The sequence below is a fragment of the Pseudomonas sp. D(2018) genome (genome assembly GCF_005502555.1).
Taxonomy (GTDB): domain Bacteria; phylum Pseudomonadota; class Gammaproteobacteria; order Pseudomonadales; family Pseudomonadaceae; genus Metapseudomonas; species Metapseudomonas resinovorans.
On the sequence record NZ_SCOK01000044.1, the window covers coordinates 1 to 44,103 of the forward strand.

General features: G+C 63.9%; 44 protein-coding genes. 27 read left to right on the forward strand and 17 right to left on the reverse strand.

What is annotated here, in order from left to right; all coding sequences use genetic code 11:
- Window positions 1-15 precede the first annotated feature (15 nt).
- Window positions 16-426 carry a PA2817 family protein gene (locus FFS60_RS22210; RefSeq protein WP_028627291.1) on the reverse strand — a complete coding sequence of 137 codons (411 nt, stop codon included), beginning with the start codon at window positions 424-426 and terminating at the stop codon, window positions 16-18.
- 71 nt (window positions 427-497) lie between these two features.
- Complete coding sequence (locus FFS60_RS22215; protein WP_137823170.1) at window positions 498-740, reverse strand: hypothetical protein; 243 nt, start codon at window positions 738-740, stop codon at window positions 498-500.
- Window positions 741-759: 19 nt separating this feature from the next.
- Between FFS60_RS22215 and FFS60_RS22220 the strand changes: the two genes are divergently transcribed.
- From FFS60_RS22220 to FFS60_RS22245, 6 genes are all read left to right on the forward strand, one after another.
- Window positions 760-1,422 carry a transglutaminase family protein gene (locus FFS60_RS22220; RefSeq protein ID WP_137823171.1) on the forward strand — a complete coding sequence of 221 codons (663 nt, stop codon included), beginning with the start codon at window positions 760-762 and terminating at the stop codon, window positions 1,420-1,422.
- 87 nt (window positions 1,423-1,509) lie between these two features.
- Window positions 1,510-2,427 (forward strand): MoxR family ATPase, encoded by a 918-nt coding sequence (locus FFS60_RS22225; RefSeq protein ID WP_028627294.1) that lies wholly within the window; start codon window positions 1,510-1,512, stop codon window positions 2,425-2,427.
- Window positions 2,427-3,374 (forward strand): DUF58 domain-containing protein, encoded by a 948-nt coding sequence (locus tag FFS60_RS22230; protein ID WP_137823172.1) that lies wholly within the window; start codon window positions 2,427-2,429, stop codon window positions 3,372-3,374. The genes FFS60_RS22225 and FFS60_RS22230 overlap by 1 nt, the downstream gene beginning before the upstream one ends.
- Complete coding sequence (locus tag FFS60_RS22235; protein ID WP_137823173.1) at window positions 3,371-5,359, forward strand: DUF3488 and transglutaminase-like domain-containing protein; 1,989 nt, start codon at window positions 3,371-3,373, stop codon at window positions 5,357-5,359. The genes FFS60_RS22230 and FFS60_RS22235 overlap by 4 nt, the downstream gene beginning before the upstream one ends.
- 56 nt (window positions 5,360-5,415) lie before the next feature.
- Window positions 5,416-6,177 (forward strand): CHAD domain-containing protein, encoded by a 762-nt coding sequence (locus FFS60_RS22240; RefSeq protein ID WP_137823174.1) that lies wholly within the window; start codon window positions 5,416-5,418, stop codon window positions 6,175-6,177.
- Window positions 6,178-6,294: 117 nt separating this feature from the next.
- Window positions 6,295-7,092 (forward strand): acyl-CoA thioesterase II, encoded by a 798-nt coding sequence (locus FFS60_RS22245; RefSeq protein WP_137823175.1) that lies wholly within the window; start codon window positions 6,295-6,297, stop codon window positions 7,090-7,092.
- A gap of 145 nt (window positions 7,093-7,237) precedes the next feature.
- Here FFS60_RS22245 and FFS60_RS22250 read toward each other — a convergent pair whose 3' ends face one another.
- The 3 genes from FFS60_RS22250 to FFS60_RS22260 form a co-directional block, all read right to left on the reverse strand.
- Entirely contained in the window at window positions 7,238-7,594 is a 357-nt protein-coding gene (locus FFS60_RS22250; RefSeq protein ID WP_028627299.1) for an Mpo1-like protein, read from the reverse strand.
- Window positions 7,595-7,689: 95 nt separating this feature from the next.
- Window positions 7,690-9,171 carry a methyl-accepting chemotaxis protein gene (locus FFS60_RS22255; RefSeq protein WP_137823176.1) on the reverse strand — a complete coding sequence of 494 codons (1,482 nt, stop codon included), beginning with the start codon at window positions 9,169-9,171 and terminating at the stop codon, window positions 7,690-7,692.
- Window positions 9,172-9,277: 106 nt separating this feature from the next.
- Window positions 9,278-10,084 carry a TatD family hydrolase gene (locus FFS60_RS22260; protein ID WP_028627301.1) on the reverse strand — a complete coding sequence of 269 codons (807 nt, stop codon included), beginning with the start codon at window positions 10,082-10,084 and terminating at the stop codon, window positions 9,278-9,280.
- A 235-nt stretch (window positions 10,085-10,319) separates the two neighbouring features.
- Between FFS60_RS22260 and FFS60_RS22265 the strand changes: the two genes are divergently transcribed.
- Both FFS60_RS22265 and FFS60_RS22270 read left to right on the forward strand, forming a co-directional pair.
- Window positions 10,320-11,741, forward strand: coding sequence for a transglycosylase SLT domain-containing protein (locus FFS60_RS22265; protein ID WP_028627302.1), 1,422 nt, complete (start codon window positions 10,320-10,322; stop codon window positions 11,739-11,741).
- A gap of 101 nt (window positions 11,742-11,842) precedes the next feature.
- A complete protein-coding gene (locus tag FFS60_RS22270) occupies window positions 11,843-12,277 on the forward strand; it encodes a DoxX family protein (protein ID WP_028627303.1) in 435 nt (144 codons plus the stop codon).
- A gap of 44 nt (window positions 12,278-12,321) precedes the next feature.
- On the opposite strand, the gene FFS60_RS22275 is transcribed toward FFS60_RS22270, so the two are convergent.
- The 3 genes from FFS60_RS22275 to thpR form a co-directional block, all read right to left on the reverse strand.
- A complete protein-coding gene (locus tag FFS60_RS22275; RefSeq protein ID WP_137823177.1) occupies window positions 12,322-13,359 on the reverse strand; it encodes a lipase secretion chaperone in 1,038 nt (345 codons plus the stop codon).
- Between the two features lie 55 nt (window positions 13,360-13,414).
- Window positions 13,415-14,359 (reverse strand): triacylglycerol lipase, encoded by a 945-nt coding sequence (locus FFS60_RS22280; RefSeq protein WP_028627305.1) that lies wholly within the window; start codon window positions 14,357-14,359, stop codon window positions 13,415-13,417.
- A 211-nt stretch (window positions 14,360-14,570) separates the two neighbouring features.
- The gene (thpR, locus tag FFS60_RS22285) at window positions 14,571-15,101 is read right to left on the reverse strand and encodes an RNA 2',3'-cyclic phosphodiesterase (protein ID WP_137823178.1); all 531 of its coding nucleotides are present in this window, start codon (window positions 15,099-15,101) and stop codon (window positions 14,571-14,573) included.
- 197 nt (window positions 15,102-15,298) lie between these two features.
- On the opposite strand from thpR, the gene FFS60_RS22290 reads away from it, so the two are divergent.
- Entirely contained in the window at window positions 15,299-15,607 is a 309-nt protein-coding gene (locus tag FFS60_RS22290) for a hypothetical protein (protein WP_028627307.1), read from the forward strand.
- 30 nt (window positions 15,608-15,637) lie between these two features.
- Here the strand turns inward: FFS60_RS22290 and greB are convergent, their stop codons facing one another.
- The 3 genes from greB to FFS60_RS22305 are packed head-to-tail and all read right to left on the reverse strand — an operon-like array spanning window position 15,638 to window position 19,357.
- Complete coding sequence (gene greB / locus FFS60_RS22295) at window positions 15,638-16,135, reverse strand: transcription elongation factor GreB (RefSeq protein WP_028627308.1); 498 nt, start codon at window positions 16,133-16,135, stop codon at window positions 15,638-15,640.
- 34 nt (window positions 16,136-16,169) lie between these two features.
- Window positions 16,170-18,674, reverse strand: a complete 2,505-nt coding sequence (locus FFS60_RS22300) for an ABC transporter permease (protein ID WP_137823179.1) — start codon at window positions 18,672-18,674, stop codon at window positions 16,170-16,172.
- Window positions 18,674-19,357 (reverse strand): ABC transporter ATP-binding protein, encoded by a 684-nt coding sequence (locus FFS60_RS22305; RefSeq protein ID WP_028627310.1) that lies wholly within the window; start codon window positions 19,355-19,357, stop codon window positions 18,674-18,676. The genes FFS60_RS22300 and FFS60_RS22305 overlap by 1 nt, the downstream gene beginning before the upstream one ends.
- Window positions 19,358-19,367: 10 nt before the next feature.
- Between FFS60_RS22305 and FFS60_RS22310 the strand changes: the two genes are divergently transcribed.
- The 3 genes from FFS60_RS22310 to FFS60_RS22320 all read left to right on the forward strand — a co-directional run bounded on the left by FFS60_RS22310 (window position 19,368) and on the right by FFS60_RS22320 (window position 21,347).
- On the forward strand, window positions 19,368-19,973 hold the full coding sequence (locus tag FFS60_RS22310; protein ID WP_028627311.1) for an arylesterase: 606 nt from the start codon (window positions 19,368-19,370) through the stop codon (window positions 19,971-19,973).
- Between the two features lie 56 nt (window positions 19,974-20,029).
- Window positions 20,030-20,311 carry a hypothetical protein gene (locus FFS60_RS22315; RefSeq protein WP_028627312.1) on the forward strand — a complete coding sequence of 94 codons (282 nt, stop codon included), beginning with the start codon at window positions 20,030-20,032 and terminating at the stop codon, window positions 20,309-20,311.
- A 73-nt stretch (window positions 20,312-20,384) separates the two neighbouring features.
- Complete coding sequence (locus FFS60_RS22320; protein ID WP_028627313.1) at window positions 20,385-21,347, forward strand: L,D-transpeptidase family protein; 963 nt, start codon at window positions 20,385-20,387, stop codon at window positions 21,345-21,347.
- 197 nt (window positions 21,348-21,544) lie between these two features.
- On the opposite strand, the gene oprI is transcribed toward FFS60_RS22320, so the two are convergent.
- Entirely contained in the window at window positions 21,545-21,796 is a 252-nt protein-coding gene (gene oprI / locus FFS60_RS22325; protein ID WP_003448337.1) for an outer membrane lipoprotei OprI, read from the reverse strand.
- A 455-nt stretch (window positions 21,797-22,251) separates the two neighbouring features.
- Between oprI and FFS60_RS22330 the strand changes: the two genes are divergently transcribed.
- Together FFS60_RS22330 and FFS60_RS22335 are read left to right on the forward strand one after the other, a co-directional pair.
- Window positions 22,252-23,526, forward strand: coding sequence for a hypothetical protein (locus tag FFS60_RS22330; RefSeq protein WP_137823180.1), 1,275 nt, complete (start codon window positions 22,252-22,254; stop codon window positions 23,524-23,526).
- 19 nt (window positions 23,527-23,545) lie between these two features.
- On the forward strand, window positions 23,546-23,830 hold the full coding sequence (locus tag FFS60_RS22335; RefSeq protein WP_028627315.1) for a GNAT family N-acetyltransferase: 285 nt from the start codon (window positions 23,546-23,548) through the stop codon (window positions 23,828-23,830).
- Between the two features lie 59 nt (window positions 23,831-23,889).
- Here the strand turns inward: FFS60_RS22335 and FFS60_RS22340 are convergent, their stop codons facing one another.
- Window positions 23,890-24,963 carry a 3-deoxy-7-phosphoheptulonate synthase gene (locus tag FFS60_RS22340; protein ID WP_028627316.1) on the reverse strand — a complete coding sequence of 358 codons (1,074 nt, stop codon included), beginning with the start codon at window positions 24,961-24,963 and terminating at the stop codon, window positions 23,890-23,892.
- Between the two features lie 168 nt (window positions 24,964-25,131).
- Window positions 25,132-25,542, reverse strand: coding sequence for a PilZ domain-containing protein (locus FFS60_RS22345; RefSeq protein ID WP_028627317.1), 411 nt, complete (start codon window positions 25,540-25,542; stop codon window positions 25,132-25,134).
- On the opposite strand from FFS60_RS22345, the gene FFS60_RS22350 reads away from it, so the two are divergent.
- From FFS60_RS22350 to cysB, 5 genes are all read left to right on the forward strand, one after another.
- Window positions 25,541-25,927 (forward strand): thioredoxin, encoded by a 387-nt coding sequence (locus FFS60_RS22350; protein WP_137823181.1) that lies wholly within the window; start codon window positions 25,541-25,543, stop codon window positions 25,925-25,927. The genes FFS60_RS22345 and FFS60_RS22350 overlap by 2 nt on opposite strands.
- Window positions 25,928-26,881 carry a putative 2-dehydropantoate 2-reductase gene (locus FFS60_RS22355; protein WP_137823182.1) on the forward strand — a complete coding sequence of 318 codons (954 nt, stop codon included), beginning with the start codon at window positions 25,928-25,930 and terminating at the stop codon, window positions 26,879-26,881.
- 13 nt (window positions 26,882-26,894) lie between these two features.
- Window positions 26,895-27,800, forward strand: a complete 906-nt coding sequence (locus tag FFS60_RS22360) for a 5'-nucleotidase (protein WP_028627320.1) — start codon at window positions 26,895-26,897, stop codon at window positions 27,798-27,800.
- 44 nt (window positions 27,801-27,844) lie between these two features.
- Entirely contained in the window at window positions 27,845-28,345 is a 501-nt protein-coding gene (locus tag FFS60_RS22365) for a universal stress protein (protein ID WP_028627321.1), read from the forward strand.
- Window positions 28,346-28,464: 119 nt separating this feature from the next.
- Window positions 28,465-29,439: an HTH-type transcriptional regulator CysB gene (gene cysB / locus FFS60_RS22370; protein ID WP_028627322.1), complete on the forward strand. Its 975-nt coding sequence runs from the start codon at window positions 28,465-28,467 to the stop codon at window positions 29,437-29,439.
- A 106-nt stretch (window positions 29,440-29,545) separates the two neighbouring features.
- Here the strand turns inward: cysB and FFS60_RS22375 are convergent, their stop codons facing one another.
- On the reverse strand, window positions 29,546-29,899 hold the full coding sequence (locus FFS60_RS22375) for a hypothetical protein (RefSeq protein ID WP_137823183.1): 354 nt from the start codon (window positions 29,897-29,899) through the stop codon (window positions 29,546-29,548).
- 4 nt (window positions 29,900-29,903) lie between these two features.
- On the reverse strand, window positions 29,904-30,638 hold the full coding sequence (locus FFS60_RS22380; protein ID WP_028627324.1) for a phosphoadenylyl-sulfate reductase: 735 nt from the start codon (window positions 30,636-30,638) through the stop codon (window positions 29,904-29,906).
- Window positions 30,639-30,832: 194 nt separating this feature from the next.
- Between FFS60_RS22380 and thrH the strand changes: the two genes are divergently transcribed.
- Window positions 30,833-31,450 carry a bifunctional phosphoserine phosphatase/homoserine phosphotransferase ThrH gene (gene thrH, locus FFS60_RS22385; protein WP_028627325.1) on the forward strand — a complete coding sequence of 206 codons (618 nt, stop codon included), beginning with the start codon at window positions 30,833-30,835 and terminating at the stop codon, window positions 31,448-31,450.
- A 124-nt stretch (window positions 31,451-31,574) separates the two neighbouring features.
- Here thrH and pabB read toward each other — a convergent pair whose 3' ends face one another.
- On the reverse strand, window positions 31,575-32,924 hold the full coding sequence (gene pabB, locus FFS60_RS22390) for an aminodeoxychorismate synthase component I (protein ID WP_137823184.1): 1,350 nt from the start codon (window positions 32,922-32,924) through the stop codon (window positions 31,575-31,577).
- Window positions 32,925-33,088: 164 nt separating this feature from the next.
- On the opposite strand from pabB, the gene FFS60_RS22395 reads away from it, so the two are divergent.
- From FFS60_RS22395 to FFS60_RS22425, 7 genes are all read left to right on the forward strand, one after another.
- The gene (locus FFS60_RS22395) at window positions 33,089-35,803 is read left to right on the forward strand and encodes a LuxR C-terminal-related transcriptional regulator (protein WP_256658128.1); all 2,715 of its coding nucleotides are present in this window, start codon (window positions 33,089-33,091) and stop codon (window positions 35,801-35,803) included.
- Complete coding sequence (locus FFS60_RS22400) at window positions 35,800-38,511, forward strand: LuxR C-terminal-related transcriptional regulator (RefSeq protein WP_137823186.1); 2,712 nt, start codon at window positions 35,800-35,802, stop codon at window positions 38,509-38,511. The genes FFS60_RS22395 and FFS60_RS22400 overlap by 4 nt, the downstream gene beginning before the upstream one ends.
- A gap of 228 nt (window positions 38,512-38,739) precedes the next feature.
- Window positions 38,740-39,189: a DUF6160 family protein gene (locus tag FFS60_RS22405; RefSeq protein ID WP_028627329.1), complete on the forward strand. Its 450-nt coding sequence runs from the start codon at window positions 38,740-38,742 to the stop codon at window positions 39,187-39,189.
- 86 nt (window positions 39,190-39,275) lie between these two features.
- A complete protein-coding gene (locus tag FFS60_RS22410) occupies window positions 39,276-40,037 on the forward strand; it encodes a C39 family peptidase (protein ID WP_028627330.1) in 762 nt (253 codons plus the stop codon).
- A gap of 37 nt (window positions 40,038-40,074) precedes the next feature.
- The gene (locus FFS60_RS22415; protein WP_028627331.1) at window positions 40,075-41,079 is read left to right on the forward strand and encodes a transporter; all 1,005 of its coding nucleotides are present in this window, start codon (window positions 40,075-40,077) and stop codon (window positions 41,077-41,079) included.
- A gap of 24 nt (window positions 41,080-41,103) precedes the next feature.
- Window positions 41,104-42,690: an outer membrane protein transport protein gene (locus FFS60_RS22420; RefSeq protein ID WP_036996965.1), complete on the forward strand. Its 1,587-nt coding sequence runs from the start codon at window positions 41,104-41,106 to the stop codon at window positions 42,688-42,690.
- Window positions 42,690-43,847, forward strand: coding sequence for a MalM family protein (locus FFS60_RS22425; protein ID WP_137823187.1), 1,158 nt, complete (start codon window positions 42,690-42,692; stop codon window positions 43,845-43,847). Before FFS60_RS22420 ends, FFS60_RS22425 begins: the two co-directional genes overlap by 1 nt.
- Window positions 43,848-44,103 lie beyond the last annotated feature (256 nt).

Consider the following 44,103-nt stretch of genomic DNA (forward strand, 5'->3'; position numbering starts at 1 on the left):
GCCCCGGAGTGGGGCTCAGTGCTTGCTGCCATTGTCCGGCAGGGCTAGCAACCGCTTCTCCTGGTTCCAATCGAAGGGCTCATCGTTCTGTTCCGCCTCGTAGCGGCGCTCGTCGAGGCGCTGGAACAGGTCGATTTCCTCGTCGGGCATGAAGTGCAGGCAATCGCCGCCGAAGAACCAGAGCAGGTCGCGCGGCACCAGGTGGGCGATCTGCGGGTAGCGGTGGAAGACCTGGCTGATCAGGTCCTGGCCCATGTACAGGCTGCCTTCCGGGTCGCGCGGCAGTTCACTCATCAGTTCGTCGAAACGTTCGACGAAGAGCGCGTGGTTCTCCTCGGGAACCTGTTCGGCCTCGCCCAGGGCGACCAGGATGCTGCGCAGGTGGGCGAGCAGAGCGAGGTGATGGTCGAGGTAGGGATTGGCCATGGCGGATTTCCTGAAGCTGGATCGGGCGCGGGAGTATAAAGTCCTCCGCGCCCGCTGTCCTGCCTGCGGGCTCAGCGGACCTTGCCCTGGCTGAGCGGGAGTTCGTCCTTGGCGAAGTCGTCCACGTCTATCACGCGTCGCCGCGCCGTTTCAGTGGCACGAAGCTGCGGGGCATCTGCCGTCTCGATCCTCCTTGAGGGCGGCGCAGGGCCGTCACGCGCTTGGTCGCCACCGGTAACCATGGCGACAGGAACGGCGAGCTTGGCCGGAATGTCGTACCCCGAGCGGAAAAGTGCTGGATAGACTGGGGCCATTGCCCTGAGGAGAACCTCCATGCAGCGCTACTTGCAGCCCGGCCGCTTCGTTGATAGTGACCACCCCCTGGTGGTCGAGTTCGCCGAAAGACACCGTGGCGCCAGCCGCGACCCCATTGACCAGGCTGTCAGCCTGTACCTCTCGGTGCGCGACGAGATCCGCTACAACCCCTACGTATTCAGCCGGGTACCCGAGACACTCAAGGCCAGCCACGCGCTGGCTGCCGGGGAGTCCTATTGCGTGCCCAAGGCGATCCTCCTCGCCGCCTGCGCCCGGCATTGCGGCATTCCCGCGCGCATCGGGCTGGCGGATGTGCGCAACCACCTGGCTACGCCCAGGCTGTTGGAATTGCTGCGCAGCGAAGTGTTTGCCATGCACGGTTACACCGAGCTGTACCTCGACGGCCGCTGGGTGAAGGCCACGCCGGCGTTCAACCTGGCGCTGTGCCGTCTCTTCGACGTTCCGCCACTGGAGTTCGATGGCCGTCACGACAGTGTCTTCCACCCGTTCAATCGCCAGGGCGAGCGCTACATGGAATACCTGGCGGACCATGGTCAGTTCGACGATCTGCCGGAGGCGCTGTTCTTCGACCACCTGGCCAGCGTTTACCCGCACCTGTTCTGCGAGGGCGCGGCTTTCCTTTCCGGTGACCTCCATGCGGAGGCCGGCACAGCGAGCTGACGCACAGTTTCATGAGTAAAGTTTGCCGGGCGCTTTGCCATTGTCCGGCCTGCCAGTAGCATCGTCGCATTACACAGGGAGCGATGAATGCGAACGAAACTGGACGCCTGTCTGCACGCGGTCAACCAGGTACTGCTGGGCAAGGAAGCGCAAGTGCGCCTGGCCCTGACCTGCCTCCTGGCCCGCGGGCACCTCTTGATCGAAGACCTGCCCGGCATGGGCAAGACCACCCTGGGCCATGCCCTGGCCAAGGTGCTGGGGCTGAGCTTTCAGCGCATCCAGTTCACGTCGGACCTTCTGCCCGGCGACATCCTGGGCACCTCGGTGTTCGACAAGGACAGCAGCCAGTTCGTCTTCCACCCCGGCCCGGTGTTCGCCGAGCTGGTGCTGGCCGACGAGATCAACCGGGCTACCCCAAAGAGCCAGAGCGCCTTGCTGGAAGCCATGGAAGAAGGGCAGGTGACCATCGAAGGCGCGACCCGCCCGCTGCCGGAGCCTTTTTTCGTCATTGCCACCCAGAACCCGGTGAGCCAGGGCGGCACTTTCGCCTTGCCGGAATCGCAACTGGATCGCTTCCTCATGCGCCTCTCCCTCGGCTATCCGGCCAGGGCCGCGGAAAAGGCCCTGTTGCAGGGCGAGGCGCGTCGCGCGCTGTTACCGCGTATGGAGCCTGTCTTCACCCATGCCGAACTGGGGTTGATCCAGGCGGAAGTACCCAAGGTGGTGGCTCGCGACGCGCTGGTGGACTACGTATTGCGCCTGGTGGACGCCACGCGCAGCCAGCCGCAGTTCGCCTGGGGGCTTTCTCCCCGTGCCAGCCTGGCGCTGCTGTCGGCGGCCCGTGCCTGGGCGCTGCTGGCGGGACGCGACTACGTGATTCCGGAAGATGTCCAGGCCGTGCTGCCCTCGGTGGTCGGCCACCGCCTGCGTGAGCGTGCCGATCCTTCAGGACATGGCGGCGGCGCATTGGTGCAGTGGCTGCTGCGCGAAGTGCCGGCGCTCTGATGCTGGAGTTCCAGGTCGCTCGCTGGCTGGCCCGGCGTATCCCGCCGGCCAGTCAGGTACGTCTCGATCAGCGGCGGATATTCATCCTGCCCACCCGCGCCGGCGCCGCCTTCGGGTTGGCCCTGGTGCCCATGTTGCTGGTGGCGATCAACTACCAGAACAGCCTGGCCTACGCGCTGACCTTCCTGCTGCTCTCCATATTCCTCGTGGCCATCCTGCATACCTTCCGTAATCTGTCGGGGCTGAACCTCAAGGCCGCGGGCGGCGCGCCGGTGTTCCTCGGCGAGCAGGCGCATTTCCACGTCACCCTGGAAAGTGGCGGCCGCGAACACCAGGCCATTGCCCTCGGCTGGCTGCCCTTGCCCCTGCAGGTGCAGGACGTAGTGGCTGACGGCGCCTGTGGGGTGGAGCTGCACCTGCCGACCGAGCGCCGCGGTTGGCTGCGGCCCGGGCGCTTGCGCGTCGAAAGCCGCTATCCCCTCGGGCTGCTGGTGGCCTGGAGCTGGGTGGACCTGGATCAGGCGCTGCTGGTGTATCCGCGGCCGCTGGAGGGCGATCTACCGCTGATACCGGGACACGGCGACGAGGACGGCGACGATGGCCAGCATGTGCTCGGCGCCGGCGCGGATGACTACCAGGGGCTGCGTGCCTACCAGCCGGGCGACTCGCGCCGACGCCTGCACTGGAAGGCCTATTCGCGAGGGCAGGGTTTGTTCGTGAAGGACTTCGCCGCGTTGGCCGGGCGTGATCTCTGGCTTGACCTGGAGCCGCTGGACGGCGACCTGGAAAAGCGCCTGGGCCTGCTCTGCCATTGGGTGTTGCAGTTCTCCGCACGCGGCCAGCCCTTCGGCTTGCGCCTGGGGAGGCAGGAGCTGGCGCCGGATACCGGTGAGGCCCATCGAGAGGCCTGCCTGCGCGCCCTGGCGCTGTTCGGGGGGCAGCAATGAAGACCGGCCTGCCGATCACCCGCATCAGCCTCACCTGGCTGCTGGTCGCCCAGGTGCTGGTGATCCTGCCGCACTTGCCTTACCTGCCGCTGTGGATCATCGCCATGTGGCTGGGCTGCGCCGGTTGGCGCATCCAGATCTTCCGCATGCGTGCGCAGTACCCCAGTGGCGTGGTCAAGGCCGCGCTGATCCTGGCCATGGCCCTGGGCGTGTTCCTCTCACGGGGCACCCTGGTGGGGCTGGAGGCGGCCGTCGTGCTGCTGGTGGCGGTGTTCATCCTCAAATTGGTGGAGTTGCGCAGCCAGCGCGACGCCCTGGTGCTGATCCTGCTGGGCTTCTTCACCCAGGTCACTGCCTACCTGTTCAACGACGGCATGCTCGCCGCCCTCTACAGCCTCTTGCCCCTCTGTGCCTTGCTGGCCGCCCTGGTGGGGCTGCAGCAGAGCCGCTTCGCCGAGCGCCCGCTGGTGCCGCTGAAAGCCGCCGGCAGCCTGCTGCTGCAAGCGGTGCCACTGATGCTGCTGCTGTTCCTGTTTTTTCCGCGGCTGGGGCCGCTCTGGTCACTGCCGCTGCCGAACGACAAGGGTGTCACGGGGCTGTCGGATGCCATGAGTCCGGCCGACATCGCAGAACTCAGTCGCTCCGGCGATCTGGCCTTCCGCGCCAGTTTCGATGGGCCGGTGCCGCCGATGAGCCAGCTCTATTGGCGCGCGCTGACTCTCGAGCGCTTCGATGGGCGTCGCTGGTCCCAGTCCCTGGGTGCCCAGCATGCACCGGCTGCCGACTGGCGCAAGGAAGGTGAAGCGCTGCGCTACAGCATCGTCATGCAAGCCAGCGGCAGGCCCTGGCTGTTTGGTCTGGATGTCGCCGAGACGAGCGAGGAGGGCGTGCGCGCCACGGCCGACTTCCGTCTGGAACGACGTCGGCCGGTGGACCGTTCGCTGCTCTACCAGGTCACTTCCTGGCCTCAGGCGGTGCGCGAGCCCGAGGGTAATCCCGGAACACTGAGCCGGACCCTGCAGTTGCCGCCCGAAGGCGAGCCGCGCACGCGGGCCTGGGCGACTGAGCTCAAGCAACGGCACACCGATCCGCAGGCGCTGGTGGATGCGCTGCTGGCGCATTTTCACCGCGAACCCTATGTCTACACGCTCAAACCGCCGCCGCTGGGGGCGGACAATATCGATGGTTTCTTGTTCGATACCCGTCGGGGGTTCTGCGCTCACTACGCAGGTGCGATGACCTTCGTCTTGCGCGCCGCCGGCATTCCCGCACGGGTGGTGGCCGGGTACCAGGGAGGCGAGCTCAATCCGGCCGGCAACTACGTGCTGGTGCATCAGTTCGATGCCCATGCCTGGGTGGAGTACTGGTTGCCGGGGCGTGGCTGGATCAGTGTCGACCCGACCTTCCAGGTGGCGCCGAACCGCATCGAGCAGGGCCTGGAAGAGGCCGTGGCGGGGGAGCAGAGCTTCCTCGAGGGTTCACCCCTGTCGCCCTTGCGCTATCGACAGTTGGCCTGGCTGAACCAGGCTCGGCTTGCCTGGGACAATCTCAATTACGGCTGGCAGCGCTGGGTGCTGGGTTATCAGGGCGAAGCCCAGGTCGAACTGGTGCGGCGCTGGTTCGGCAGCCTGGACAGCCGTGCCCTCGGCGTGGGCCTGGTGGGGGCCGGCGCGGTGCTGATGGCAGTACTGGCACTGTTTCTGTTCGCCCCCTGGCGGCGTGAACGCGACCCGCAATTGCGCCAGTTCCAGGTTTTCGAGCGGCTCCTGGCGCGTCATGGCGTGGTGCGCGGCAAGGGTGAAGGGCCGCGGGCCTTCGCTGAGCGAGCGGCTCGCGAGCTGCCGCGGCAGGCTGCGCTGATCCGTGCTTTCCTTGGGGCTTTCGAAGCGAGCCGCTATGGCAGTCGCCAGGGGCTCGACCCGGCCAGGCCCCTGCGTGCCCTACGTAAGGGATTGCCCTGGCGCCTGCGGGGCGTGCGCGGATGATCCATGCTCAATAGTGCCGCGCCCGTGTATGGGCCTGATACCTGGAGAGTCTGAACATGGCCAGTTCGCTGGACGACCTGATTGCTCAGGTGATTGGTCTTGAAATTCGTCTGAACGCCTGCATCGAACGCCTGGCCGCCGGGACGGATGACGAGGCCCTGCATGACCTGCGAGTAGCGACCAGGCGCCTGCGCAGCTTGCTGCGTCCGTTTCGTGGGCTGCCCGCAGTGGATGTGCTGAGCCAGGCTGCGGCTGACGTGGCCACGCTGAGCGGCCCGCTGCGGGACCTGGAAGTCCTGATCGTCGAACTTCGCAGTCACGGCCTGGACCGACTGACGCAGGATCACGAGCAAGCGCGGCGCACCGGCTATGCGCAGTTCCTCCTGGCGCCGGAACTGTCGCGCTTGTTTCAGGTGCTCGGCGCCTGGCCGCATCTGATGCGGGTGTGTGATCGCGAAGGGCTGCTGAAGGGGGGGCGCAAGGCCATCGAAAAGTTCCTTGCCAAGAGTCGGCGTCGGCTCGAAGACGGGCTGCGCGACCCCTCGCACGACCGGCATCGCCTGCGTCTGCTGATCAAGCGCCTGCGCTATGGGCTGGACGCTTACCCGGGAGTCGTCGAGCTGTCTCCCAAGACCCGGCGTCTGCTGGTGGGGGCGCAGTCCGCGCTGGGCAAGTGGCACGACCATGTCCAGTGGCTGGCCCGTGCGGAGCGGGAGCCGGACCTGCGACCGCGAATTCGCGCCTGGCAAGTGGCGCTGCATGCGGCGGAAGTTCGCTCGGACCGGGTGCTGGAGAAGCTCTTGCGGCGCCTCGCCTGAACCGACCTTGGCCGTTCTCCCCTTGGTGTTGGCGTGGCTGCCTTGCGGCGCGACTTTCGAGCCGGAGAGGCAATGCCCTAAGATCGCCGCTTGGGCGTTTCACTACAGGGATTTCTGATGAACTTTTCCGAATTGATCCAGGCGGCTCGCAGCATTCCGAGCGGCGTGGTAGTGCCTGCGACCTGGGGGCAGGGGCGGGCGGTCTTCGGTGGCGTGGTCGCCGCACTGGCCTTCGAAGCCATGCGGGCGAAGGTCGAGCCGGGCCGGCCGGTGCGTTCCCTGGCGACCACCTTTGTCGGTCCTCTGGAGCCCGAAGTACCGGCCAGTTTCGAGGCCGAGTTGTTGCGCGAGGGTAAAGCGGTGAGCCAGGTGTTCTGCCGCGTGGTGCAGAAGGGGCAGGTGGTAGCGCTGGTGCAAGGCAGTTTCGGTGGGTCGCGCCAGTCGGTGGTGCGCATGGATGCTGAACCCGCTCCCGAGATGAAGCCGGCTGCCGACTGCTTCGAACTGCCCTTCATTCCGGGCGTTACCCCGGAGTTCACCCGTCATCTGGCCATGCGCTGGTCCATTGGCGGCATGCCATTCTCCAACAGTCGCGAGCGTGACATGGGGGGCTGGGTGCGTTTCCGTGGAGACGTGGCGCGTGAACCGATTGCCGAGGCCCACCTGCTGGCCCTGGTGGATGCCTGGCCGCCGGCTACCGTGCCGCACCTGCCGGAGCCCGCACCGGGCAGCACCCTGACCTGGACCATCGAATTCGTGCAGCCACTACCGAAGCTGGATACCCACGACTGGTGCAAGTACCGCGCGCGCATCGAGCATGCCCGCGATGGTTATGGCCACGCTGCGGCGGCCTTGTGGACGCCGGACGGCGAACTGGTGGCCATGAGTCGGCAGACAGTGGTGGTGTTCGGCTGAGCCCCAATCCATGGCACTAACGCTTTGGCTGGAACTGTCGTCATCCCGTATCCGTAGGATGGCGTTGAGCGAAGCGATACCCATCAGTGCTGATAGACGGGAATCGCAAACTCCACCGCTCCAGCGAACTACCGTGCGCCGGTTTTCAGCGCTTCTTGCGCCAGTTGCGCCACCACTGGCCACTGAGCAGGAAGCGCGGAAAGGTGACGAATTGCTCCACCAGTAGTCGGCCTATGGCGTCCTTGCGGTCGCTGAATGGCTCTGGTTGCACCCCTTCGAGCTTGTGCCCGCGCCCCTGCAGGGCCAGGGAGGCAATGATGCCGATGATCCCCAGCACGAATGGCCGGAAGCTGAAGCTGAACAAGCCATAGACCAGGGTGATCGCCGCGACGATGAACAACGGCACGGCAATCACATGCAGGATCAGGTTGGCGGGATGCTGGTGGTTGTCGGCGTAGGTCCGCCATTGCCATGCATGCAGATTGGGAAGTCGTTTGCCCATGACCGGCTCCTTGAGGGAATGTCGGCAGCATAGTCCGGCCCTTGCGAGCCGGCGAATGCCTTCTTCCTATGGAGCAGATAGGCCACTGCGAGTCGTCAGGCGCGCAGTTTGAGCTGGCGTATGGCCTGGGATAGCTCGCTGGCCAGCCCCGCCAGTTCATTGCTGGTGGCGGCGGATTCCACAGTCTGGCTGACGGTGAGTTCGGTGACGTCGCGAATACCCACCACCGCGCGGGTCATTTCCTCGGCCACCTGGCTCTGTTGCTCGGCCGCCACGGCGATCTGTGTGTTGCTCTGGCGCATCTGCGCTACCGCGCCAGTGATGGCTGCCAGGGCCGCGCCGGCTTCATGGGCGGCCTGCACGCAATCATCGGCCTTGATCGAGCTTTCTCGCATGAACTCCACCGCGTCGCGCGTACCGGCCTGGAGCGTGTTGATCATGCTGGTGATCTCGTCAGTGGAGTCCTGTACGCGCTTGGCCAGGTTGCGAACCTCGTCCGCCACCACGGCGAAGCCACGGCCCATTTCCCCGGCGCGAGCGGCCTCGATGGCTGCGTTCAGCGCCAGCAGGTTGGTCTGCTCGGCGATGCCGTGGATGACGTTGACCACGCCGCTGATCTTCTGGCTGTCCTCGGCCAGGCGCTGGATGGTTTCGGCGGTCTGCTGCACCCCGGAGGAAAGCCCGGCGATGGAGTGCTCGACGCGTTCCACCACCAACTGCCCGGCACCGGCTAGCTGGTCGGCATTTTGCGACTGGTCGCGGGTGTCCGCCGCATGCTGGGCGATGTGGTGGACGGTGGCGGACATCTCGTTGATGGCGGTGGCCGCCTGGTCGGTCTCGCTCTGCTGGCCGAGCATCCCCTGACGGACCTCACCCATGCTGTTGGCCAGGCGTGCGGCCCCCTCGTCAAGGCGGGCAACGGCCTGGGCCACGGTGCTGACCACGCGTTCGTAGCCGGCCTGCATGGCATTGAAGGCGCTGGCCATCTGGCCCACCTCGTCACGGCTGTCGAGCGGCACGCGGGCAGAGAGGTCGCCGCTGCGCTCGACGTGGAGCATCACGTCCTTGAGGGTGTTCAGGTGGCTGAGCAGGAATCGGATCAGCAGCTGCGATGCCGCCAGCAAGGCAACCATCAGCAGGAACACGGAAATCGCATACTCGATGGCGCGGTCACCGAACAGCTGGATCAGGCTCGGGCTGCTGGCCAGCACTGCGACACGCTGGCCGTCGGGGCGCTCGATCACCTGGGCGCCGGTGGTGGGATCACTGCCGAGCAGGTTGTCGTGCTCCAGTGCCACCCAGCCATTGGCCTTGGCCAGGGCGTGGCCGCCGGGCAATTGCGGGGCGCTGCCAGCGTTGAATGTGATGATCCGGGGCGAAGCGGGAAGGGGCTGATCGGCGGGCCAGGACTTGAGCAGCTGCGCTTGGGTCGCGGCGGCGGCGCGGGCATCGTCGGCACGGCCCTGCTGCTCCAGGAGGAGCGCGTGCAAGACCAGCAGCAGGGTGGTGAAGAAGGCGACCGCGTTGACGGCCCAGAACTTGTACTTCAGGGAAATATCGCGAATCCAGGTACCCATGATGTTCTTCTTGTGACTCGGACAGTATTGGCAAGGTGCCAGTATTTTCCGACAGAAATTTCCTACCGGAGTTGATCCGAGTCAACAGGAAACGGGGTCGCGTCGCTCAGTCGGTGGCCGGCAGCCCGAAGAAAGCGCGCGCGCATGCGGTGGTGTGAAGGGCGAGTTCTTCCTGGCTTTCGCCACGGTGCAGGGCGACCTCTCGCAGCACTTCGGTGAGGAAGGCCGGTTCGTTGTGGCCGTGCTTGGGCTTGGGTCGCAGGGAGCGAGGCAGCAGGTAAGGCGCGTCGCTTTCGAGCATCAGGCGGCCACGGGGAATGTCGCGCACCAGGGGGTGCAGGTGGGTGCCACGGCGTTCGTCGCAGATCCAGCCGGTAATGCCGATGTGCAGGTCGAGGTCGAGGTAGCCGTAGAGAGCGCGCTTCTCGCCGGTGAAACAATGCACGACGGCGGCGGTCAACCGGTCGCGGAACTCCCGCACGATGGCCAGCAGGCGTTCGTCGGCGTCGCGTTCGTGGAGGAACACCGGTTTGCCCAGTTCGACGGCCAGGGCCAATTGTTCTTCCAGGGCTTTTTCCTGCTGCGGGCGTGGTGAGAAATCGCGGTTGAAGTCCAGGCCGCATTCGCCTACTGCACGTACCCGCGCTTCACCCAGCAACGCGCGCAGTTGCCGTTGGCTATCGCTGTTCCAGTCACTCGCTTCATGGGGATGGACGCCGGCGGTGCTGAACAGGCGCAGGCCGCTTTCATCCAGTTGCTCGGCGGCCAGCAGGGCCTTCTCGCTGTCTTCGAGGCTGGTGCCGGTCAGCACCAACTGACAGACGCCGGCTGCCCGGGCGCGCTCCAGCAGGGCCCGGACGTCGCGGGCGAGGCTGGGGTGGGTCAGATTGACGCCGATGTCGATGAGTTGCATGGTGCTACCTCAGGTTGGAGCAGGGCAGCATAACAAAGCTCGAAATAATTCTAAAAAAATCAATATTTACAGGAACTTGGCGGCATATGTTGAAGTCGATACCACGCTTTGACTGGCTTCGAGCGCGAAGCTGTGACACTCTCCGCGCCCCTCGCTCGCCAGCCAAGGATTCGCGGCGCAGCAGCTCTACACGTTCGGGCGCGCGCTGACACCCCGCCCAGTCCCTGGAGAATCGATGACGCGACCGCTGCTCTTCCTGCTCTGCTTGCTGGCGCTGCTGCCCTATCCGGCGAGCGCGCGCCTGGCAGGGCCGCCGGAAGTCTGGCAGCAGCCGGCAGAAGCTCGGGACCTGGCACAGATTCGTCGCACGGGTGTGCTCAAAGTGTTGGTGAACCAGAGTCGCAACAGCTCCGGTGAGGTCAAGGGCGAGCCGGTCGGCGTCGAGTACCACCGCATCCGTGCTTTCGAGCAGTTTCTCAACCGCAACGCCCGCGACGGGCGTGAAATCAAGCTGAAGATCTTGCCCAGGTCCAAGGACCAGTTGCTTGCTGCGCTACAGCGAGGCGAGGGCGATCTGGTGGCACCGGGAGAACTGATCAATCAGCGCGTTGGCGCTAATGTCAGCGCCAGTGCGCCACTGCGCAAGGATGTGCCGCTGGTGCTGGTCAGCCGCCAGGGGCAGCGCCGTTATCAACGCCTGGAGCAGTTGTCCGGTCGTAGCATCGCGCTGCCCGTGGGCAGTGCCGCCGGCGAGGCGTTGCGCCAGGTGAACGAGAAGCTTGCCGGGCGTAAGCTGGCACCCATCGTTGTTGAATGGGTCGATCCGACCCTGGCGGTGGAGGATGTGCTGGAGATGGTCCAGGCCGGCATCTTTCCACTGACGGCGGTGGAGCAGCCGATCGCCGAGCGCTGGGCCAAGGTGATGCCCAAGCTGCGCCTCGACAGGCACCTGGTGCTGGACCGGCAGGGAGACATGACCTGGTTCGTCCGCCGGGATGCTCCGACACTGCGAGCCAGCGTCAACCGATTCCTGGCCGGGTACCGGGCGCCGGATGACCAGGACGCGGCTTTCCAGCGCGTGTATCGGCGCTTGTACAGGGTGCATAACCCCCTGGCGCGCAACGAACGCCAACGCCTTGAACGGGTGCGCCCGGTGTTGCAGCGCTACGCGGACCAGCACGACTTCGATTGGCTCAGCCTGGCCGCGCTTGCCTATAAGGAGTCCAGCCTGAACCCCGCCGCCAAGGGCGCCAGCGGCGCCACCGGGCTGATGCAGATCACCCCCGGCGCGGCGCGTAGCGTCGGAGTGGGGAACATCCAGAAGCTCGATAACAACGTGCAGGCTTCTGCCAAGTATCTGGCCATGCTGCGTCGTAACTTCTTCGCCAGCGCCCAACTCGACGAGCGCGAGAGAATGGCCTTTGTCCTCGCTGCCTACAACCTTGGTCCGCAGCGGGTCCAGGCGATGCGTGCCGAGGCCAGGCGCCGTGGCCTGAACTCGAACCAATGGTTCTTCCAGGTGGAGCGCATCGCCGGTGAGCAAGCGGGTATGGGCGTCGTGAGCTACGTCAACAGCGTGAACAAGTACTACCTGGCGTACGACCGCGAGCGTTATCTACTGGAACCTTCGAAAAAGGCCGGTAAGACGCGTAAATAATCGAATTAATCGATTATTTCGCTAAGAAATTTGCGATTTTAATATCAAATAATTCTACTAAGCTTGTGTTCATCGACTCCCACAACACAAGGAACACCTCGATGAGCAACCCGATCAAACCCATCCTCGCTACTAACGCCGGTTATGGCATCACCTTGCTACGGATCATTACCGGCCTGACCTTCATGGCTCATGGCGCACAGAAGCTCTTTGGCATGTTTGGCGGTCACGGCCTGGCGGGTACCGGGCAGTGGATGGAAAGCATCGGCTTGACTCCCGGCTACCTCATGGCCCTGATGGCGGGAAGTGCGGAGTTCTTCGGTGGCCTGGCCCTGGTGATCGGCTTGCTGGTGCGTCCGGCCGCAGCTGCACTGGTCGTTGCGATGGTGGTGGCCGTGTTCAGTGTGCACTGGGCCAGCGGCTTCTTCATCACCAACGGTGGCTACGAATACGCCATGATCCTCGCCCTGATCAGCGGCACCCTGCTGATCGAAGGTGCCGGCAAGATGTCCCTGGATCGCAACCTGGCCAACTGAACCAGGCAATGAAAGAGGCCCGCTTCGGCGGGCCTCTTTGCGTTTCAGGGCTGCTTTTTCCGTGCCGCTGCCAGTTCGGCCGCGGCACGGAGGCGCAAACGCTCCTGCGGATTGAATCCTTCTTCTTCCAGGCGGCTGATGGCCGCAGCCTTGTCGCTCGGACTGAGGCCCTCGCTGGCCTCTATACGCGTTTTTTCCTTCAGGTAGGCCTGCAATCGCTGCTGCCAGTGCAGGCGTTGCTGATCCAGGGTTTCCAGCCTGGCCGTGGCCTCGGCGCCGACCAATTGCTGGCGCAGCTGGCGAACCTGCTCAGGGCTGCCGCCTGCGGCCTGAAGCGCACCCACTTGGGCACGGAGTTCCGCCTGGAGCTGGCTGGCAGCCATGGCCTGCAGTGCCTCGGGCAGAGTGCTGCGCAACTGGTCGATGGCCGCAGCCTTGCCCGCAGGGTCCAGGGCGGTATCCCGCTGAATGGCCAGGCGCTGCAGCGTAAAGCCGTTGTAGGCTTCTTCGTTGGCGAAGAACGCCTGATGAGCATCGGCGCTGAATATCCTCGCCCGCAGCGCTTGTACCGCCGCTTCCCGCTGGCGCAGGGCCGTGAGGTCGGCGAGCAGCGGCAGTTCGCGCTCCAGTTGCACCAGTTGGCGCTTGTAATCGAGGTACTGGTCAAGCAATGCCAGTGCCTGTTCCTCGGCCGGTGCGTCCAGTTGCTCGGTGATATGGCCCCACAGGCGCTGGATGCTGCCGCTCAGGGGTTCTTCTCCCTGGGTGCTGAGGAAGTAATCGAAGATGCGCCGGATGTCCTCAGTGACGAGCAGGTTGCCTGCGGCATCGAGATGGAAGCGGCCATCCACGTCCGTTCCGGCCAGCGACGCAGGCATGGCTTGCTTGTTGGGCGGCGTCACAGGGGGATTGCCTGGAACGAGGACGGTGGTAGGTGCCACCGCCAGTGTGGTTGGCGTGGCGGCAGTTCTGAGTGGCGGGGCGCCGCCGGAGGCCGCCGGGGCCGGATTGCCGCCCCATTGCAGCAGGATGGCCAGGGCGCCGGCAAAGGCGATGGGAAGCAGCAGCAGAAGTTTTTTCACTGGAGCTCTCGGCAGGCTGGGCAAGTGCGGGGCCGGAAGACCCCGCGGAAGGGGCTCAGAGCCCGTCGTTCTTCAGCCGGTTGGCCTGTTGACGATAGACGGTGACCGGATCTGTTTCGAACAGGCTGGTCAGTCCAAGCGTCTGGTTGACCTCGTCCAGGTGGTTCATTCGGTAGTTGTCGCGGATGACTTTGCCCAGGTGCGAGCTGCAGCGTCCCACGAGGCCGTCGTTGGCTTCGCCGTTGAAGGCCAGGGAACTGGCACCGAGCAGGGCATCGCTGACATCCAGCACGTTGGTCAACGGGCTGGTTCCACTCCAGGAGTAGTAGCGCACGCCATTGACCTGGTAGGCACCTTCTCCACAGGACGTGGTGGGCAGTCCCTGCGGGAATCGGGCGTTGAAGGCGGCGGCACCTTGGCTGTTGAGTGACGCCAGGGCGCCGAGGGCGTTCTGCTGGAGGTCGCTGCTGCTGCCGGAGAGGAAGTTGATCAGCGCACCCAGGCCGTTGACGATGCCGGCCAGCAAGACTTCGCCGGCAGAGCCTGGCGGCACGTTGCGGATGAAGTCGGCGGTGGCCGAACCCTTGTGTGGCGCGCCAACGCTCGTGGCGGAGGCGACCAGGTCAGGGCGTACGGCAGCCACGTAGCGAATGGTCGGGCCGCCATGGCTGTGACCGATCAGGTTGACTTTGGGGCTGCCGCTGATCGCGACGATTTCTTCTACCTGCTCGAGCAGCTCTTCGCCGCGGGCTTCGGTGGTGTTCAGCTGACTGACTTCGGTGACGTAGACGCGGGCGCCGTCGCGGCGCAGTGCAGAGGGAACGCCGTACCAGTAGTCGACGCCGAGGATGCTGTCGAATCCGAGCATGCCGTGGGTGAGGACGATCGGGTAGCGGGTCTGGGTATAACCGCTGGAGCCGAACCAGAGGGCCTGGGTCTGTCCGGAGGCGGCGAGACCGGTGGCAAGGCATAGGGCGAGCAGGGTCTTGTTTTTCTTCATGTGCGCTCTCGACTGTTGTGCGTGGGAGGGCCGGACTGCATTCCGTGGCGCGGCCACGCCCATCCTGGGCGTGCACTTCAAGCAGGGCGAATGGCAGGAATCATGCCACCGGACGCGAGATGCGGATAAGTGCTCTGGATTGGGCTTTTTGCAGATGTTTACATCCGTTCACCCAATGATGTCGGCGAGTTTCCTGTTACGGGGCGAAACGTCAGGCTGGGGTCGGAGGCCGCAACGGCCATTGTCCGATGGCGTGATAGCGGGTGCCCCTGGCGCTGTTTTCCGAGGCATAGAGGGTGAATTCGGTGGCCGGCCAATCGAAGGTTGGGGTGAGTGCGGAGGGCAGTCTCGGGCAGTGGCGGGCCAGGGTCAGGTGGGGCTTGAACGGGCGTGTCTCCAGGTTGAAGCCTGCACTTAGCAATGTTTCACGCAGACTGTGCTCCAGGTCGGTCAGGGCGGGTGGAGTCCTGCTCGGTGCCAGGTACAGCAAGCCGTTCTTCCAGCGCGCCAGGCGATCCAGCTGCAGGGTGAACGCCGTGGGCGTCAGGCTTGCGGCCAATGCCTCCAGTGACGCCACCTGGCCTCGGGGTTGCGAGCCGAGGAAGGCGAGGGTCATGTGCAGGTTCTCGGGCGCCACGGACTTGCCATCGATGGGGTTCCGGGCGCGCCAATCGCTGATGTCGCGGACCAGTTGCGGGCAGCAGGGAATAGCGAAGAACAGGCGCAGCGGCGGGGTGCTCATGGGCGTCTCGCAGGGCGAAGTGGTCGCCTTGACAGTATTGCGCGGGCTTCTCTAGGATGTCGCCCCATGCGCCGATTTAGTCAGCTACTTGCGGGGCGCGGAAGTCTTCAGAGACTTCGAAATACCGCTAAAGCGCTGGTTCGGTGTCGCCTCTCACCGCTGCCCAGCGGGATCCAATGAGGCGGAGACATGACACCATGACCTGTCCCCAACCGCTGCTCCGACTAGCCCCGATCACCACTGGGCTGGTATTGCGCAATCCCCGAATACTGCTCGGCGGTTCCCATCAGCCGACACTCCTGCGTTATCTCGAAGGTTGGCCCCAGCGCTGGGGTCGCCCACGCAACTTCCTCATTCAGTTCGTTCGCGAAGGCGAGTCGCTCGCGCGTTTCTCGTCCGACAGCTTTGACATGGCCGTGATCCAGGCGCCTTCGGCGGAGGCGCTGCCAGAAGCGCTCAGCCAACTGGTGCGGGTGGCGCGGCAGGGGCTGATTACTCGCCGTTGATTCGTCGCGTATCGCCCCAATCCCGTCGCTCTACGGATAATCGATCTCGACCACGTACCAGGTCTTTTCCCCCGTCGGGGCGTTGACCCGCACTTCGGCGTCCAGCGCCTTGCCCACCAAGGCGCGTGCCAAGGGGGAGTCGATGCTGATTTGGTTCTGCTTCAGGTCGAATTCGTCGGGCCCGACGATGCGGTAGCGGGCTTGCTCGCCATCGTCGTCTTCCAGGGTCACCCAGGCGCCGAAGTAGACCTTGCCGGGGTCGGCCGGACGTTCGCGCACCACCTTGAGGTTTTCCAGACGCTTGGTCAGGAAGCGCACGCGGCTGTCGATCTCTCGCAGCATCTTCTTGCCGTAGGTGTACTCGGCGTTCTCCGACCGGTCTCCCTGGGCAGCCGCTTCGCTCACGGCCTGGGTGACCTTGGGCCGGCGTACGTGCCACAGCTCATGGAGCTCAGCGCGCAGGCGGGCTTCGCCTTCCGGGGTGATCAAGGGCGTTCCGGCGGTGCGGGGTGGGCGATAACGGCTCATGGCGGTCCTGCAGGAATTCGGGAGGCAAAGCCTATCAAGCTTCGCGCAGGACCGTCAGTGGGCTGGCGTTGAGTGCGCGTCGCGTGCCAATCACTCCGGCGGTACCGACCAGCAGGGCGCCCAGCAACGGCAGCAGGAGCAGCCAGGGGTGGGGCTGCCAGTGCAAGTCAAAGGCGAAGCGGTAGAGCAGGGCGCTGACCAGTTCGCAGCCGAGTGCCGCGAGCAGACCGCTGCAGGCACCGAGCAGCGCAAACTCTGCACGCCGTGCCTTCAGCAAGAGCTGCCGTTCGGCGCCGAGCGCGCGGAGCAAGGCGCCTTGGCGGATGCGCTCGTCCAGCGTGGATTGCAGTCCGGCGAACAGCACGGCAAGACCTGCGGCGAGGACGAAGAGCAGCACGAACTCCACGGCCAGGGTGACTTGGGCCAGGATGCTACGCAGCTGCGCCAGGATGGCCTCCACCTGCAGCAGGGTGACGGCGGGGAAGGCACGGGACAGCTCCACCAGCTCGCGGTCGTGGCGCGGGGGCAGGTAGAAGCTGGTGAGGTAGGTGACGGGGAGGTCGGAAAGGGTGTCCGGGGCGAAGATCATGTAGAAGTTCGGCTGGAAGTTGTCCCAGTCCACTTCGCGCAGGCTGGTCACCTGGGCATCTCGCTGCAGGCCGCCCACGCTGAAACTGAGGCGGTCGCCAAGCTTGAGCCCAAGGCTTTCGGCGAGCTTGGCTTCCACCGATACGCCCGGCAACGCGCCTTTCGGCAGGTCAGTCCACCAGTGACCCGCCACCAGCCGGTTATCACTCGGCAGCATGGCCGACCAGGTCAGGCTGAGGTCACGCTGCACGGCACGCTCGCCCTGGGATTCCTTGCTGACGAGCTTGCGTACAGCTTCGCCATTGATGGCGGTGAGGCGGCCAGGCACCACTGGGTAGAGTGGTGTGGGGTGGGGCGAGAGGCTGGCAAGGCGTTTGGCGAAGGCCTCCTTCTCGGCAGGCAGGACATTAAGGGCGAAATGGTTAGGTGCGTTCTCCGGTAGCTGGTTTTGCCAGGTGTCCAGTAGTTCGCCGCGCAGCAGTGCAATCAACGCCATGGCCAACAGGATCAGGCCGAATGCCAGCGATTGTCCGGCTGCCGCCAGGGGGTGGCGCAACAGTTGGCCGAGGCCCAGGCGCCAGGGCAGGGTTGCACTGGCCAGGAGTCGCCGCAGTCCTTTCAGTCCAGCCAGTAGCGCGCCGCCCAGCAACAGGGCGGCGACCAGGCCGCCGCCGAGCAGTGCGAGCGTGAGTTTCAGGTCGAGGCTCAGGCGCCACATGATCAGGCCGAGGGCTAGAAGTGCGGCACCGTATATGAGCCAGGCGCTGGGGGGCAGCGGCAGCAGGTCGCGGCGCAGAACCCGCAGTGGTGGAACTCGACCCAGCGCAGCCAGTGGCGGCAGGGCGAAGCCGGCAAGGGCAAGCAGTCCGGTGGCGATTCCCGCCAACGCTGGCACCATGCCACCGGAGGGAATCACTGCTGGCAGCAACCCGCCCAGCAGTTTGAACAGCACCGCCTGCGCAAGCCAGCCGAACAGGGCGCCCAGCGCACTGGCGAGCAGGCCCAGTAACGCCAGTTGCAGGCCGAATAGAAGTAGGGCTTCACGGCGAGACAATCCAAGGCAGCGCAGCAAGGCGCTGGCGTCATAGCGGCGCGCGGCGAAGCGAGCGGCGGACAGGGCCACGGCAACCCCGGCGAGCAATACGGCAGCGAGACTGGCCAGGTTCAGGTAGCGCTCGGCACGGCCAAGGGCGCCGCCGATCTGGCGGTTACCCTGGCGAGCGTCTTCCAGCCGCTGGTTGGCCTCCAGGCCGGGTTCAATGGCAGCCCGGTAACGACTCAGGCGTTCATCAGGGCCACTCCAGAGTTCGCGATAGCGTACGCGGCTGCCGGGCTGTACTACACCGGTCGCTTCGAGGTCGTCCAGGCTGATCAGCACCCGTGGGGTGAGGCTGTAGAAGTCGCCGGCGCGATCCGGCTCGTAGGTCAGCACCCGTGTCAGGCGCAGGGTCTTCTGGCCGACGTCGATACTGTCGCCGGGTTTGAGATTCAGGGTGGCGAACAAGCGTGCCTCGGCCCACGCTTCGCCGGGTTCGGGGCCGCTGCCAGTCGTTTCTTCGCCATAGGGCTGCGCCGCGCTCTTCAGTTCCCCGCGCAATGGATAGGCGAGGTCGACGGCCTTGACGCTGGATAGCTGGATCCCGCTGTCAGCGGCGATCACGCTGGAGAACTCCACCGCGCGGGCGTGCCTCAGGCCTAGCTGCAGGCCGCTGTCGATCTGTTCGGCCTTGGCTGGAGATGAGCCACTGAGCAGCAAGTCGGCACCGAGGAACTCAGTTGCACGTAGCAGCATGGCGGCATTGAGGCGGGCACTGAAGTAGCCGATGGCACTGCTGGCGGCGACTGCGACCAGCAGGGAGAAGAACAGCACGCGTAGCTCGCCGCTGTGGGCATCGCGCCACAGCTGGCGTGCGGCCATTGCCAGCAGGCGCGCGAACGGCAGTCGTCGCATCAGGGCTCCACCTGCTCGACCAGGCGCCCGCCTTCGAGGCGGATCAGGCGACGGCAGCGATGGGCCAGACGCTCGTCATGAGTCACCAGTACCAGGGTGGTGCCGCGTTCCTGGTTGAGCTGGAAGAGCAAGTCGCTGATGCGCTCGCCGGTATGGCTGTCGAGGTTGCCGGTGGGCTCGTCGGCGAAGAGCACATCGGGCTCGGCGGCAAAGGCGCGAGCGATGGCGACTCGTTGCTGTTCGCCACCGGAAAGCTGGCGCGGATAGTGGCTGAGTCGCTGGCCAAGGCCGACCCGCTCAAGCAGTTGGCGTGCGCGTGCGCGGGCATCCCGGTGACCTTCCAGCTCCAGCGGGAGCATGACGTTTTCCAGTGCGTTGAGGTTGTCCAGCAACTGGAACGACTGGAACACGAAGCCGACATGTTCTGCGCGAACCCGCGCACGCTGGTCTTCGTCCAGGCTCGACAGGGCGCGGCCCGCCAGGTGCACTTCGCCGGCACTGGGCAGGTCGAGCCCGGCGAGCAGGCCAAGCAGGGTGGATTTGCCAGAGCCGGAGCTGCCGACGATGGCCAGGCTGTCGCCCTTGCCGAGGTTGAGGGAGAGGTCGTGAAGGATGGTCAGCTCGCCTTCCGCGCTGGGAACCACTTTGCTAAGGTTCCGCGCATCGAGAATGCTTGCGCTCATGGAGAATCCAATGCGTGCCTGGTTGTTGGGCGGCTGCCTGTCCCTGTTTCTGTTGGCGCAGGAGGCCATGGCGGGGACCGTGCTGGTCGTCGGCGATAGTATCAGTGCCGCTTTCGGGCTGGAATCCAGTCAAGGTTGGGTGTCCTTGCTGGAGAAACGCCTTGCCGAGAAGGGTTACAAGCAGCGTGTGGTGAACGCCTCGATCAGCGGCGACACCAGTGCTGGTGGGCTGTCCAGGCTTCCCGCGCTCCTAGCTGAGCACAAGCCGGAACTGGTGATAATCGAGCTTGGTGGCAACGATGGATTGCGCGGCCAGCCGCCGGCGCAATTGCAACAGAATCTTGCCAGCATGATCGACAGCTCCAAGGAGCAGGGTGCCTCGGTGCTGCTGCTCGGTATGCGCTTGCCACCGAACTATGGGGCTCGTTACATCACGGCTTTCGCGAATGTCTACAGCACGCTGGCCGCGGAGAAGCAGGTGCCGCTGGTACCTTTCTTCCTCGAGGGGGTGGGCGGTGTGCCGGAAATGATGCAATCCGATGGGATTCACCCTCGGGCGCAGGCCCAGCCGCGGTTGCTGGACAACCTGTGGCCGACCCTGGAACCCATGCTCTGACGCTTTTCCCGCGGCTCGCTTTCGGCTAATGTTGCGCACCCTCCCTGGAGTCCTCCATGCCGCGCCCCGTCTGGTCCCTGTTTGGCTACAAAGTAATAGAGCCTGACGAGCAACTCGACCTGTTCGCCTGTCGCGAAGTGCGTCTGCATCTGGTGGCACGCCAGCTCGAACTGGGAGGTTTCGCCGATCGAACTCTTTGCGGTGGCCTGCTGCCCGCTCAGCCGCGCTGGAGTACTCTGGAGCTGCAGCTGTTGCGTGACCGTCGCCTGTGCTCCAACTGCCGTTCTACCCTCGAAGCTCAGCGTCAGGGGCAGCACTCGGTCTGGTCGGAAGCCTGAGGGCTCCCGGTGCGGCTCGCGCCGGTGTAGAATTCCGAGTCTTTTAATCAGTCAATTTGTCAAGGATTCCCGGATGTTGCCGCGCTTTACAGCCGTCGCCCGCTCCCTGTCATTAGCGTCCCTGCTGGTGGCTGGCCCCGTTGCAGCCCTTGAGTTGCCCCTGCCGCCGCCCGGCGAAGACATCGTCGGCCAGGTTCAGGTGATCAAGGCCAAGTACGAAGACACCTTCGCCGATATCGGCGTTGCCAATGACCTGGGCTACCTGGAAATGGTCGCAGCCAACCCCGGCGTCGATCCCTGGCTGCCTGGCGCGGGCACCGAGATCATACTGCCGACCCGCTATATTTTGCCGGCGGGGCCGCGCGAAGGCATCGTGATCAACCTCGCCGAGTACCGGATGTACTACTTCCCGAAAGGGCAGAACGTCGTTCATACCTATCCGCTGGGGATTGGTCGTGAAGGCTGGGGTTCGCCCATCGCGCACACCACCATTACTGCCAAGACCTCCAACCCGGCCTGGTATCCGCCCAAGTCCATCCGGGAAGAGCATGCGGCGGAAGGCGACCCGCTGCCTGCCGTGGTGCCTCCGGGCCCGGACAACCCGCTGGGGCCGTTCAAGTTCAAGTTGGGCGTGCCGGGTTACCTGATTCATGGTTCGAACAAGAAGTTCGGTATTGGTATGCGCGTTAGCCACGGTTGCTTCCGCATGCTGAACAACAACGTCCTGGCCTTGGCAGCCATGGTGCCGGTGGGCACGCCAGTGCGCATCATCAACGAGCCCTACAAGTTCGGCGTCAGTGGCGGCAAGGTCTATCTGGAAGCCCACGCACCGCTGGATGACCACGGCGACCCGTCGGTGGTGGACAAGCACACCGCCGTGATCAATGCGCTGCTCAAGCGTGAGGAGTTGGTCAACACCATCCGCCTGGACTGGGACGTGGTGCGTGAAGTGGTTGCGGCTGAAGACGGCCTGCCGGTGGAAATTGCCGAACCCAATTCGGCGATGGCGGCCAGCACGCTGAACACTGCGCTGTAAGCAAATTCGCGCTTGAAGTAAGCCCGCTGAGCGATACGCCAGCGGGCTTTTCTTTTGCCCGCCAGTTTGATGCGCATGACTCAGGCTCTTGGGTAGAGAGAGGTGACAGGTTAAGCCGGTAAACGGGGGGTGAAAAAGTGAGGGCAATAAAAAAGCCGATCCAGCGAACTGGATCGGCTTCATAGCCTGAAAGGCTATTACTTGCGGCTGGCTTTTTCCAGCATACGCAGGGCGCGCTCGTTAGCCTCGTCAGCGGTCTGCTGGGCTTTCTGAGCGGCGGCCAGAGCTTCGTCAGCCTTGCGGTAGGCTTCGTCAGCACGGGCTTGAGCGCGAGCAGCTGCATCTTCAGTAGCAGTCAGACGGGCTTCGGTTTCTTTGGATACGCTGCTGCAACCGGTGGCCAGAACTGCGGCCAGAGCCAGAGCAGAGAATTTCAGAACGTTGTTCATCGTGTTCCCCTTAAGGTGGACATTTCCATAAAGCAATTCCCCGAGCTTGGGAAATTAGCCGGCGTACATACTACCCATAACTTGTAGTAAGTAAACTCACCTTACGCAAGGCAGGCACATTTTTTTCAGCTTGCCGGCTAGTTCACGAGCAAACAGCGAGGTCGCTGATCAAAAAACAGGCAGCTTGATTGTTCTTTGATCAGTCGAAATACCAAGTGTAGGCCCAAGCCAGCGGCTCGGGCAGGTTCTTGCCCATCTTCTGACAAACGTTACCTTGACCTGGGGCGGGGTTGTTGTTCGGGGGCGAAATTTGCTTTGAAAAAGGGAACTTTTTCAGAGAGCCGGGAATTATCTTCATCTATACAAAGAGCGGCCGTGGTAGTGCCTTCGGGTGGCTGATAAGCTCTCCTGGCTTCCGATATCCATAGCGAAGCGCAGACTTCAAGGACGTCACTATGTCGAAGATTTTCAAGTGGGGATTGCTCTCGGTTCTGGCCGTGGGTCTGATCATCAAGTTGTCGCTCTGGTGGTCGGTCAGATCGATCATGGATGACGCCATCAGCAAGTTGTCGCCGGTAATGGATATCACCTACGGCGGCATAACTTCCTCCTTTGATGGCCGGGTCGGCCTGGAGAATCTTCAACTTCGTGTTCCGGCCATGGGGGACAGCCTGCAGGTGCAGCGGGCTGAGCTGAAATTCAAGAGTCTGAGCGAACTTCTCAGCTTCAAGGAGCGCCTGGCAGAGGGAAAGTTTCCGGAGCAGATGGCGGTCAGCTTGAAGGGCATCGCACTGGACGTGCACGGTCCGTTCATGCAGCAGCTGTACAACAGCCCGGCAGAGCGCAGCGTGTTCACGGCAATGAGTGAAGTGGCTTGCGGCGAGGTGCGCAATATCGGTACCGACGAGCTGCTGGAGATGGGCTATCGCACCCTGGAAACGGACGCGGAGTTCTCCTACCTGTTCCAGCCCGGCGCACAGAAGCTGAGCCTCAATCTGACTTCCGATACCCGCGACATGGGTGAAGTGCGCCTCAGTCTGTCCTTGTCTAACATGTCGGAGAAGCCGGGTGACCTCAGGGTCAATCCGCCGCATCTTTCCAGCGTGATTTTCGAACTGAACGACAACCAGTACCAGCGCAAGGTCCAGCAGTTCTGCGCCGGCAAGCTCGGCCAGTCCGCCGATGTGTACCTGAACACGGCAGTGCAGCAGTTCGACACTGTGCTGCGCAGTCAGCGAGTGGCCCTGGGGCAGTCGATGCTGGACGCCTACGGTCGCTACCTGAAGGACCCGCAGTCGCTGCGCGTGGAGCTGACGCCGAGCGACGGCATGGCCTGGGATGGGCTGCAGTTCTTCGATGCCAAGGATGTGGTGACCATGTTGCGTCCGGCCGTTCTGGTGAACCAGGAGCTGGTGCAGCCGGTCGAATTCGCCTGGGTCGATCCGGCGGCAGCGCGAATCGAGCACACGGCGCTGGAAAAGATCACGGCAGAAGGGGGAAACGAAGACGTCGAACGTGCCGTGCAGCAGTATGAGTTCGTCAATGTTGCCGACCTATCGGGATATGCCGGCAAACGGCTGCAGTTCATCACCTTCGATGGCGCCTATTACCAGGGTGTATTACACAAGGTGGAGAACGGGAAGGCGTATCTCAGTGTGCAGTTCGGTTCCGGCACGGCTGAGATGTTCCTTCGGCTGGAAAAGATAGATAAGGTACGGGTCAGGTTTTAGACCCCTCAGAGGAGTAGTGATGAGCGAGGCATTGTCCATCCACCATGACCAGGCAGGTCATCAGTTCGAGACCACCGTGGACGGTCATCGTGCATACCTGGCCTATATGGACCTGGGTAAACAGACGTTGGACATCTATCGCACATTCGTGCCGAACGTCCTGCGTGGTCGCGGGATTGCCGCGGCGCTGACTGAATCAGCCCTGGAATTTGCCGAGGATCATGGTTACACCGTGATCCCATCCTGCTCCTATGTCGAACGCTATATCGAGCGCCGCCAGCGTCAGTCCCACCAGAACGGCTGAATAGGCGCGCAATGAAAAACGCCGGGCATTTGCCCGGCGTTTTCGTTTCCAGCTGTCGATCAGCGCTGGCGCTTGGGCAGCACATCCTTGAGCTTGGCGTGCATGCTGCGCAGGGCTTTCTCGGTGGTGTCCCAGTCGATGCAGGCGTCGGTGATGGAAACGCCGTACTTCAGCTGGTCGAGGTCTTTCGGAATCGACTGGCTGCCCCAGCCGAGGTGGCTTTCCACCATCAGGCCGACAATGGAGTTGTTGCCTTCCAGAATCTGGTTGGCGACGTTGTCCATGACCAGAGGTTGCAGGGCCGGGTCCTTGTTGGAGTTGGCGTGGCTGCAGTCAACCATCACGTTCGGACGGATGCCGGCCTTGCTCAGCTCCTGCTCGCAGATGGCAACGCTGACCGAGTCGTAGTTCGGCTTGCCGTTGCCGCCGCGCAGGACCACGTGGCCATAGGCATTACCCTTGGTGGTGACGATGGAAACGCCGCCTTCCTGATTGATACCCAGGAAGCGGTGCGGGCTGGAAACGGACTGCAGGGCGTTGATCGCCACGGTCAGGCTGCCATCGGTGCCGTTCTTGAAGCCGACGGCGGAAGACAGGCCGGAAGCCATTTCGCGGTGGGTCTGGGATTCGGTGGTGCGGGCGCCGATGGCCGACCAACTGATCAGGTCCTGCAGGTACTGCGGGGAAATCGGGTCCAGGGCTTCCGTGGCGGTGGGCAGGCCTTTTTCGGCTAGGTCGCGCAGCAACTGGCGGCCAATGTGCAGGCCATCCTGGATCTTGAAGGAGTCATCCAGGTACGGATCGTTGATCAGGCCTTTCCAGCCGACGGTGGTGCGCGGTTTTTCGAAGTACACGCGCATGACCAGGAAGAGGGTGTCTGACACCTCGGCGGCCAGGACCTTGAGGCGATCGGCATACTCGTGGGCAGCCTTGATGTCGTGGATGGAGCAGGGGCCCACGACTACGAACAGGCGATGGTCTTTGCCATCGAGGATGTTGCGGACCACCTGGCGGCCGTTGGCGACGGTGTTCAGTGCTTCATCGGTCAGGGGAATTTCGCGCTTCAACTGCTCCGGCGTGATCAGGGTCTCGTTGGAGGCAACGTTAAGGTCGTCGATCTGTAAATCAGCCATCGTGCTTTTCATCGTTCAGGGTCGTCAGGTCACGGGTGCAGGCCGCCAGCGATCCCCGTATGGCGGAGAGCACAGCAGTAAAAACGCGGCGGGGACGGGAACCTTAACGCTTTCCACGCAGCCTCGACAATGGCGAATGCACGCGCCGGACGTGGAATTTGCACGATTTCAGACGGGGGCGAAGTCCGCAGCGTGCAGGGCGATCCATTCCTGTGCCACGGCCTCTGGTGCCAAGGCGTGGCCAACGGATGCCTCGCGTTGCTTGCGGTACTGCTCGATCAGGCAGATCTGCTCCACCATTCGTGCGCGGAACATGTTTTCCTCATCGGTGAAGGCGATGCCGATCATGTAGTCCTCGGCCAGTTTGCGGCACCAGGCCACTGCCCCGAAAAAACGGGCCTGATCGCCCAGCAAGGGGATGCAGAGTTCTATCGCGGTGCCGCGCCGAAACGCACGGGTGGAGTTGCATGCCACCCCACCCAGGCTGATATCGTGCAGCCGCTGCAGGGGTATGTGCCTGCCTTTGCGCGGAACCAGCTCGACGGGCATCTCCGTCGTGTGACGCAGGAATTGACGCATGACCGCAAACTCCCGATGCCTCGAAAGCGGCATCGCACAAGACACTATAGTGCCCGAGCTGGAGCTGACCGACCTCGATGCCGATCACCGTCTGCTCGACTTCCCTGGCACCTCCTTGGTGATCTTTACGAGCCCGGGATGCGCCAGTTGCCGCTGGGCCCGCCAGAATCTGCCGGGTGCGGCCTTGCCGGTGGACCGATTGTGCTGGATAGATGCCGGCAATAATGGTGGGCTGGTCCAGCGTTATGAGGTATTCCACCTGCCTGCGTTGTTCGTGGTCCGAAATGGCCTATTCCATGGCGCGCTGCACTCCAGCCTGCGGCGCGAAGATCTGATTCATGCCCTTGGCCGGGCATCGGCCTGGCCGGCAGAGGAGCTTCCCTAGATGAGTTCAAGCAAACCGTGCATCGGCATCATCGGTACCGGTGCAATTGGCGGCTTTTATGGCGTGATGCTGGCCCGCGCCGGCGCTGACGTGCATTTCCTGCTGCGCAGCGAGTACGACGCCGTGGCGGCTCGCGGCCTGCAACTGAACAGCGCGGTGCATGGTGCCCAGGCACTGTTCCCGGCCCAGGCCTACCGTGATGCAGCCGAAATGCCACCGTGCGACTGGCTGCTGGTCGGGGCCAAGACCACCAGCAATGCTGCATTGGCGCCGGTCATCGCCCAGGCTGCGGCGCCGGGAGCCAAGGTCGTGCTGCTGCAGAACGGCCTGGCGGTGGAAGACGAACTGCGTCCGCTGCTGCCCGAGTCCCTGCACCTGCTTGGTGGTCTCTGCTATATCTGCGTGCACCGCTCGGCGCCGGGGGTGATCGAACACCAGTCCCTGGGCGCGGTGAACCTCGGTTACCACTCGGGGCCGGCTTGTGACGAGGCGGAACGCCTGGCTCTGACGGAGGAAGGTTCGGCATTGTTCAAGGCCGCCGGCATCGATTCGGCCGCCGTGGCCAACCTTGAGCAGGCTCGCTGGCAGAAGCTGGTCTGGAATGTGCCCTACAACGGCCTGTCGGTGCTGCTGAATGCCGGTACCACCGCGCTCATGGGCAATGCCGACAGCCGTGAGCTGATCCAGGCGATCATGGAGGAAGTGGTGGACGGTGCTACTGCAGTTGGCCATCGCATCCCGGACAACTTCGCCGCCAAGCTGCTGGCCTCCACCTACCGCATGCCCGACTATCTGCCGAGCATGTACCACGACTTCGTGCAGAAGCGCCCGCTGGAACTCGGCGCTATCTATGAGGCCCCGCTTTCCGCAGCCTCCGCTGCGGGCTTCGAGATGCCGCGCGTTCGCGCGCTCTACCAGGCGCTACGCTTCATCGATGCGCGCAACCAAGGCTGAGAGGCGGACCTTCATGGGTAAAGGGCTGGGTGACAAGCTGGTACTGGCAATTTCGTCGCGGGCGCTGTTCGACCTGGACGAGAGTCATCGGGTCTACGAGGCGGAAGGTATTGAAGCCTACCGCCAGTACCAGATCGACCACGAGGAGGAGGTGCTGGCCCCCGGCGATGCCTACCCGTTGGTGGAGAAGCTGCTCGCCCTGAACGAGCAACTGGGCCAGCAGCGAGTGGAGGTCATTCTGGTATCGCGCAATAGCGCCGATACCGGCCTGCGCGCGTTCAACTCCATCCAGCACTACGGTCTGGGTATCTCCCGCGCCGCCTTCGTCGGCGGGCGCAGCCCGGAGCCTTACCTGCGCGCCTTCGGCTGTCACCTGTTCCTGTCTACCCACGCCGAAGACGTGCGGGGCGCCCTGCAAAGCGGGTACGCCGCTGCCACCATTCTCTCGGGTGGCCCGCGTCGTGCCGCCAGCAATGAACTGCGCATCGCCTTCGACGGCGATGCGGTGGTTTTCTCCGACCATTCCGAGCGTATCTACCAGACTGGCGGTCTCGAGGCCTTCCAGGCCCACGAACGGGACTCCGCGCGCGAGCCGCTGGATGGCGGTCCCTTCAAGCCCTTTCTCTCGGCGCTGAACCGGCTGCAGCAAGAGTTCCCGCCGGACGCCTGCCCGATCCGTACGGCGCTGGTAACCGCACGCTCCGCACCGGCGCACGAGCGAGTCATTCGCACCCTGCGTGAGTGGGACATCCGTCTGGACGAATCCTTCTTCCTGGGCGGGTTGGAAAAGGCAGCGATCCTCGAGACCTTCGGTGCGGATGTGTTCTTCGACGATCAGGCCGGGCACTGCGAAAAAGCGCGCGATGTAGTGGCTACCGGGCATGTGCCCCATGGTGTGAGCAACGAGCCACAGTTCTGACTAAGCTCTGGTGAGGCCGGCCATGTAGGGCGGGAGGAGGCCTCATGATTCGCTCCATTCTCTATGCCACGGACCTCGGTCTCTATGCTCCCTATGTGCTGCAACACGCCTTATCCCTTGCCCGGGCCTTCAATGCCCAACTCTATGTGGTGCACGCGGTCGAACCCCTCGGGCTGTTTGCCGAGTCGGTGCTGCAGACCTATCTCGATGACGACACGCTGAACGAGCTGCGGGCCAAGGGGCTGGGCACCGTCATGTCGAGCATCGAGCAACGGGTGCTGGAGGGGTTTCGCGACGAAATGGGCGAGGCCGTGCAGGACCTGGACATGATTCGTGCCGTGCGGGTGGTCCAGGGCGATCCGCCGCTGGTCATTCTCGAAGAAGTGCAGAAACTCTCGGTGGACCTGCTTGTGGTGGGGAGCCACAGCCACGGCACCTCACTGGAAACACCACTGGGGCGAACCGCCGCACGCCTGGTGCAGTTGTCTGAAGTGCCGGTTTACCTGGTTCCCATGCTCCAGCATCGCGGACGTAACGACTTCTGATCGCCGCTGGTCGCACGTTGTGCAAAGCAGAAAAAAGCGTCTAGTTTTATTCAGCAAACCATTAATATGGTTATAAACGCCGCCGACATCCTGCGGCGTATCCGCTTTGAGGATCGCCTATGAAGCTCCAGCAACTGCGCTACATCTGGGAAGTGGCGCACCACGACCTGAACGTGTCCGCCACTGCACAAAGTCTCTATACCTCGCAGCCGGGCATCAGCAAGCAGATCCGCCTGCTGGAAGATGAGCTGGGTGTCGAAGTATTTGCCCGCAGCGGCAAGCACCTCACCCGTGTAACGCCTGCCGGGGAGCGCATCATCACCACGGCGGGTGAGATCCTGCGCAAGGTCGAGAGCATCAAGCAGATTGCCCAGGAATTCTCCAACGAGAAGAAGGGCACCCTCTCCATTGCCACCACCCATACCCAGGCGCGCTATGCATTGCCGCCGGTGATCGGTGGCTTCATCAAGCAGTATCCGGATGTCGCGCTGCACATGCATCAGGGCACTCCGATGCAGATCGCCGAGATGGCCGCCGACGGCACTGTCGACTTCGCCATCGCCACCGAAGCCCTGGAGCTCTTCGGTGACCTGGTGATGATGCCGTGCTACCGCTGGAACCGCTGCGTCATCGTTCCCCAGGGCCACCCGCTGGCAAAACTGCCCAAGCTGACCCTCGAAGCCCTGGCCGAACACCCCATCGTGACCTACGTATTCGGTTTTACCGGTCGCTCCAAGCTGGACGAGGCGTTCAGCCACCGCGGCCTGACTCCCAAAGTGGTGTTCACTGCCGCTGACGCCGACGTGATCAAGACCTACGTGCGGCTGGGGCTTGGCGTAGGCATCGTGGCCAAGATGGCGGTGGACGCCAAGCTCGACAGCGACCTGGTGGTGCTCGATGCCAGTGAACTGTTCGAATCCAGCGTGACCAAGATCGGCTTCCGTCGTGGCACTTTCCTGCGCGGCTTCATGTGCGACTTCATCGAAAAGTTCGCCCCGCACCTGACCCGCGACGTCCAGGCCAGGGCCGTGCAGTGCCACAACAAGGCCGAACTGGACGAACTCTTCCATGGCGTGGAGCTGCCGACTTACTAAGCGGTGCAGACAAGAACGAAGCCCGGCACACGCCGGGCTCTTCTTTTATTGAAGCATGGTCGTTGCGGGTGGGCTTCGCGGCGCTCAGCCACAACCTGCGAGACGCTTAGAGGCGATCCAGGCCGTTGCGGTTGGCCAGGTCCTTGAGGCGTTCGACTTCCTGCTCACTGGTTTCAGTGGTGGGCGAGGGCGGTTGCAGCACATCGCGTAGAAAAGCCAGGAACACGGTGTAGACCTGCTCCTGGCCATCATCATCACGCACCACGAAGAAGGGGGCTGTTTCCACGCCGTAGTGTTGCGCCGCGATCCAGCCGGCGCTGGCCGGGTTGCGCTCGTCGGCCACCAGGATGCGGTCGATCCGCCCCAGGTGGCCGCCGCGCTCCAGACGCTCCATCACATCCCGGCATTTGCGGCAGTCCTGGCCGTCGGCCAGGACCTTCTTCACCAGGGTGATGCGCATGGCGTCAGGCCTTGCTGATGAGGTTGCCGGCGTGCAGCCCGCATTCCTTCTGGGTGGCCTCTTCCCACCACCAGCGGCCTTCGCGCTCGTGCTGGTTCGGCAGCACTGGGCGGGTGCAGGGTTCGCAGCCGATGCTGATGAAACCGCGTTCGTGCAGCGGGTTGTAGGGAATCTCCAGCATGCGGATGTAGGCCCAGACTTCTTCGCTGGTCATTTGTGCCAGCGGATTGAACTTGTACAACGGCTTGTCCGGCGTGGAGAAGGCGCTGTCCAGTTCCAGCGCTGCCACCTGGGAACGGGTGCCCGGGCTCTGGTCGCGGCGCTGGCCGGTGGCCCAGGCCTTGACGGTAGAAAGCTTGCGCTTGAGTGGCTCGATCTTGCGGATGCCGCAGCATTCGCCATGGCCGTCCTTGAAGAAGCTGAACAGACCCTTTTCCTTGACGAAGGGCTCCAGCAGTCGCGGGTCCGGCGACAGCACCTCGATCGCGATGCCGTAGTGTTCACGCACCTGTTCGATGAAGCGGTAGGTCTCCGGGTGCAGGCGACCGGTATCCAGGCTGAATACCTTGACGTTCTTGTTCAGTTTCCAGGCCATGTCCACCAGCACGACGTCCTCGGCGCCGCTGAAGGAGATCCACAGCTCGTCGCCGAAATGCTCGAAGGCAAGCTTGAGGATGTCCTGGGGGGACTTTGTGGCGTAGGCCGTTGCGAGTTCGGCGACGTCGAAAGGTTGGCTCATCAGGCAGGCTTCCTTTTAGGGGATGGCGCTGGGCGCGCTCTATGGCGCGCATCTTAGCAAAGGGGAGTTATGCCCCTAAATAACCATGAGGAAGCACCACTGTTGTAATTGGCTATATGCGTTGCATTGCACGGTATCGGGTGAGTCGCTAGAGTGCCGCCTCCAATCAAAAAAGCCATGCGGGGAAACTGCTCGTGGAAATCGCCTGTCTCGACCTTGAAGGTGTACTGGTTCCGGAAATCTGGATTGCCTTCGCGGAAAAAACCGGAATCGAAGCGCTCAAGGCGACCACCCGGGACATTCCGGACTACGACGTGCTGATGAAGCAGCGCCTGCGCATCCTTGACGAGCATGGCCTCAAGCTCTCCGACATCCAGGAAGTGATCGCTACCCTGAAGCCGCTGGAAGGCGCCGTGGAGTTCGTCGACTGGCTGCGCGAGCGCTTCCAGGTGGTCATTCTTTCCGACACCTTCTACGAGTTTTCCCAGCCGCTGATGCGCCAACTGGGCTTCCCGACGCTGCTCTGCCACCGCCTGATCACCGACGAGACCGATCGCGTGGTGGACTACCAACTGCGCCAGAAAGACCCCAAGCGTCAGTCCGTACTCGCTTTCAAGAGCCTCTACTACCGTGTGATCGCCGCCGGCGACTCGTACAACGACACCACCATGCTCAGCGAAGCCCATGCCGGCATCCTGTTCCATGCTCCGGAAAACGTGATCCGCGAATTCCCGCAGTTCCCGGCGGTGCACACCTACGAAGACCTCAAGCGTGAGTTCATCAAGGCCTCCAGCCGCCAGCTGAGCCTCTGATTCCCCCGCCCATGAAAAAGCCCGCGAAAGCGGGCTTTTTCGTTTTTGCGCCCCGCTCCCATTGGAAGAGGGGCCGGGGGTGAGGGATGTCTACTGGCTCGGTGTCGATCCGGCCCCCAATTTTTTACTCGCCCAACCCCTCCAGTGTCTGCATCAGCACCTTCACCTTGGTGATGGATTCCCGGTACTCCTCCTGCCAGTCGGAGTCGGCAACGATACCGCCGCCGCCCCAGCAACTGGCCTGGCCGTCCTTTACCAGCACGGTGCGGATGGCGATGGAACTGTCCAGTTCGCCGCGAACATCCAGGTAGAGCAGGGAGCCGCAGTAGATCGAGCGGCGGGTGGGCTCCAGCTCGTCGATGATCTGCATGGCGCGGATCTTCGGTGCGCCGGTGATGGAGCCGCCGGGGAAGCTGCCGGTGATCAGGTCCAGCGCATCCTTGCCTGCTGCCAGGCGGCCTGTGATGGCGCTGACCAGGTGATGCACGTTGGGATAGCTCTCCAGGGCGAACAGCTCTGGCACTCGCACCGAGCCGATGGCGCAGCTGCGCCCCAGGTCGTTGCGCAGCAGGTCGACGATCATCAGGTTCTCGGCGCGGTCCTTGTGGCTGGCCAGCAGTTCCGCTGCCTGGGCGCGGTCTTCTTCCGGCGTACGGCCGCGCGGCCGGGTGCCCTTGATCGGGCGGGTTTCCACCTGGCCCTGGCTGACCTTGATGAAGCGTTCCGGCGACAGGCTGAGGATCGCCCCGCCATCGTTCAGTGCCTGGTAGCCGGCGAAGGGGGTAGGGCAGGCGGCACGCAGGGCCTGGTACGCGGTCCAGGGATCCCCTTCACAGGGTGCCTGGAAGCGCTGGGTGAAATTCACCTGGTAGCAGTCGCCGGCCTGGATGTAGGCCTGCACCCGTTCGATGGCGTTGCGGTACTGACCTTCCTCCAGGTTGGCGCGAAAAGGCGCGCGCAGGCAGAAGGGGCCGGAAGGTGCCTGGCAAGGCTCGCTGAACAGGGCGACCAGTCGTGCGCGCTCTGCCTCTGCCAGGCACGGATGGAACACCAGTTGGCTGGTGCGCAGCTGGTGGTCGCTGATCAGTGCCCAGCCGTAGAGGCCGAGCTGGGCGTCCGGCAGCTGGAGGTCGTCGATGGCCTGGTCCGGCAGTTGCTCCACGCGGCGGCCGAAGTCATAGGCCAGGTAGCCGATCAGTCCGCCGACGAACGGTAAGTCGATCCCCGCCGGCAGGCTGGCCTCACCCAGGCCGTCTAGAGCCCTCCGCAGGCGCCGGGCGAAGTCGTTGGCCGATTCGCCCGGTACCGCTGCAAATGCTGCCAATGGCCAAGCGCTGAATAGGTCATAGCGTCCACGCTCGGCGACTGGACGGCCAGCGTCCAGCAGCACGGCGCCGGGCGCCTGACGGACCAGGGCGAAGCGTTCGCACGGAGATTCGTGATAGGGAAGAGCGTGTAATTGGCAGTCGGGCATAGGGCGACGCAGGCTAAGTGCAGGAGCGGATTCTAGTCTGCCTCTAGTGTCGATCCTAGAGCCTTTTCCGACGTTTACGTAGGAAAAGCATTCTGATACTTATGTACCAATCCCACGGGCATGTACGCCCGTTCCACAATGATAACGATACAGGGATTCAGGCAGTGGACGCAGTTCTCAACCCCGCAGCCGGTAGCCGCCAGCGCTCCAAGCTCGTCACACCCCAGGCATCCGCCGATTATCTGCCAAGACCCCAGGTCCAGGCGGCCTTGGCCGCTCATCCCCATGCTCGCCTCATGCTGTTCTCGGCGCCTGCCGGGTTCGGCAAGACCACCGCACTTGCGGCCCTTGCCGAACAGCGCCGAGCCGCGGGCAGCGCCGTGGCCTGGTTCTCCCTGGAGGCCGAAGACGACGACCCCGCACGCTTCTTCCAGCAACTGATCAAGACCCTCGGCGAAGCCGTTCCCGGCATCGGGGACTACGCCCGGGGCTACCTGCAGAACACCATGCAGGTACCGGTAAACGCCGTGCTGGAAAGCCTGCTGGTCGATCTTGCCCGGCACACCGGGCCGCTCCTGCTGGTGCTGGATGATTTGCACCTGCTGAAAGACCCCGAACTCTTCTCCGCGCTCGGTCGTCTCGTGCGCCTGGCCCCTGCGAGCTTCACGCTGGCCGTAGGCAGTCGCTCCTTGCCACCGCTCAACCTGGCCACCTTGCGGGCCAAGGGTTGGCTGCTGGAGATCGGCCTCGACGAGCTGCGCCTGTCTGCCGACGAAACCCGCGACTACCTGGTCCGTTCCGGATTGCAAGTGGATGATGCCCTACTGGCGGCGCTGCACAGCCATACCGAAGGGTGGGCGATAGGTGTCCAGCTGGCGAGCCTATGGCTCCGTCACCAGCCCCAGGCGGCCGAGCAGATGGAGCGCCTGGGCAGTGACCAGGCCACCGTCGGCCAATACTTGCTGGCCAGCGTATTCGAACACCTGCCCGTCGAGCTGCAGGACGCCTTGCTGGCCTTGGGTGTCGCCAGCCAGCTCAGTGGCGACCTCGCCAATGCCCTGACCGGCCGCCACGATGGTCAGGCCCTGCTGGAACGGCTGGAGACCATGCAACTGTTCCTCCTGCCGCTGGACCGCGAGCGCCAGTGGTACCGCTTCCACCACCTGTTCGCCGACTTTCTGCGTAGCCGTCTCAAGGCCCGTGACCCCGAGCGCCTGAAGCAGCTGCATTTCAATGCCAGCCTCTGGTTCACCAACCACCACATGCAGAACCTCGCCATCGAGCACGCCAGCCTGGCCGAAGATCCGGAAATGCTCGCGGCCCTGGTGGATGGGTGCGGCCTGGAACTGATCAACCGGGGCCAACTGAACAAGATCTACCGCTGGCGGCAGAAAGTGCCGGACGACATCGCCGAGCGTTATCCGACCCTGGTGCTGGCGGACGTCTGGAATCGCGCCACCGAAATGGCGCTGCCGGAAGCCAACCAGATGCTCGACGAGCTGCTGGCTCGCTGGGGCGGCGCCCGCGCCGAAACCCAGCTCAGCGACAAGTACCTGGCGACCTTGGCCGTGAAGGCCGCTCTCGCCTTGCAGAAGGATGATCTCGAACTCTGCGTGACCATCGCCCGCCGGGTCGAGGCCCAGCTCGGGCGCAACCAGGCCTTCCTTGAAGTGGCCATCCTGGTGATCGGCGCCATGGCCCTGGTGATCCTCGCCCAGCCGGAACAGGCGCGTCGTCTGCTGGCCCTGGCTCAGCAGCGCAATCACTTCCTCGAAGGCCGCTACCTGGACATGCAACTGGCCAACGTGGAAATCCTTCTCGCCCTGGAGCAGGGCCAGGTGAAGCAGGCGCAGATGCTCTTCGATCAGATGCGCGCCCAGGTCGTGCCGCATCTGGGCGAGAAGTCCCGCGCCATGGCCCTGCCGGTCATCGTCGAATCCCTGATCGCCTACCAGCAGGGGCGTATTGACGGTCTGGAGGAACGCCTCGGCGCCGCACTGACGCATATCGACGTCATCCGCCCGATCGACATCTACGCCCAGGGCATGCTCTTCCTGGCGCGCATCCAGCGCATGCAGGACAAGCCCAAGGAGGCCCAGGCCACCCTGGTGCTCATGCAGAACCTCGCCGCCCGCAACCAGTCCTGGCGTTTTTATGCGCGGGCGGTGGCCGACGAAATCTCGTTGATGCTGCAGGAGCCGGGTACCGATCGCATCAAGCGTGCCGAGCAACGCTTCAAGGGCGTGGACTGGAACAAGCTTGCCGGGGGCGGCAGCCAGCACGGCGCCAACTCGGCGCTCTGGGTGCAGGGGTTGATTCGTGTGCGCCTGCAGCAGGCTCGCGGTCACTTCAGCGAAGCCCTGCACGAAATCACCCAGTTGCGCGGCAAGCTCCAACCCAATTGGCATGGCTTGCAGCGCCTGCGCCTGGACCTGCTGGCCGCCCTCAGCTACCAGCGCCTGGGCTACCAGGAACGCTCCCAGAGCCTGCTGGTGCAATGCCTGCTGAGTGCCGAGCGCGAAGGCGTGCGCAGCCTGTTCATCGAAGAGGGCGAGGCCATTCGCCAGCTGCTGCAGCAGTTGGAGTCGGCGGAGCGTCAGCCCGCGCTGCAAGGCTTCATCCGCGACCTCCTGGCGTCCTGGCCTGGCAACGACGCTCGCAAGTCCCTGGATGTGCTCGAAGAGGGGCTAACCGACCGCGAGCGCGAAGTGGTCTGCCTCGCCGCCAAGGGCATGTCCAACGAAGAGATCGGTCAGCAACTGGCCCTGGCGCTGGGGACCGTCAAATGGCACCTGCACAACATCTACGAAAAGCTCAAGGTGCGTAACCGGACCCAGGCGATCCGGCGCGCCCGCGAGCTGGGGCTGCTCGAATCATGACCGACCTCTGCCTGTCACGCCCGCACCAGATCCCCTTGCTGCGCACCAAGCTGTTTCCAGCCGATGCCGGCGGCCGCCCGGTGCTGCCACGTCGCGCCCTGATCGAGCGCCTGCAAGCGGCGCGCAGTCGTCGCGTGCTGGTGCTCAGCGCCCCGGCCGGCTTCGGCAAGAGCACCGTGCTCAGCCTGTTCCGCCAGCACCTGCAGGCTGACGGCGCGCACGTCGCCTGGCTGTCCTGCGATGAGGCCGACAGCGAACCCCAGCGTTTGCTGCAATACCTGGTTGCGGCTGTGGATGCGGCCTTGCCCGGCTTTGGCGGCAACACCGACGGGCTGCTGCAGGGTGATGTGAACTGGCCTATCGAAGCGGTGATCGACGCCTTCGTCGGCGATCTCAAACGCATCGACGGCGACCTCTACCTGATGCTCGATGACTTTCATCGCATCCGTCACGTCGCCCTGGACCAGGGCGCCCGCTACCTGATCGAGAACCTGCCGGCCAATGTCCACCTGGTCAGCAGTACCCGCTTTACGCCGCGCCTGTTGTTCAGCGAGGCGGAGTCCCTGTTGCTCAAGGCGGAAGACCTGCGCCTGACCTTCGAGGAGACCGAAGCCTACTTCCGCGAAGTGCGCCAGCTGCCGTTGTCGAGCAGTGAAGTGCGCCTGCTCCACACCCGCACCGAGGGCTGGATCACCGCGCTGCACCTGGCCAGCCTGGCGCTCGCCCGACATCCGGATCGCGCAGCGTTCCTTGCCAGCCTGAGCGGCACCGAGCGCAATATCGCCGACTACCTGACCGAGGATGTGCTCGACAGCCTGCCGCAACCCTTGCAGCAGTTCCTCGATCAGACCTCCGTGCTGGATGAGCTCTGCGCCGACCTCTGCAATGCCCTGACCGGTCGCCGCGATGGGCTCGACATGCTGATGCGGCTGCAGCGCGAGCAGCTCTTCATCATCCCCCTGGACGAGCAGGGCGAGTGGTTCCGTTACCACCATCTGTTCGCCGAATTCCTCCAGGGACGGCTGGCGCGCCAGACCGATCCGGCGACCCTGCTGCACGCCGCGGCGCGCTGGTGCGAAGGGCACGACCTGCCGGATCGCTCCATCAAGTACGCCTTGCGCGGCCGCGACTTCGCGTTCGCCGCTGAGCTGCTGGAGCGCCAGGGCGCGCGACTGATCGCCGGCAACCGGGTCTACGGGATTCTCTCCATGCTCAAGGGCGTGCCCGCCGAGGTCATCCGCGAACATCCGGTGTTCCAGATCTTCTACGCCTGGCAACTGGCCTTCGAGCAGCGCTTCGCCGAGTCCGAGGCGCTGATCGAGGAAGTCAGCACGCGCCTGCTTCAAGGGCGCGGCAAGGTCATTCACTTCGGCCTTGGCGAATTGCTGGCTGCGTCCCAGGTGCTCAAGGCCCTGGTCATGCTCTACCAGGACAAGCTGGAGGCCTGCCTCAAGGTTGCTCGCCAGTGGCTCGCCATGGTGCCGGACAACCAGCCGGTGTTCCGCGCCAGCCTGGCCTGCGTGCAGGCGGCGGCCTATGCGCTGATGGGTGAGTTCGGTGAGGCCGCGAAGGCCATCGCCGTTGCCCGCGACAACCTGAAGCTGGTGGACAGCGAATACCTGCACGTCATGACCAGCCTGATCGAAGCGCTGATCTGCAAGGAAAGCGGCGAACTGGAGCGCGGCCGCGCCATCGCCGAAACCGCTCGGGTACGTGTGGAGCGGGTGTTCGGTCGGCGCAGCCGGGTGGGTGGGCCGTTGGCCCTGGCCTATGCCGACCTGCTGTACGAACAGGACCGCCAGGCGGCGATACTCGCCGAGCTGCCGCTCGCCACCACCTGGCGCGACGTGGCGACACCGGTGGAACTGATCAGCCGGGGCCAGTTGGTGATGGCGCGGGCACGCTTCTTCGCCGGTGAGGCGGAGCAGGCCCTGGTCCAGCTCGACGAATGGCTGGCTGGGCTGCAGGGCGCGGGCTACGAACGGGTCTTTGCCCACGGCATGGCCTGCAAGGTCCAGTTCCTGCTCTGGCTGCGGCGGCCCAATGAAGCCGAGCGCATCTGCCTGCAATTGCAGCAGCACCTGGCGGTGTTGCCGCTGGCGCGCTACTCCGACGCCCATACGGCACTGGCCCTGACTGAAGCACGCCTGGCCCTGACCGAGCGTCGTCCCGAGCGGGCCCAGGCCAGCCTGGAAAATTGCCTGGCGCGGCAACAGGACGAGCACCAGCGGGACCGTCGTCTGCGACTGTCGCTGTTACTTTCTGTGGCGTATTGGCGCAAAGGTAACAGCGAAAAAGCCTTCGCCCTGTTCCAGAACACCTTGGAAGAAGCCTGGAACCGCGGCTACCGCCGGCTGTTCCAGGATGACGCGCTCTGGCTGCTGCCGCTCTGGGATGCCTGGCGCGCCGCCGAGCCCAAGCGCGCCGGCGCCTGGCAGGGTGTGGCCGAGAGCTTGCGCGAGCAATGCCGCCGGCTCTCCGTCGACCCTGAAACTTTCGATGAAAATCAAGATGTTAGCCATCGCGAGCGGGAGATCCTGCGCTATGTCGCGGCCGGTCTTTCCAACCGCGACATCGCCCAGGCCGTGCATTTGTCGGAGGCCACCATCAAGTGGCACCTGCACAACCTGTTCGCCAAACTCGGGGTGCGTAGCCGCACCCAGGCGGTATTGAAAGGCAAGAGTCTGGGCCTCCTGAGCGAGGCCTGAGGTGGAAGCCCCGTCGCCCTCCATCCCTTGGATGGGCTGGCAGCGGAGGAGGGGCTCAGTAGTTTTGTTCCCAGGTCGAGAAGCACGGTGCTTCACGAATCCACGCCGGATGCGCCTAGGGAAGCAGTGTCCGGCCTGGAGATCGGCGTGAGCCGGTCCAACTGCCGATGACAGGAGTCGACGGCAGGCCCTGGGGCAACCCACCTGTGAACTTTGGAGATAAAAAGAATGAAAAGCTTCAAACAACTGGCTCTGGCCGCTGCTGTACTTGCCGCTCCGTTCATGGCCCAGGCCGACCTCAAGGCCATGGATGATTCCGCGCTGTCCGGTGTGACCGGTCAGGACGGCATCAGCATCTCCGGTAGCTTCAACGGCAGCATCGGCAGCATTGTCTACTCCGACTCCGAGACTGTCGGCAGCACCACCACCACCGGTTCGCTGCGCCTGGAAACCGTGTCCTTCACCGGCTTCGACATCCTCGACAGCGACCCGCTGAAGATCGACGTCATTGACGGCGGCGCCAGCGGCGACAAGCTGCAGATCAGCCTGCCGTCCATCACGGGTCAGCTCGAAGTCGGTGCCATCCGTGTCGGCGACTCCAGCGCCGCCAGCATCGGCTCCCTGGCCGTCAACAACATGAACATGTCCGGCTCCACCATCAAGGTCTGGGGTCACTGATAGCGTTCAGCCGGTAATCCGGAGAGCCTCGCCGGCCTGGTCCGGCGGGGACTTTCCCCGAGAAGCGTCGAGTAGTCGGAACGGCAATGATCGAAATCCTGGTTGGCAGTTTGCTCGGTCTGTTTGGCTTCACCCAGTCGGTGGACACCAAGCCGCAACCACAAGGTTCGGTGAACATCAGTCAACCGCTGTCGCCCAATGGCCCCTACCGCGAGACGGCAGTGGTGGAGCCGATGAGCCAGTTGCAGTTCCGCAACGTCATCCGCCAGGCCTACGACTACAGCTGCGGTTCCGCCGCGCTGACCAGCCTGCTGGACTATTACCTGGGCCGGAACCTGGAAGAGCGCCAGGTGATGGAAGGCCTGCTGCGCTACGGCGAAGCCGACAAGATCGTCGAGCGTCGTGGCTTTTCACTGCTGGACATGAAGCGCTTCGTCAGCGCCCTGGGCTACAAGAGTGGCGGCTTCCGTGCGGAGTTCGCCGACCTCGACGACCTGGAGCATCCGGCCATCGTTCCCATCCACTACGGTGGCTTCAAGCATTTCGTGGTGGTGCGCGACGTCTACAACGACCACGTGTTCGTCGCTGACCCCGCACTCGGCAACATCAGCTTCACCCGTGCCCGCTTCGAGGAAATCTGGGACCAGAACGTCCTCTTCGTGATCTTCCCCTCGGGCAATGAACCACAGAACGCCATGGCCCTCACCGAGCGTGACCTGCGCCTGGTGGACGACCGCATCGTCAGCCTGTTGGCGTTCCAGGAATTTCCGCAGATCACCAAGTTCACCCAGAACGAAATCGACGAACTGGGTTCGGGGGGCGATATCCGCTACATCCGCCGCAAGTGACACCCGCTCATAACAAGAAAGACCTGGGGATAGCACCATGGGACCAAGGGAATACGCATGGCTGGCCATGCTGGTGCTCTGTACCAGTCTGCCGCTGCACGCCGAGGAATCCTCGGTGGACGATGCGCGTGATGCGCTGAGCAAGAAGGACGACGACGCCGACAGCGCCAAGGCGCTGGAGGAGGTCTTCCAGGCGTCCGAGAAGAGCTACACGCTGCTGAAGAAAGGCGAGCGCACGCTCACCTACGGTTTCGACTATTCGCTGGTGCGCGATGTCCGGGTCGAAACCTTCCGTACCGGCGCCAACGTCTACAGCGTGCTCAGCGAGAGCGAGGCCCAGCACACCTTCACCAACGCCTTCACCTTCGACTACGGGGTGTGGGACAACCTGACCTTCAGCGTGCGCCTGCCCTTCGTCGCCAAGTACGACACCGAGCGCGACCTGAACGTCTACAGCCTCGGCGACATCTCCGCGTCCCTGCGCTGGCAACCCTGGGCGGCGACGCGCGGCCGGCCGGTCAGCACGCTTTTCGCCACCCTCGGCCTGCCGACGGGCGAGAGCCCCTACGACATCAACTCCGACAACGACCTGTCCACCGGCAATGGCTACTACAGCCTTGGCGTGGGCGCCAACATGTCCTACGTGATCGACCCGGTCGTGCTGTTCGGCTCGGTCGGGTACACCTACAACATGCCGGTGCACGACATCCACCAGATGCGCGGCGGGCGCATCCTGGAAGACGTGGAACCGGGCGACACCCTCAACTTCAGCATGGGCTTCGCCTATGCGCTGTCCTATGACGTGTCCCTGGCCACTTCCTACCAGATGGCCTACACGACAAAGCCGACCTACAAGTTCCAGACCGCCAACCTGGAGGGCACCGAACAGACCAGCTCGATCATGAACTTCTCCCTCGGCCTGCGAACGTCGCCGGACTACATCGTCAACGTCAACGCTGGCTTCGGCATGACCGAGGACTCACCGGACGTCCTCCTGGGGTTATCCGTTCCCCTCGACATCAAAGGCCTCAAGGCCCAGTAACCGGCGAGAGCGCACCTCATGAGCATGCATCTTTCGCCGCTTGCGCGGGCGATCGCCGGGGTTGGTCTGTGCTGGGCGGGCATCGCCCAGGCGCAACTGGCCAACGACCTGACCATCGGTAACCCCAAGGCGATGGCCATGGCCAACGCCGTTACCGCCGATTCGTCCGGTATCGACGCCGTGCACTACAACCCGGCCGCCCTGACCAAGCTCAAGGGCCGCCAGACCACGGTGAAGTTCCTCACCGGGGTGATGGACATCCGCGCCAAGTTCGAAGCACCCGAGGACTACGGCTTCCTCGGCTACGACGACGACCCGGTCGCCAATTCCAGCAGCCGCACCCTGACCCCGGCCATGTACCTGCCCGGCATGGGCGGCATGACCGAAGTGCCCGTGCTGTTCGCGCCGCTGGCGGGCTTGTCGATCAACCCACCGGGTTCCAAGTTCACCTTCGCCACCAACGTCTACGCGCCCATGGCCCTGGGCTACTCGCGGGATTCCGACAGCGATCCGGCGCGTTACCAGGGCCGAGAGGTGGCCTTGCAACGCATCACCTACTTCTCGCCTTCGGTGGGCTACCAGGTGAATGACGAACTGGCGGTCGGACTGTCCGTCGGTTTCTCCCATCAGGCGATGGCCCTCAACCAGGACTTCCGCAACCCGGGCTTCCTTACCGGCCTGACCCGGCTGTTCAACGAGTTCCTCTGCCTGCCGGGAATGGGGGAAGTGGTGTCGGGGATCATCAACGTCTGTGGTGGCAAGATCGGGCCTTTCGATACCCTCGCCAACATGGACCTGGACCTGCAGCAGTCGCTGTCGCCCACCTGGAACATCGGCGTCCTCTGGGAGCCCACCGACTGGTTCGCCTGGGGGGCCACCTACCAGAGCGAGGCGCGCATGCACCTGCAGGGCAAGTACCGGGTCGACTACAGCAAGGACTGGCAAGGCTTCTGGTCCGGCATGCAGTCGTCGCTCTTCGGACAGGTGCTGAGCCCACTGTTCCCTTATGGCAACGTCGATGAGGAAATCGGCAACGCGTCGCTGGACATGACCTACCCGGACAACTTCTCCACCGGGATCAAGCTCGTGCCCTTCGACCGCTGGCAGTTCAACCTCGACCTGAAGTGGAGCGGCTACAGCGACTGGAACGAGTTCGAGATCGAGTTCGACCGCGAGCTGGACCTGCTACGCATCGCCAAGAACTTCGGCGGCGGCAACGCCACCAGCCACAGCATCATCCTCGACCGCGGCTACCGCGATACCTGGAGCTGGGCGCTCGGCGTGCAGTACCAGTGGACCGACAGGCTGGCCGTGCGCGCAGGCTACGAATGGCGTCCGTCGGCGATTCCCGACGACAAGGCGGATGTGCTCGCGCCCATCGGGGATGCCCATCTCTATGGCCTGGGCCTGGGGTACCGCTGGGACAAGGACACCAACATCGACATCGGCTTCAACTACTTCACCACCCAGCAAAGCACCAAAGCCAACACCAGTTGCAGCCTCAACTGCACCGGCATCGACAACCTGGTGTACAACCCCTATGCCGGGCAGAACGTCGAGACGTCCGTAAAGGCATACATCCTGGCCCTGACCTACCAGACGACCTTCTGATGAAAGCGCCCATCCTGTTCCTCGCCCTGACCCTCATCGGTACCGCACAGGCCAGCAGCGGCCGCTACCTGACCTGGATCGATGACCAGGGCCGGGTGCACAACACCTTCGTCGACAGCCGCTACAGCGACCAGCAGCGCCAGGCGGCCAAACGCATCGCCCAGAGTGACCAGGCGCGCCTCAAGGATGCCGATGGCACGGTCTGGCCCGGCAGTGCCAAGGCCGGCGAGAGCAAGCGGCGTTACTTCACCTGGGTGGATGCCAGCGGCAATCTGCAGAACAGCTTCTACGCAGCCGGGCAGGTGGAGGCGGGGGAACGCAACTTCGTCCTGCCCAACGGCCAGCGCTCGGAGGAGTATGTCGATTCCGACGTGCTCGAAGGCCGCGGCTACTCCCGACCGGAACAGGGGCCGGCCTATTTCACCTGGGTCGACGAACAGGGCCGCACCCACAACTCGCCGGTGCCGGCACGGGGCAGGGCGAGCGCGGATGACGAGGAACGGCCCGGCCCCATCGCCTACACCGAAGCACGCGAAATGGCGTTCAAGCGCAAGGCCGCGTTGCTGCCGTCTCTCGACGGTCAACCCACCGCCGCCATGAAAGCCTTGCTGGAAGGCAGCGAAGAGCAGGGCGAAGCGTTGTACCAGAGCCTGGTGGACCGCTGCTGCGGCCAACTGCCGGATGACGCCTTCACCGAAGTCTCGGTCGAAGAGCCGCGCTACGAAGAATTGAACAATCTCTCGCCCAGCTTCGAGTTCCCCATGGGGCGCAGCTACTACAGCGCCCTCAAGCTGCCGCGCTCACAGCACAGCTATGGCCTGCGCATCCGCAGTTTCGCCAACCGCCAGGTCGTTTATCCGTCCCTGCTGTTCCTCGACGAAGCCAAGCGCCCGACCCGTCTGGTGAGCGACGCCGTCTACCAGCTCCACGGCGAAACCTGGTACCGCTACGCCTTCATCGAAGGCACCGTGCAAGTGCGCGCCAACCAGGGTGAGCGTTACGTGTTGCTGCTCACCACCGAGGAGGACCGCAGTCTGCAGACCCTGGACAACAAACCCTTCAAACGCCCCCTGCAGGACCTCGCCTTGAGCGAGTCGGGCATGCAGGTACACGAACACAGCGATCAGGGCTCGTTCGAGCTGGCCATCGTGAAATAACCGCACAACGCCCTCTGTAGGGGCGATTTCAATCGCCAAGCAGGCCGAGGCCTGCCCTGCTGAATCTCCGGGGCAACTGCGTTGCCCTTGGCTAATGAATTGGCTATGTCTGCGTTAAGTGTTGCTAGAACGTCCGGAGCCAGGCTGCTTGCCGAGTTCTGCGGATGTTTCTGGTTTCGTCCCCCCGGACGAGTCCCTTTCTCAAGCGCCGAAAGGAACCAAAGGGCTTGCCCCTGCATCCGGGTTTGGCTCCGCC

Excerpts from the sequence above, each read along its gene's own strand:
- FFS60_RS22210 (WP_028627291.1), bottom strand. The coding sequence starts at position 426 with ATGGCCAATCCCTACCTCGACCATCACCTCGCTCTGCTCGCCCACCTG.
- FFS60_RS22215 (WP_137823170.1), bottom strand. The coding sequence starts at position 740 with ATGGCCCCAGTCTATCCAGCACTTTTCCGCTCGGGGTACGACATTCCG.
- FFS60_RS22220 (WP_137823171.1), top strand. The coding sequence starts at position 760 with ATGCAGCGCTACTTGCAGCCCGGCCGCTTCGTTGATAGTGACCACCCC.
- FFS60_RS22225 (WP_028627294.1), top strand. The coding sequence starts at position 1,510 with ATGCGAACGAAACTGGACGCCTGTCTGCACGCGGTCAACCAGGTACTG.
- FFS60_RS22230 (WP_137823172.1), top strand. The coding sequence starts at position 2,427 with ATGCTGGAGTTCCAGGTCGCTCGCTGGCTGGCCCGGCGTATCCCGCCG.
- FFS60_RS22235 (WP_137823173.1), top strand. The coding sequence starts at position 3,371 with ATGAAGACCGGCCTGCCGATCACCCGCATCAGCCTCACCTGGCTGCTG.
- FFS60_RS22240 (WP_137823174.1), top strand. The coding sequence starts at position 5,416 with ATGGCCAGTTCGCTGGACGACCTGATTGCTCAGGTGATTGGTCTTGAA.
- FFS60_RS22245 (WP_137823175.1), top strand. The coding sequence starts at position 6,295 with ATGAACTTTTCCGAATTGATCCAGGCGGCTCGCAGCATTCCGAGCGGC.
- FFS60_RS22250 (WP_028627299.1), bottom strand. The coding sequence starts at position 7,594 with ATGGGCAAACGACTTCCCAATCTGCATGCATGGCAATGGCGGACCTAC.
- FFS60_RS22255 (WP_137823176.1), bottom strand. The coding sequence starts at position 9,171 with ATGGGTACCTGGATTCGCGATATTTCCCTGAAGTACAAGTTCTGGGCC.
- FFS60_RS22260 (WP_028627301.1), bottom strand. The coding sequence starts at position 10,084 with ATGCAACTCATCGACATCGGCGTCAATCTGACCCACCCCAGCCTCGCC.
- FFS60_RS22265 (WP_028627302.1), top strand. The coding sequence starts at position 10,320 with ATGACGCGACCGCTGCTCTTCCTGCTCTGCTTGCTGGCGCTGCTGCCC.
- FFS60_RS22270 (WP_028627303.1), top strand. The coding sequence starts at position 11,843 with ATGAGCAACCCGATCAAACCCATCCTCGCTACTAACGCCGGTTATGGC.
- FFS60_RS22280 (WP_028627305.1), bottom strand. The coding sequence starts at position 14,359 with ATGAAGAAAAACAAGACCCTGCTCGCCCTATGCCTTGCCACCGGTCTC.
- thpR (WP_137823178.1), bottom strand. The coding sequence starts at position 15,101 with ATGAGCACCCCGCCGCTGCGCCTGTTCTTCGCTATTCCCTGCTGCCCG.
- FFS60_RS22290 (WP_028627307.1), top strand. The coding sequence starts at position 15,299 with ATGACCTGTCCCCAACCGCTGCTCCGACTAGCCCCGATCACCACTGGG.
- greB (WP_028627308.1), bottom strand. The coding sequence starts at position 16,135 with ATGAGCCGTTATCGCCCACCCCGCACCGCCGGAACGCCCTTGATCACC.
- FFS60_RS22300 (WP_137823179.1), bottom strand. The coding sequence starts at position 18,674 with ATGCGACGACTGCCGTTCGCGCGCCTGCTGGCAATGGCCGCACGCCAG.
- FFS60_RS22305 (WP_028627310.1), bottom strand. The coding sequence starts at position 19,357 with ATGAGCGCAAGCATTCTCGATGCGCGGAACCTTAGCAAAGTGGTTCCC.
- FFS60_RS22310 (WP_028627311.1), top strand. The coding sequence starts at position 19,368 with ATGCGTGCCTGGTTGTTGGGCGGCTGCCTGTCCCTGTTTCTGTTGGCG.
- FFS60_RS22315 (WP_028627312.1), top strand. The coding sequence starts at position 20,030 with ATGCCGCGCCCCGTCTGGTCCCTGTTTGGCTACAAAGTAATAGAGCCT.
- FFS60_RS22320 (WP_028627313.1), top strand. The coding sequence starts at position 20,385 with ATGTTGCCGCGCTTTACAGCCGTCGCCCGCTCCCTGTCATTAGCGTCC.
- oprI (WP_003448337.1), bottom strand. The coding sequence starts at position 21,796 with ATGAACAACGTTCTGAAATTCTCTGCTCTGGCTCTGGCCGCAGTTCTG.
- FFS60_RS22330 (WP_137823180.1), top strand. The coding sequence starts at position 22,252 with ATGTCGAAGATTTTCAAGTGGGGATTGCTCTCGGTTCTGGCCGTGGGT.
- FFS60_RS22335 (WP_028627315.1), top strand. The coding sequence starts at position 23,546 with ATGAGCGAGGCATTGTCCATCCACCATGACCAGGCAGGTCATCAGTTC.
- FFS60_RS22340 (WP_028627316.1), bottom strand. The coding sequence starts at position 24,963 with ATGGCTGATTTACAGATCGACGACCTTAACGTTGCCTCCAACGAGACC.
- FFS60_RS22350 (WP_137823181.1), top strand. The coding sequence starts at position 25,541 with ATGACCGCAAACTCCCGATGCCTCGAAAGCGGCATCGCACAAGACACT.
- FFS60_RS22345 (WP_028627317.1), bottom strand. The coding sequence starts at position 25,542 with ATGCGTCAATTCCTGCGTCACACGACGGAGATGCCCGTCGAGCTGGTT.
- FFS60_RS22355 (WP_137823182.1), top strand. The coding sequence starts at position 25,928 with ATGAGTTCAAGCAAACCGTGCATCGGCATCATCGGTACCGGTGCAATT.
- FFS60_RS22360 (WP_028627320.1), top strand. The coding sequence starts at position 26,895 with ATGGGTAAAGGGCTGGGTGACAAGCTGGTACTGGCAATTTCGTCGCGG.
- FFS60_RS22365 (WP_028627321.1), top strand. The coding sequence starts at position 27,845 with ATGATTCGCTCCATTCTCTATGCCACGGACCTCGGTCTCTATGCTCCC.
- cysB (WP_028627322.1), top strand. The coding sequence starts at position 28,465 with ATGAAGCTCCAGCAACTGCGCTACATCTGGGAAGTGGCGCACCACGAC.
- FFS60_RS22375 (WP_137823183.1), bottom strand. The coding sequence starts at position 29,899 with ATGCGCATCACCCTGGTGAAGAAGGTCCTGGCCGACGGCCAGGACTGC.
- FFS60_RS22380 (WP_028627324.1), bottom strand. The coding sequence starts at position 30,638 with ATGAGCCAACCTTTCGACGTCGCCGAACTCGCAACGGCCTACGCCACA.
- pabB (WP_137823184.1), bottom strand. The coding sequence starts at position 32,924 with ATGCCCGACTGCCAATTACACGCTCTTCCCTATCACGAATCTCCGTGC.
- FFS60_RS22400 (WP_137823186.1), top strand. The coding sequence starts at position 35,800 with ATGACCGACCTCTGCCTGTCACGCCCGCACCAGATCCCCTTGCTGCGC.
- FFS60_RS22405 (WP_028627329.1), top strand. The coding sequence starts at position 38,740 with ATGAAAAGCTTCAAACAACTGGCTCTGGCCGCTGCTGTACTTGCCGCT.
- FFS60_RS22410 (WP_028627330.1), top strand. The coding sequence starts at position 39,276 with ATGATCGAAATCCTGGTTGGCAGTTTGCTCGGTCTGTTTGGCTTCACC.
- FFS60_RS22415 (WP_028627331.1), top strand. The coding sequence starts at position 40,075 with ATGGGACCAAGGGAATACGCATGGCTGGCCATGCTGGTGCTCTGTACC.
- FFS60_RS22420 (WP_036996965.1), top strand. The coding sequence starts at position 41,104 with ATGCATCTTTCGCCGCTTGCGCGGGCGATCGCCGGGGTTGGTCTGTGC.
- FFS60_RS22425 (WP_137823187.1), top strand. The coding sequence starts at position 42,690 with ATGAAAGCGCCCATCCTGTTCCTCGCCCTGACCCTCATCGGTACCGCA.